The sequence below is a fragment of the Bradyrhizobium sp. USDA 4454 genome (genome assembly GCF_054822705.1).
In genome coordinates this window covers 7,080,364-7,137,087 of record NZ_JBTRCN010000001.1, presented here as the reverse complement: position 1 = coordinate 7,137,087, position 56,724 = coordinate 7,080,364, and the positions used below count along the sequence as shown (strand labels likewise).

At 65.5% G+C, this 56,724-nt stretch carries 48 protein-coding genes, 1 tRNA gene and 1 riboswitch (2 of these 50 cut by a window edge); of the genes, 26 read left to right on the top strand and 23 right to left on the bottom strand.

Features of this window, described 5'->3' with window-relative positions; genetic code table 11:
- Positions 1 to 3,494, bottom strand: the 5' portion of a protein-coding gene (gltB, locus tag ACVIW0_RS33200; protein WP_461356196.1) for a glutamate synthase large subunit. The gene continues 1,243 nt to the left of window position 1, outside the view; 3,494 of the gene's 4,737 nt are visible here — the first part of the coding sequence; the start codon lies at positions 3,492 to 3,494; its stop codon lies off the left edge, out of view.
- A gap of 493 nt (positions 3,495 to 3,987) precedes the next feature.
- On the opposite strand from gltB, the gene ACVIW0_RS33195 reads away from it, so the two are divergent.
- The gene (locus ACVIW0_RS33195; protein WP_461356195.1) at positions 3,988 to 4,788 is read left to right on the top strand and encodes a hypothetical protein; all 801 of its coding nucleotides are present in this window, start codon (positions 3,988 to 3,990) and stop codon (positions 4,786 to 4,788) included.
- 181 nt (positions 4,789 to 4,969) lie between these two features.
- On the opposite strand, the gene ACVIW0_RS33190 is transcribed toward ACVIW0_RS33195, so the two are convergent.
- Complete coding sequence (locus ACVIW0_RS33190; RefSeq protein WP_461356194.1) at positions 4,970 to 5,443, bottom strand: Hsp20 family protein; 474 nt, start codon at positions 5,441 to 5,443, stop codon at positions 4,970 to 4,972.
- 221 nt (positions 5,444 to 5,664) lie between these two features.
- Between ACVIW0_RS33190 and ACVIW0_RS33185 the strand changes: the two genes are divergently transcribed.
- Positions 5,665 to 6,612, top strand: coding sequence for an alpha/beta fold hydrolase (locus tag ACVIW0_RS33185; RefSeq protein WP_461356193.1), 948 nt, complete (start codon positions 5,665 to 5,667; stop codon positions 6,610 to 6,612).
- A 27-nt stretch (positions 6,613 to 6,639) separates the two neighbouring features.
- Here the strand turns inward: ACVIW0_RS33185 and ACVIW0_RS33180 are convergent, their stop codons facing one another.
- Positions 6,640 to 7,299 carry a hypothetical protein gene (locus ACVIW0_RS33180; protein ID WP_461356192.1) on the bottom strand — a complete coding sequence of 220 codons (660 nt, stop codon included), beginning with the start codon at positions 7,297 to 7,299 and terminating at the stop codon, positions 6,640 to 6,642.
- 60 nt (positions 7,300 to 7,359) lie between these two features.
- Entirely contained in the window at positions 7,360 to 9,159 is a 1,800-nt protein-coding gene (locus ACVIW0_RS33175; RefSeq protein WP_461356191.1) for an adenylate/guanylate cyclase domain-containing protein, read from the bottom strand.
- Positions 9,160 to 9,394: 235 nt separating this feature from the next.
- Between ACVIW0_RS33175 and ACVIW0_RS33170 the strand changes: the two genes are divergently transcribed.
- Positions 9,395 to 10,030 (top strand): LysE family translocator, encoded by a 636-nt coding sequence (locus ACVIW0_RS33170; RefSeq protein ID WP_461356190.1) that lies wholly within the window; start codon positions 9,395 to 9,397, stop codon positions 10,028 to 10,030.
- 69 nt (positions 10,031 to 10,099) lie between these two features.
- Here the strand turns inward: ACVIW0_RS33170 and ACVIW0_RS33165 are convergent, their stop codons facing one another.
- Positions 10,100 to 10,852 (bottom strand): sulfite exporter TauE/SafE family protein, encoded by a 753-nt coding sequence (locus ACVIW0_RS33165; RefSeq protein WP_461356189.1) that lies wholly within the window; start codon positions 10,850 to 10,852, stop codon positions 10,100 to 10,102.
- 108 nt (positions 10,853 to 10,960) lie between these two features.
- Here ACVIW0_RS33165 and ACVIW0_RS33160 point away from each other — a divergent pair, with 108 nt between their 5' ends.
- Entirely contained in the window at positions 10,961 to 11,854 is an 894-nt protein-coding gene (locus ACVIW0_RS33160; protein ID WP_461356188.1) for a LysR substrate-binding domain-containing protein, read from the top strand.
- A 117-nt stretch (positions 11,855 to 11,971) separates the two neighbouring features.
- On the opposite strand, the gene hisN is transcribed toward ACVIW0_RS33160, so the two are convergent.
- Together hisN and ACVIW0_RS33150 are read right to left on the bottom strand one after the other, a co-directional pair.
- A complete protein-coding gene (gene hisN, locus ACVIW0_RS33155; protein ID WP_461356187.1) occupies positions 11,972 to 12,751 on the bottom strand; it encodes a histidinol-phosphatase in 780 nt (259 codons plus the stop codon).
- A gap of 611 nt (positions 12,752 to 13,362) precedes the next feature.
- Positions 13,363 to 14,250 (bottom strand): N-formylglutamate amidohydrolase, encoded by an 888-nt coding sequence (locus ACVIW0_RS33150; protein ID WP_461356186.1) that lies wholly within the window; start codon positions 14,248 to 14,250, stop codon positions 13,363 to 13,365.
- Positions 14,251 to 14,554: 304 nt separating this feature from the next.
- On the opposite strand from ACVIW0_RS33150, the gene cpdR reads away from it, so the two are divergent.
- Together cpdR and ACVIW0_RS33140 are read left to right on the top strand one after the other, a co-directional pair.
- A complete protein-coding gene (gene cpdR, locus ACVIW0_RS33145) occupies positions 14,555 to 14,914 on the top strand; it encodes a cell cycle two-component system response regulator CpdR (protein WP_016843340.1) in 360 nt (119 codons plus the stop codon).
- A 79-nt stretch (positions 14,915 to 14,993) separates the two neighbouring features.
- A tRNA-Val gene (locus ACVIW0_RS33140) sits at positions 14,994 to 15,068 on the top strand.
- A 322-nt stretch (positions 15,069 to 15,390) separates the two neighbouring features.
- Here ACVIW0_RS33140 and ACVIW0_RS33135 read toward each other — a convergent pair.
- Entirely contained in the window at positions 15,391 to 15,831 is a 441-nt protein-coding gene (locus tag ACVIW0_RS33135) for a hypothetical protein (protein WP_461356185.1), read from the bottom strand.
- A 356-nt stretch (positions 15,832 to 16,187) separates the two neighbouring features.
- On the opposite strand from ACVIW0_RS33135, the gene ACVIW0_RS33130 reads away from it, so the two are divergent.
- From ACVIW0_RS33130 to ACVIW0_RS33110, 5 genes are all read left to right on the top strand, one after another.
- Positions 16,188 to 17,927, top strand: a complete 1,740-nt coding sequence (locus ACVIW0_RS33130; RefSeq protein ID WP_461356184.1) for a peptidoglycan-binding domain-containing protein — start codon at positions 16,188 to 16,190, stop codon at positions 17,925 to 17,927.
- Positions 17,928 to 19,497: 1,570 nt separating this feature from the next.
- On the top strand, positions 19,498 to 20,685 hold the full coding sequence (locus ACVIW0_RS33125) for a helix-turn-helix domain-containing protein (protein ID WP_461356183.1): 1,188 nt from the start codon (positions 19,498 to 19,500) through the stop codon (positions 20,683 to 20,685).
- A gap of 338 nt (positions 20,686 to 21,023) precedes the next feature.
- Positions 21,024 to 25,634: a beta strand repeat-containing protein gene (locus tag ACVIW0_RS33120; RefSeq protein WP_461356182.1), complete on the top strand. Its 4,611-nt coding sequence runs from the start codon at positions 21,024 to 21,026 to the stop codon at positions 25,632 to 25,634.
- Complete coding sequence (locus ACVIW0_RS33115) at positions 25,631 to 26,209, top strand: invasion associated locus B family protein (protein ID WP_461356181.1); 579 nt, start codon at positions 25,631 to 25,633, stop codon at positions 26,207 to 26,209. The genes ACVIW0_RS33120 and ACVIW0_RS33115 overlap by 4 nt, the downstream gene beginning before the upstream one ends.
- Before the next feature lie 79 nt (positions 26,210 to 26,288).
- Positions 26,289 to 27,017 carry a hypothetical protein gene (locus tag ACVIW0_RS33110; protein WP_461356180.1) on the top strand — a complete coding sequence of 243 codons (729 nt, stop codon included), beginning with the start codon at positions 26,289 to 26,291 and terminating at the stop codon, positions 27,015 to 27,017.
- Between the two features lie 87 nt (positions 27,018 to 27,104).
- On the opposite strand, the gene ACVIW0_RS33105 is transcribed toward ACVIW0_RS33110, so the two are convergent.
- Both ACVIW0_RS33105 and ACVIW0_RS33100 read right to left on the bottom strand, forming a co-directional pair.
- The gene (locus tag ACVIW0_RS33105; RefSeq protein WP_461356179.1) at positions 27,105 to 28,130 is read right to left on the bottom strand and encodes a 5-oxoprolinase subunit C family protein; all 1,026 of its coding nucleotides are present in this window, start codon (positions 28,128 to 28,130) and stop codon (positions 27,105 to 27,107) included.
- An 8-nt stretch (positions 28,131 to 28,138) separates the two neighbouring features.
- Entirely contained in the window at positions 28,139 to 28,882 is a 744-nt protein-coding gene (locus tag ACVIW0_RS33100) for a 5-oxoprolinase subunit B family protein (protein ID WP_461356178.1), read from the bottom strand.
- A 178-nt stretch (positions 28,883 to 29,060) separates the two neighbouring features.
- Here ACVIW0_RS33100 and ACVIW0_RS33095 point away from each other — a divergent pair, with 178 nt between their 5' ends.
- Entirely contained in the window at positions 29,061 to 29,837 is a 777-nt protein-coding gene (locus tag ACVIW0_RS33095; protein WP_461357493.1) for a LamB/YcsF family protein, read from the top strand.
- Positions 29,838 to 29,907: 70 nt separating this feature from the next.
- On the opposite strand, the gene ACVIW0_RS33090 is transcribed toward ACVIW0_RS33095, so the two are convergent.
- Positions 29,908 to 30,036: a hypothetical protein gene (locus tag ACVIW0_RS33090; RefSeq protein WP_461356177.1), complete on the bottom strand. Its 129-nt coding sequence runs from the start codon at positions 30,034 to 30,036 to the stop codon at positions 29,908 to 29,910.
- Between the two features lie 161 nt (positions 30,037 to 30,197).
- Positions 30,198 to 30,308: riboswitch (guanidine-I (ykkC/yxkD leader) on the top strand.
- A 78-nt stretch (positions 30,309 to 30,386) separates the two neighbouring features.
- Between ACVIW0_RS33090 and ACVIW0_RS33085 the strand changes: the two genes are divergently transcribed.
- From ACVIW0_RS33085 to uca, 6 genes are read left to right on the top strand one after another with little or no spacing between them, the layout of a single operon-like run.
- Entirely contained in the window at positions 30,387 to 31,460 is a 1,074-nt protein-coding gene (locus ACVIW0_RS33085; RefSeq protein ID WP_461356176.1) for a putative urea ABC transporter substrate-binding protein, read from the top strand.
- 46 nt (positions 31,461 to 31,506) lie between these two features.
- The gene (locus tag ACVIW0_RS33080) at positions 31,507 to 32,325 is read left to right on the top strand and encodes an ABC transporter permease (protein WP_461356175.1); all 819 of its coding nucleotides are present in this window, start codon (positions 31,507 to 31,509) and stop codon (positions 32,323 to 32,325) included.
- The gene (locus tag ACVIW0_RS33075) at positions 32,322 to 33,155 is read left to right on the top strand and encodes an ABC transporter ATP-binding protein (protein ID WP_461356174.1); all 834 of its coding nucleotides are present in this window, start codon (positions 32,322 to 32,324) and stop codon (positions 33,153 to 33,155) included. The genes ACVIW0_RS33080 and ACVIW0_RS33075 overlap by 4 nt, the downstream gene beginning before the upstream one ends.
- Entirely contained in the window at positions 33,152 to 33,997 is an 846-nt protein-coding gene (locus ACVIW0_RS33070) for an urea amidolyase associated protein UAAP1 (RefSeq protein WP_461356173.1), read from the top strand. Before ACVIW0_RS33075 ends, ACVIW0_RS33070 begins: the two co-directional genes overlap by 4 nt.
- A complete protein-coding gene (locus ACVIW0_RS33065; RefSeq protein ID WP_461356172.1) occupies positions 33,994 to 34,629 on the top strand; it encodes an urea amidolyase associated protein UAAP2 in 636 nt (211 codons plus the stop codon). Before ACVIW0_RS33070 ends, ACVIW0_RS33065 begins: the two co-directional genes overlap by 4 nt.
- Positions 34,630 to 34,632: 3 nt before the next feature.
- Positions 34,633 to 38,175, top strand: a complete 3,543-nt coding sequence (gene uca, locus ACVIW0_RS33060; protein WP_461356171.1) for an urea carboxylase — start codon at positions 34,633 to 34,635, stop codon at positions 38,173 to 38,175.
- 18 nt (positions 38,176 to 38,193) lie between these two features.
- On the opposite strand, the gene ACVIW0_RS33055 is transcribed toward uca, so the two are convergent.
- Entirely contained in the window at positions 38,194 to 38,457 is a 264-nt protein-coding gene (locus ACVIW0_RS33055) for a hypothetical protein (protein ID WP_461356170.1), read from the bottom strand.
- A gap of 302 nt (positions 38,458 to 38,759) precedes the next feature.
- On the opposite strand from ACVIW0_RS33055, the gene ACVIW0_RS33050 reads away from it, so the two are divergent.
- The gene (locus tag ACVIW0_RS33050) at positions 38,760 to 39,806 is read left to right on the top strand and encodes an AraC family transcriptional regulator (protein WP_461356169.1); all 1,047 of its coding nucleotides are present in this window, start codon (positions 38,760 to 38,762) and stop codon (positions 39,804 to 39,806) included.
- Positions 39,807 to 40,065: 259 nt separating this feature from the next.
- Here the strand turns inward: ACVIW0_RS33050 and ACVIW0_RS33045 are convergent, their stop codons facing one another.
- The 6 genes from ACVIW0_RS33045 to ACVIW0_RS33020 form a co-directional block, all read right to left on the bottom strand.
- Entirely contained in the window at positions 40,066 to 40,761 is a 696-nt protein-coding gene (locus ACVIW0_RS33045) for an ABC transporter ATP-binding protein (RefSeq protein WP_461356168.1), read from the bottom strand.
- A complete protein-coding gene (locus tag ACVIW0_RS33040; protein WP_212011941.1) occupies positions 40,761 to 41,510 on the bottom strand; it encodes an ABC transporter ATP-binding protein in 750 nt (249 codons plus the stop codon). Before ACVIW0_RS33040 ends, ACVIW0_RS33045 begins: the two co-directional genes overlap by 1 nt.
- Positions 41,507 to 42,799, bottom strand: coding sequence for a branched-chain amino acid ABC transporter permease (locus tag ACVIW0_RS33035; protein WP_461356167.1), 1,293 nt, complete (start codon positions 42,797 to 42,799; stop codon positions 41,507 to 41,509). The genes ACVIW0_RS33040 and ACVIW0_RS33035 overlap by 4 nt, the downstream gene beginning before the upstream one ends.
- Positions 42,796 to 43,743: a branched-chain amino acid ABC transporter permease gene (locus ACVIW0_RS33030; RefSeq protein WP_461356166.1), complete on the bottom strand. Its 948-nt coding sequence runs from the start codon at positions 43,741 to 43,743 to the stop codon at positions 42,796 to 42,798. The genes ACVIW0_RS33035 and ACVIW0_RS33030 overlap by 4 nt, the downstream gene beginning before the upstream one ends.
- 163 nt (positions 43,744 to 43,906) lie before the next feature.
- Complete coding sequence (locus ACVIW0_RS33025; RefSeq protein WP_461356165.1) at positions 43,907 to 45,145, bottom strand: branched-chain amino acid ABC transporter substrate-binding protein; 1,239 nt, start codon at positions 45,143 to 45,145, stop codon at positions 43,907 to 43,909.
- A gap of 312 nt (positions 45,146 to 45,457) precedes the next feature.
- Complete coding sequence (locus tag ACVIW0_RS33020; RefSeq protein WP_461356164.1) at positions 45,458 to 46,693, bottom strand: TetR/AcrR family transcriptional regulator; 1,236 nt, start codon at positions 46,691 to 46,693, stop codon at positions 45,458 to 45,460.
- A 246-nt stretch (positions 46,694 to 46,939) separates the two neighbouring features.
- On the opposite strand from ACVIW0_RS33020, the gene ACVIW0_RS33015 reads away from it, so the two are divergent.
- Together ACVIW0_RS33015 and ACVIW0_RS33010 are read left to right on the top strand one after the other, a co-directional pair.
- A complete protein-coding gene (locus tag ACVIW0_RS33015; RefSeq protein WP_461356163.1) occupies positions 46,940 to 48,004 on the top strand; it encodes a ketopantoate reductase family protein in 1,065 nt (354 codons plus the stop codon).
- A 140-nt stretch (positions 48,005 to 48,144) separates the two neighbouring features.
- Entirely contained in the window at positions 48,145 to 48,339 is a 195-nt protein-coding gene (locus tag ACVIW0_RS33010; RefSeq protein WP_461356162.1) for a hypothetical protein, read from the top strand.
- Between the two features lie 296 nt (positions 48,340 to 48,635).
- On the opposite strand, the gene ACVIW0_RS33005 is transcribed toward ACVIW0_RS33010, so the two are convergent.
- From ACVIW0_RS33005 to ACVIW0_RS32995, 3 genes are read right to left on the bottom strand one after another with little or no spacing between them, the layout of a single operon-like run.
- Positions 48,636 to 48,794, bottom strand: coding sequence for a GreA/GreB family elongation factor (locus tag ACVIW0_RS33005; RefSeq protein WP_461356161.1), 159 nt, complete (start codon positions 48,792 to 48,794; stop codon positions 48,636 to 48,638).
- Between the two features lie 5 nt (positions 48,795 to 48,799).
- Positions 48,800 to 49,330: a chromate transporter gene (locus tag ACVIW0_RS33000; protein ID WP_461356160.1), complete on the bottom strand. Its 531-nt coding sequence runs from the start codon at positions 49,328 to 49,330 to the stop codon at positions 48,800 to 48,802.
- On the bottom strand, positions 49,327 to 49,893 hold the full coding sequence (locus tag ACVIW0_RS32995) for a chromate transporter (RefSeq protein WP_461356159.1): 567 nt from the start codon (positions 49,891 to 49,893) through the stop codon (positions 49,327 to 49,329). The genes ACVIW0_RS33000 and ACVIW0_RS32995 overlap by 4 nt, the downstream gene beginning before the upstream one ends.
- A 115-nt stretch (positions 49,894 to 50,008) precedes the next feature.
- Between ACVIW0_RS32995 and ACVIW0_RS32990 the strand changes: the two genes are divergently transcribed.
- Together ACVIW0_RS32990 and ACVIW0_RS32985 are read left to right on the top strand one after the other, a co-directional pair.
- A complete protein-coding gene (locus ACVIW0_RS32990) occupies positions 50,009 to 50,923 on the top strand; it encodes a LysR family transcriptional regulator (RefSeq protein ID WP_461357492.1) in 915 nt (304 codons plus the stop codon).
- A 175-nt stretch (positions 50,924 to 51,098) separates the two neighbouring features.
- Positions 51,099 to 51,647, top strand: a complete 549-nt coding sequence (locus tag ACVIW0_RS32985; protein ID WP_461356158.1) for a carboxymuconolactone decarboxylase family protein — start codon at positions 51,099 to 51,101, stop codon at positions 51,645 to 51,647.
- Between the two features lie 205 nt (positions 51,648 to 51,852).
- On the opposite strand, the gene ACVIW0_RS32980 is transcribed toward ACVIW0_RS32985, so the two are convergent.
- Positions 51,853 to 52,848, bottom strand: coding sequence for a GlxA family transcriptional regulator (locus ACVIW0_RS32980; RefSeq protein WP_461356157.1), 996 nt, complete (start codon positions 52,846 to 52,848; stop codon positions 51,853 to 51,855).
- Between the two features lie 64 nt (positions 52,849 to 52,912).
- Here ACVIW0_RS32980 and ACVIW0_RS32975 point away from each other — a divergent pair, with 64 nt between their 5' ends.
- Complete coding sequence (locus ACVIW0_RS32975) at positions 52,913 to 53,641, top strand: DJ-1/PfpI family protein (protein WP_461356156.1); 729 nt, start codon at positions 52,913 to 52,915, stop codon at positions 53,639 to 53,641.
- Positions 53,642 to 53,813: 172 nt separating this feature from the next.
- Here ACVIW0_RS32975 and ACVIW0_RS32970 read toward each other — a convergent pair whose 3' ends face one another.
- Entirely contained in the window at positions 53,814 to 54,293 is a 480-nt protein-coding gene (locus ACVIW0_RS32970; RefSeq protein WP_461357491.1) for a hypothetical protein, read from the bottom strand.
- Positions 54,294 to 54,564: 271 nt separating this feature from the next.
- Between ACVIW0_RS32970 and ACVIW0_RS32965 the strand changes: the two genes are divergently transcribed.
- Positions 54,565 to 55,629, top strand: coding sequence for an amidohydrolase family protein (locus ACVIW0_RS32965; protein WP_461356155.1), 1,065 nt, complete (start codon positions 54,565 to 54,567; stop codon positions 55,627 to 55,629).
- A 202-nt stretch (positions 55,630 to 55,831) separates the two neighbouring features.
- Positions 55,832 to 56,724: the 5' portion of an amidohydrolase family protein gene (locus tag ACVIW0_RS32960; RefSeq protein WP_461356154.1), read on the top strand. 220 nt of this gene lie beyond the right edge of the window; the window shows 893 of its 1,113 coding nt (coding positions 1-893); it begins with the start codon at positions 55,832 to 55,834; its stop codon lies off the right edge, out of view.

Genomic DNA, 56,724 nt, shown 5'->3' with positions numbered 1-56,724 from the left:
GCCGCGATCAAGGGCGCGGTGGCGAAGCCGAACTCGTCGGCCCCAAGCAGCGCGCCGATCACGACGTCACGGCCGGTGCGGAAACCGCCGTCGACCTGGACCGCGATGCGGCTGCGCAGCCGCTGGCGCACCAGCGTCTGATGGGTCTCGGCCAGACCGATCTCCCACGGCGAGCCGGCATGCTTGATCGAGGTGAGGGGCGAGGCACCGGTACCGCCCTCGAAGCCCGCGATGGTCACATGGTCGGCGCGCGCCTTGGCGACGCCGGCGGCAACCGTGCCGACGCCGACTTCGGACACCAGCTTGACCGAGACCTGACCGTCGGGATTGACGTTCTTGAGATCGTAGATCAGCTGGGCGAGGTCTTCGATCGAGTAGATGTCGTGATGCGGCGGCGGCGAGATCAGGCCGACGCCCGGCGTCGAATGCCGGACGCGCGCGATCGTCGCGTCGACCTTGTGGCCGGGCAACTGGCCGCCTTCGCCGGGCTTGGCTCCCTGCGCCATCTTGATCTGCATCATGTCGGAGTTGACGAGATATTCCGTCGTCACGCCGAACCGGCCCGAGGCGACCTGCTTGATCGCCGAGCGCATGCTGTCGCCGTTGGGCAGCGGCTTGAAGCGGTCGGATTCCTCGCCGCCTTCGCCGGTGTTCGACTTGCCGCCGATCCGGTTCATCGCGATCGCGAGCGTGGTGTGCGCCTCGCGCGAGATCGAGCCGAACGACATCGCGCCGGTCGAGAACCGCTTGACGATCTCCTTGGCCGGCTCGACCTCCTCGAGCTTGACCGGCTTGCGCTTGTCGTCCTCGGCGCTCTTGATCCGGAACAGGCCGCGCAGCGTCAGCAGACGCTCGGACTGCTCGTTGAGGATCTTGGCGAACGCCCGGTAGCGCTCCTGCGAGTTGCCGCGCACGGCATGCTGCAAGGTCGAGACCGATTCCGCGGTCCAGGCATGATCCTCGCCGCGGGTGCGGTAGGCATATTCGCCGCCGACATCGAGCGCGCTCTTGTAGATCTGGCCGTCACCGAACGCGTCGGTGTGGCGCCGCACGGTCTCCTCGGCGATCTCGCCGAGGCCGACGCCCTCGATCCTCGTGTGGGTGCCGGCGAAATACTTGGCGACGAAGTCGGCCTTGAGGCCGACCGCGTCGAAGATCTGCGCGCCGCAATAGGACTGGTAGGTCGAGATGCCCATCTTGGACATCACCTTGAGCAGGCCCTTGCCGATCGACTTGATGTAGCGCTTGACGATCTCGTAGTCGTCGAGCGCGCCGGGCAGCCGGTCCTTCATCGCGAGAATGGTTTCGAACGCGAGATAGGGGTTGATCGCTTCGGCGCCGTAGCCGGCGAGGCAGGCGAAGTGATGCACTTCGCGCGGCTCGCCTGACTCCACGACAAGGCCGACCGAGGTGCGCAGACCGGTGCGGATCAGGTGATGATGCACGGCGGCGCAGGCCAAGAGCGAGGGGATCGGGATCCGGTCGGTGCCGGTCATGCGGTCCGACAGGATGATGATGTTGATACCCTCGCGCACCGCGCCCTCGGCGCGCGCGCAGAGCTCGTCGAGCACCTGCTCCATGCCCGCCGCGCCGAAGCCGGCGTGGAAGGTGGTGTCGAGCGTGCGCGACTTGAAGTGGGTCTCGGCGACGTCGGAGATCGAGCGGATCTTCTCCAGGTCCGCGTCGGTCAGGATCGGTTGCCGCACCTCGAGCCGCTTGGTCGAGGCGACGCCCTGCAGGTCGAACAGGTTCGGCCGCGGCCCGATGATCGAGACCAGGCTCATCACGATTTCCTCGCGGATCGGGTCGATCGGCGGGTTCGTCACCTGGGCGAAGTTCTGCTTGAAGTAGGTGAACAGCTGCTTCGGCTTGTCCGACAGCGCCGAGATCGGCGTGTCGTTGCCCATCGAGCCGGCGGCTTCCTCGCCGGTCGACGCCATCGGCGTCATCAGGATGTTGATGTCTTCCTGGCTGTAGCCGAACGCCTGCTGGCGGTCGAGCAGCGGCAGGTTGGAGCGCACGCCCTTGGCCGGCGCATCGGGCAGCTCCTCGAGCTGGATCTGGGTGCGATGCAGCCAGTCGCTGTAGGGATGGCTCTTGGCGAGGTCGGCCTTGATCTCGTCGTCGGGAATCAGGCGGCCCTGCTCGAGGTCGACGAGCAGCATCTTGCCGGGCTGCAGCCGCCACTTGGTGACGATCTGGTCCTCCGGAATCTTCAAGACGCCCATTTCGGACGCCATCACGATGCGGTCGTCCTTGGTGACGAGGTAGCGCGCCGGACGCAGGCCGTTGCGGTCGAGCGTGGCGCCGATCTTGCGGCCGTCGGTGAAGGCGATCGCGGCCGGGCCGTCCCACGGCTCCATCAGCGCAGCGTGATATTCGTAGAACGCGCGGCGCTGCTCGTCCATCAAGGGATTGCCGGCCCACGCTTCCGGAATCATCATCATCACGGCGTGCGGCAGCGAGTAACCGCCCTGCACCAGGAATTCGAGCGCGTTGTCGAAGCAGGCGGTGTCGCTCTGGCCTTCATAGGAGATCGGCCAGAGCCGGCTGATGTCCTTGCCGTAGAGCTCCGAATGCACGGATGCCTGCCGCGCCGCCATCCAGTTGACGTTGCCGCGCAGCGTGTTGATTTCGCCGTTATGGGCGATCATCCGGTAGGGATGCGCCAGCGACCAGGTCGGGAAGGTGTTGGTCGAGAAGCGCTGATGCACCAGCGCCAGCGCGCTGTCGAAGTCGGCTTCGTGCAGGTCGGGATAGTACTTGCCGAGCTGGTCGGCCAGGAACATGCCCTTGTAGATCACGGTGCGGCACGACATCGAGCAGACGTAGTAGCCGGACATGCCGCGGTCGCGGCGCTGGTAGATCGCCTGCGAGATCGACTTGCGCAGGATGTAGAGCCGGCGCTCGAAATCGTCCTCGTTCTTCGCCGTGCCGCTGCGGCCGATGAAGACCTGCATGTGGTAGGGCTCGGTCGGCTTCACGGTGACGCCGAGCGAGGAATTGTCACTGGGCACGTCGCGCCAGCCGAGCAGCTTGAAGCCCTCGTTCTTGATCTCGTCGGCGATGATGCTCTTGATCACGTTCCGCCACGCCGCATCGCGCGGCATGAACAGCGCGCCGATGGCGTATTCGCCGGGCTGCGGCAGCTTGAAGCCGAGTTCGGCGGTCTTGCGCGCGAAGAAGGTGTGCGGGATCTGCACCAGGATGCCGGCGCCGTCACCGGCGCGCGGGTCGGCGCCGACGGCGCCGCGATGCTCGAGGTTGCACAGGATGTTCAGCGCGTCGGAGACGATCTGATGCGACTTCTGGCCCTTGATGTTGGCGATGAAGCCGACGCCGCAGGAGTCCTTTTCCAGGCTCGGATCGTACAGGCCTTCGGCGTCAGGACGCCAGGTATGAAGTTCACGCGCGGGCTCGGCGGCTTTCGAGTCCGCGGTCGCCGACAGCGTACCTGCCACGATGTTTTCGCGCTCGAATTCCGACCCGCTCATGTGTCCTCTCCCTTGCGTAAGGGGCCTCACCCTGTTTGGCGCACCTTGGACGTTGCGGCACCCACCGGGCCACCGCTCGTCCGCCGCGAGCCGCATTTTCCTAAATTCAGACGACGGGCGTTTCAACGTCCCCTGGGGGACGGCCCTGCCTGCAGCATTCTCGGAGCCCTGGGCGCCGAGGTCCTCCTTTATTTACGAAGGTCCTCGTTGCAATCCCCATGCCGGGATGGCCTCGAAATTGAGACAGTCTTCCTGTCCTAACCTCGACCTTGCCAAATTTTTGTCTATCACACAAGCGCGAGGAAGTCCCCGTTTGCATGCTCGGATCGAACAGCTCGGCAGCCACCTGGCGCCCCCGATTCGAAGCAAACACGCCGTGATCTGGCCCAAGCAGCGACCAAGGACCGCCGAATTTCAAACCGAAATTTTGCCCCGGATAAGCCGGCAAGAGAGCGGAAATGCTCCCGGGGCAGGGTAGACAGGAGTTACGGCGATGAAGTTGTTCACAGGTTCGGTTGCAGCCGCCGCCCTCGCGCTCAGCGCGGCCTCGGCCCAGGCCCAGCTAGCGTCGTCCGCCCGGATCGGCAGCCCGCTTTTGGTCAGGGTGTCCGATATCGGTGAGCCCTACGCCGCCATGCCCGAGGTTCCGCCGCCGCCACGCTATGGCCGGGTCCCGAGCCTGCTGCCGCCGGTCGAGATTTACACCGTGCTGCGCGAGAACGGCTATCTGCCGCTCGGCGCGCCGCAGCAGCGCGGCTTCGTCTACACCATCTCGGTGATTGACCAGGGCGGCGATGACGGCCGGCTGGTGATCGATGCCCGCGACGGGCACATCATCCGCTTCACCCCGGCCTATCGGCTCGGCGACAATTACGAGGAAGAGATGAGCGCGACCTACGGTCCGGTCGGCCCGATGCCGCGGCCGATCCAGGCGAGGGTGCCGCGGCCACCGCTCCCGATCCCCCATGTCGCAAGCCGCGTGCCGGTGCCGAAGCGGAGCCCGCTCTCGGCCAAGGCCCAGGTGCCTGCGCCAGCGGCCCAGGCTGCCGCGCCAGCCGCCCAAGCCGCCGTCCCGCAGACCGCCGCGCCGCAGCCGGCACCCGCCGAGGCAGCCGCACCGGCGCCGGCCGAGCAGGCGGCGGCACCATCGAAGCCGGCCGAGACCCAGACGGCGGCGCAGCAGCCCGCTCCGCGGGCCGAGGCCCCGACTATCGGTCAGGCCGCTGCACTACCGGCGCCCCCGCCGGCGATCCTGCCGACCCAGGAAATGCCCAAGGTGCAGGGGTTGGAGTGATCAAGGTCGCTGCGTAGCCCGGATGCAGCGCAGCGAAATCCGGGGTTATTTCCCGCGGCGGGACTTGCTCCGGATTACGCTTCGCTCCATCCGGGCTACGAAAGTTGAGCGAACAAAAACGCCCCGGTTTCCCGGGGCGTTTTCGCGTGCAGCCAATATCTGCTGACGCGGGACGTGGTGCTCAGGCCGCGACCTTGGCCGAGCCGTCGACGACCTGCGGGGCCGTCTCGCCGCCGCCGATCGGAATGTTGCGGGGCTTCTTGGCCTCGGGAATCTCGCGGACGAGATCGACGTGGAGCAGGCCGTTCTCGAGCGAGGCGTTCTTCACCTGCACGAAGTCGGCAAGCTGGAAGACGCGCTCGAAGGCGCGCGAGGCGATACCGCGATAGAGCACTTCGGAGCCGTTGCCGGAGTTCTCGTTGGCGCTCTTCTCGCCCTTGATCGTCAGCGTGTTCTCCTTCGCGACGATCGAAAGCTCGGCCTGCGAGAAGCCGGAGACCGCAACGCTGATGCGGTACGCATTCTCGCCGGTGCGCTCGATGTTGTAGGGGGGATAGCCGGGGCTGCCGTCCGAAGTCACCTGGTCGAGCAGGTTGAAGAGGCGGTCGAAGCCGACGGTGGAACGATAGAACGGAGTGAGGTCGTAGCTACGCATAGAATGAGTCCTCCAGTGAGCGACTGTTTCAGTTACCCGCCCGCCATCGGGCCGGGCTTAGATGTGTGCAGCCTGATGTTTCGGGTCCGAAACACTGGTAGCGGCCTGCACCGAGGTGATATGGGAGGGGGCACGTCGCGTTCAAGGGGCGGAAACCGCGTCGTTTTTTGGTGCTGACGCCCTTGAAATTCTAGCCCCGTCTCGCCAATCCGGTCCCTCTCATGACGCTCGTCTCGATCCCCGCCAACCCGGTTCCGGACGACGTTGTCAGTGGCACCATCAAGACCCCCGACGGGGCCGAGCTGCGCTTCGCGCGCTGGGCGCCGCCGCCCGGCCGCAAGGGCACGGTCTGCGTGTTCGCCGGGCGCGGCGAGATGATCGAGAAATATTTCGAGACGGTGCGTGACCTGCGCGACCGCGGCTTTGCGGTGGCGATGATCGACTGGCGCGGGCAGGGCCACTCGTCGCGGCGGCTGCGCGATCCGCGCAAGGGCTATGTGCGCGACTTCGCCGACTACGAGGTCGACGTCGAGACCTTCGTGCAGCAGGTGGTGCTGCCGGATTGCCCGCCGCCCTATTTCGCGCTGGCGCATTCGATGGGCGGCGCGGTGATGCTGCGGATCGCGCATGCCGGCAAGCGCTGGTTCGATCGCATGGTGCTGTCGGCGCCGATGATCGACCTGCCGCGCGGCCGCGTGTCGTTGTTGCCGAGCATACTGCTCAGGATCATGCGACTGGCCGGGCAGGGCGGCCGCTACGTGCCGGGCGGCACCGATGAACTGGTCGGCCTCGCGCCCTTCATCGGCAATCCCGTGACCAGCGATCCGGTGCGCCACGCCCGCAACGCCGCGATCCTGGAAGAGGATCCGACGCTCGGCATCGCGGCGCCGACGATCGCCTGGGCTGACACCGCATTCACCGCGATGCGCACCTTCCGCGGCATGTCGTATCCGTCCGAAATCCGCCAGCCCATCCTGATGCTGGCGGCGAGCAATGACGAGGTGGTGTCGACCGCGGCGATCGAGGAGTTCGCCTATCATCTGCGCGCCGGCTCGCATCTCGTGATTGCCGGCGCCAAGCACGAGATCCTGCAGGAGCAGGATCGCTACCGGGCGCAATTCTGGGCGGCGTTCGATGCCTTTGTGCCGGGCACGCCGCTGTTCAAGTGAGCAATTTGCTGGCGCGGCGTCTGCGGCTCAGCCGTTGAGCAGCGCGACGATCCGGTCCGGAAAGCGCTTCTCGACGAACAGCGTCCTGACCTCGGCCACGCTGAGATAGCGGTCGTTGCCTTCGCCCTTGCCCATGATGTCGAGCAGCACCGGCCACTCGCCGAGCATCAAGAGCGGATAGTAGCAGTGCAGGACACCGTAGGACGGCGGATGCTCGTCCTTGGCGCGCTGGAAGTTCGCCGCCATGAAGGTCTTGATCTCGGCGGCCGACAATCCGCGCTCGACGCTGCCGTCGGGGGCCTTGCGGTCACTGCCGAAGGTGGCGAGCCGCGCGATCTCGTCCTCATGCACCACGGCATGCTGGTCGAGGATGCGCGAGCCGGCGCCGTGCTTGTCGAGCGGGCCGTTGCGCAATTCGTCGAGAATGGCGCCCTGCAACAGGCTGCGCATCTGGCTGAACGGCCCGATGCCGTTGGCCATTTGCGCGACCATGAAGATCTTCGCCCCGGCGCTGAGCGCCGGCAGGCCGATCTTGCCGGTGGCGCGCTCGATGGTTTGCGTCAACTCCGGCAGCGGCACGATATGGCCGCCGACATAGTTGCCGGCGACCAGGGCGCGCAGGAACGGGCAGGGATTGTCAGGGGAAACCTGCGGGGCGGGTGCCGCGCTTGCAGCCGGATCGGACATCAAACCACATCCTGAAAAGCTTCAGCTTAAAAAGCATCCATTACCGGTGAATGAACTCGCTCAGGATTCGGCGGCGAATTTCGATCCGGATGCAACCAGAACGAGTTTGCCGAAGGGGACGCCGGCTTTCAAGAGGCCATCGCGATAAAGCGCGATATCATCCGGATTCTTCCAGTGGAAATTGCGCAGATGGCGTTTGACGGTCAGGTCCGGATAGTTGCTGAGCAGCGCCTCCGCAGCCTGGGCCGCCTCGTCCTTGCGTCCGAGCTGGGCGAGCGCTGCGGCGCGCACCGCAAGGCACTGCAGATGGTTCGGGTTGAGATAGAGTCCCTCGCGCGACCACGACAGCGATGCGTCATATTGCCCGAGCAGATAATGACTGAATGCGTTCAGCGCCGCCCACTGGTAGCGCGGGTCGCTGTTGCCGCGCTGGACCGCCGTCGAGAACAGATCGATCGCCTTGCGGTGGTCGCCGATCACCATGTGGCAAATGCCGAGCACGCCGCGCGCACCCATATCGTAGGGGTTGAGCTCGATCGCCCGCTTGATGGCATCCATCGCGGCTTCGTAGTGCCCCTGCATCGCGTGCAGGTAAGCCAGCAGCGAAAACGCGAACGAGGAGCGCGGGTCGAGCCGCACGCTGCTCTCGGCCAGGCTGACCGACGAGGCCCACAATTCGCGCGTGCTCGGAATCCAGCCGAACTGGATGCTCTGGATCTGGATCAGCGCCAGATAGGCGCGCGCGATCGACAGCGCGGGATCGAGCTGGATCGCTTCCTTGAACAGCGCGATCGCGGTTTCGCAATCGTCCTTGGTCTGGTGATAGTAGTGCGACAGACCCTTCAGGAAGCGATCCCATGCCGTGATTTCGGCATTTGGCGAGCGCGCCGGTGCCGAGGCCTCGGCGCGGTAGATTTCCTGGGCAACGGCGGCGGAGAGATTGGCGGTGATCTCGTCCTGCATCGCGAACAGGTCGCCCATGTCGCGGTCGTAGCGGCCGGTCCACAACTGCTCGCCTTTCTCCGGCGCGATCAGTTCGGCGGAGACGCGGATCTTGTTGCCGGCGCGGCGCACCGAACCCTGGATCAGATAGGTGGCGTCGATCTCGCGTGCGATCAGGCGGGTCGAGACGTTCTTGCCCTTGTAGGCGAAGGTCGAGTTGCGGCTCAGCACGCGATAGAAGGATTGCAGCGACAGGGCGTGGATCAGGTCCTCGGTCAGGCCATCAGAGAAATATTCGTCGGCTCCGCCGCTGAGATTGTCGAACGGCAGCACGCCGACGATCGCGGTCCGGTATTGGCCCGGCAGATGCGGGCCGTCGTCCGGGGTTTTTTCCTGCAGATCGGATCCGGCCGGCGCCCAGGTCCACACATGGATCGGTTCGGCGATGTTCTTGAAGCGGTGCGGGCCGGCGTCCGCCAGGGTGACGGCCAACCGCCGCCCCGCTTCGGTGCGGGCCTTGTCGGACACCGCGATCCCGCCGGGCTTTGCCACCGTCTCGAGACGGACGGCGATGTTGACGTCGTCGCCGAACACCTCGTCCTCGTCGGCCATGACGTCGCCCATGTGGACGCCCATGCGGAAGTGCATGGCGCGGTCGGCCGGCAGGTGCTCGTTGCGCTCGGCCATCAGGGTCTGCATCGCGACGGCCGCCTCGATCGCGCCGATGATGCTCGGAAATTCCAGCAGGAAGCCGTCGCCGGTGTTTTTGACGATCCGGCCGCCATGGTTGAGGATGATCGGGTAGATCGCGCTGCGATGCGCCTTGAACGAGGCATGCGTCCCCGCCTCGTCGGCACCCATCATGCGGGAATAGCCGGCGATGTCGGCGCAAAGAATGGCAGCGAGCCGTCTTTCCATGTCTCCTGTGCCCTGGAATGGCTACTTAGCCGAGGCGACCGAATCCGATACTTAATCCGATACTTACAAGACAGGCCGGGTCCGGCGGAAGCTCGGTTTACGGGCAGCTATAATGCATAGTAGCAGGAATTGGCATGCCACCAACGGATCGGATCACAGTTTCTCTACCGAATTCGCGTGTCGCCGCGATGGCGCAGGCCGGCCGATCGCCCTTTCCGGATTAGGTTAACGCAGCATGCTGGGAATTCACGAACTCTGGCTCTTCGTCCTGTCCGGGCTGCTGCTCAACGTCACGCCGGGGCCGGATACGGCCTATATCATCGGGCGCACGATTCAACTCGGATGGCGGGGCGGCGCGGCTGCCGCGATCGGTATCAGTTGCGGCTGCCTGGTGCACGTGCTGGGTGCGGCGATCGGGCTCTCGGCGCTGCTGATGGCGTCGTCGACCGCATTCCTGGCGGTCAAGCTGATCGGCGCGGCCTATCTGGTGCTGACCGGCTTGCAGATGCTGCTGTCGCGCGCCAAGCCGATCGCTGAGATCACAGGGCAGGGCGGCGAGACCTCGATCTCGTGCGTGTTCTGGCAGGGAGCGCTGACCAACATCCTCAACCCCAAGGTCGCGCTCTTCTTCCTGGCGTTCCTGCCGCAATTCGTGGCGGCGGACTCCGCCCACAAGACGCTCGCCTTCCTGGTGCTCGGGTTGATCTTCATCGCTGGCGGCACGCTGTGGTGCCTTGGTCTCGCGGCCTTTGCGGCGAGCGCCGCCGGCCGCATCCGGCAGTCGGCCGGCGTGATCGCTTGGATCAACCGCTCGCTCGGCGCGCTCTTCATCTATCTCGGCGTTCGCGTCGCCATGCTGGAGGCGCGCTAGCCTTTACCAGAGCGTTTTCGAGCGAAGCGGCCAACCGGTTCGCGCGAAGAAAACGCATCAAACTAAAATCTAGCCGTGGATCTTGAGCAGCGCGCTGCCGGCGAGATAGAGGCCGAGCAGGATCATCGAGATCAGGAACCAGCGGCGGAACACGTCGGGCTGCATCCGCGTGCGGACCGCCTGGCCGATGAACATGCCGATGAAGGATGCCGCCATCGCGACCGCGCCCGGCAACGCGGTGGCCGCCGTCAAAAGGCCCGAGGCCGTCAGGTTGAAGGCGAGTGCGACCGTTGCGGTGGTGAAGAAGACGCCGAGCGCCTGCACCAGCTCGTCCCGCTCCATGCCGATCGCCTGCATGAACGGCATCGAGGGGATGACCTGCACGCCGGTCGCTGCCGAGATCAATCCGGTGACGACGCCGACGATGCCGCCGATCCATTTCTCGTCGCGCCGCCGGACCTTGAAGTTGAACCTGCTCAAGCCCACGATCGCGTAGATCACCAGCAGCGCGCCGAGCACCACGGTGCCGTAGGCCGCGTACGGCCCGGTCAACAGCCCGGCATTGATCCAGATTCCGGCGACGGTGCCGAGCATCAGCGGCCACAGCCGCCTGAGGATGTCGCGCAGATAGGGGCCGACGAAGGTCTGCCAGATATTGGTGACGATCGCCGGCACGATCACGATCGCAATTGCTTGGCCCGGCGCCATGGTGGTTGCGAGCAGCCCCATCGCGACCGTCGGCAGGCCGAGGCCGAGGGTGCCCTTGACGAAGCCGGCGAGCAGGAAGGCGAAGGCGATGAAGATCAGGAGATGATCGACCATGGCTGCACATTGACCGATCGATGCGATCGGCACAATCTGGAGGTTACGGAGTTAGCCTTCGGACAGTCCGAAGGTGGGGGGCGGAAAAGGCGTGGGGCGGAATACGTCATGCGGTTCGACCTGATCGACTTGCAATTGTTCATCGCGGTGTCCGATGCGCACAGCATCACCCAGGGTGCGGTGCGTGCGAACATGGCGCTAGCCTCGGCCAGCGAGCGGATCAAGGGCCTCGAGGAGGCGCTCGGCGTCGCGCTGCTCAAGCGCGGCCGCCGCGGCGTCGAATTGACGGCAGCAGGCGAGAGCCTGCTCGGCCACGCCCGTATCGTGATCCATAATGTCGAGGCCTTGCAGAGCGATCTTGCCGCCTATGCCAGCGGCGTCCGCGCCAATGTGCTGCTGCTCGCCAACACCTCGGGTCTGTCGGAGCATCTGCCGCGGGCGCTCGCGGCCTTCCTGCACGAGCATCCCGACATCAGCGTCGATGTCGAGGAGCGCGAGAGCACTGACATCGCGACCGCCATCGCCAGCGGCGCCGCCGATCTCGGCTTTGCCGCCGAGCACGCGCTGCCCGACAGCGTCGAACGCTTCCTGTTCAGCGAGGATCGCCTGATGCTGGTGGCGTCGCGGCGCAGCGATCTCGGCGGCCGCCGCCAGATCGACTTCCAGGAAGTGGTCGGCCGCGATTTCGTCGGGCTGACGGCGACCTCCGCGTTGCAGGCGCATATTTCCCGGCATGCGGCCAAGCTCGGCGCGCGGCTGCGTTTCCGCGCCCGGCTGCGCGGCTTCGACGCCATCTGCCAGATGGTCGCCGCCGATGTCGGCATCGCGGTGATTCCGGAAACCGCGGCGCGGCGCTGCGCGGCTTCCATGCCGATCACGACGATCAGGATCCGCGACGCCTGGGCGAACCGCCGGCTGACGATCTGCGCGCGCAGCTTCAAGGCGCTGCCGCGGGCGGCCAAGCAGCTCGTGGACTATCTGCGGGCCGAAGCGCAACCCTGACGGAAGCGAGGACGGACAATGCTTCCGGCATCTTCCGCCGTTGCCGTCAAGATGGGCGCAGATCAATTGCGCGGCAACTCGAGAATCAGGCCAACAGAAATCAGGCGTTGAGAGAAATTAGGCGTTGAGCAGCTTCATCGCGGCTTCGTGCACGCGCGGATCGCCGGCGGCGATGATGCGGCCGCCGCCTTGCGCCGGCTTGCCGTCCCAGGTGGTGACGATGCCGCCGGCGCCGGTGACGATCGGGATCAAGCCGGCAATGTCGTAGGGCTTCAGCTCGGTCTCGACCACGAGGTCGAGATGGCCGGCTGCGAGCATGCAATAGGAGTAGCAGTCGCCGCCATAGCGCGACAGGCGGACCGCATTCTCGATCCGGCCGAAGCGGGTGCGGTCATCCGGATTCATCAGAAGGGGACTCGTGGTGAAGGCGGTCGCCTCCTTCAGCGAGGCGCAGCGCCGCACCGCAAGCCGCCGTTCGCCCGACGGCCCGGAGTAATTCGCCGAGCCATTGTCGCCCGAAAAGCGCTCGCCGATATAGGGCTGATGCATCATGCCGAATACCGGCGCACCTTTGTGCAGCAGCGCGATCAGCGTGCCCCAGATCGGAAAGCCGGCGATGAAGGATTTGGTGCCGTCGATCGGATCGAGCACCCAGACATAGTCGGCATCCTCGCGTTCATTGCCGAACTCCTCGCCGACGATGCCGTGCTGGGGGAAGTTTGCCTTGATCAGCCGCCGCATCACCGCTTCCGCGGCGCGATCGGCCTCGGTGACCGGATCGAAATCGTTCGAGCTCTTGTTGTCGACCGAGAGCGAGGTGCGGAAGAACGGCAAGATGGTTTCGCCGGATGCGGTCGCGAGGCGGCCGATGAAGGCGGTAAAGTCGATGACCGTCACGGCATGTCCCTGAAATGCGCAAACGAGGCGATAGAAGTTCGAATCCCGCTCTTGCCTAGCTCAATCCAATGCGGCGCGCACGATTAACGGAGTGTTATCCCAGACTGATGACCGTGTTTCTGGCTTGGCTTCTGACTTGGGTTCGCGCTTTCGATTTGGCTTCGGATTCGAAAGTCGCGCTGGCCTCAGGATGGATCACGAAGTCGCGAGTTCTGGTATACAAGCTATGCGCCGAACGCCGGCCGCCCATGGCTTCCATCGTAAGATATTGATCCTACATACGGAAAGCCGCTCCTGCCGGCCTGTTGCAGATCTGCCAGAGCCGTCCAACATTTCCCAGGAAATGTTTCGAAAGTTCTTGCGTTTTGTGCAGCGCGGTCGCATATTGTTGCGGTGCGGTAGCGCCTCGCGCTATCGCTGCCCTCCTTGGGCGTTTCCTCCCTAGACTTGGGCCGCTTGTTCATTCAAGCGGCCCTTTTTTCTTGGGCCAACGTTTCCGGCCAACGTTTCCGCAAGTGAATTGAGAATCCAATTCGGCGGCGCTTAGCGGATTGCCAATTTGAATTCCTCGTTCATGACTTCATCGGCGCAACGGCTCGACGACCGATCCCTTACTCCGCCGCCGCCTGGAACGGGCCGAGATCTGCGAACGGAATTTTCGCGAGCGCATCGGCGAGCGTCGCAAAGTCGGCCGCCACCTGGGCGAAGCGCGGTCCGCGCTCGCGGCGGCGCTCATCCATATAAACCGCGCGGTTGAGCTCGATCTGCACGGTGTGCAGGCCGCTCGCCGGGTTGCCGTAATGCTCGGTGATGAAGCCGCCGGCATAGGGCTTGTTGCGGCCGATCGAATGGCCGAGCGAACCCATGACCTCCTCGACCAGATCGGGCAGCAGCGGCGCACAGCTCGTGCCGTAGCGGTCGCCGATCACGACGTCGGGCCGGCGCGGCTCGTCACGCGAGACGCCGACCGACGGCATCGAGTGGCAGTCGACCAGGATCACGGCGCCGAACGCCTGATGCGCCTTGTTGATCAGCCGGCGCAGTGCGCGGTGATAGGGTTTGTAGAGCAGCTCGATCCGCCGCAGTGCCTCGTCGACCTCGAGCCGCTCACGATAGATCTCCTGGCCGTCGCCGACCACCCGCGGGATGGTGCCCAGCCCGCCGGCCACCCGCATCGAGCGCGTGTTGGCAAAGCTCGGTAGCCGCCCGGTGAACATCCGCGGGTCGAGCTCGTAGGGCTCGCGGTTCACGTCGACATAGGAGCGCGGGAAGTTGACCCGGACGATCGGAAAGCCGCGATCGCTCAAGCCTGCGATCAGTTCGTCCATGAAGCTGTCTTCGGAGCGACGCAGCGACGTCACGTCGATTCGCGACGCCTCGAGGAACTCGGCGGGATAGACCGAGCCCGAATGCGGGGAATTGAAGATGATCGGCGCGCGCCAGGCCTGCGGCTCAACGATCTCGAACGGGGGCGACATCTCGCCAGCAAATTCGCTCATTCCCTTGGCGCCGTCCCTTGCGTCCGCCTCGCCCCGCAAGAATTGATTCTGCCGGAAAAGCGGAGATTTATAGGCGCGCATTGTCGGTAATCGCGATCGTTCTGCCAAGTGAAAAGAGTGCGGTATCCGCTGGAACGCGTCTGAAAGGCAGCAAATGCCGCAGCCGGTTGATTCGACGGGTGGTTCGGTCCACAAACAGCCGGTGCCCGACGCCTCAGGCTTGACGCAAATTTCACCCGAAATTTACCGTCTGTCGGGCTTAGTGTTCGGACTGACCCTCCAGCCGGATTCGACGATTCCTGCCATGCCGAAAATTCTCCTCGCCGAAGACGATACCGATATGCGCCGCTTCCTGGTCAAGGCGCTCGAAAACGCTGGTTTCAAAGTCTCGCCGCATGACAACGGCATGTCGGCCTACCAGCGGCTGCGCGAGGAGCCGTTTGAAATGCTGCTCACCGACATCGTGATGCCCGAGATGGACGGTATCGAGCTCGCCCGCCGTGCCTCGGAACTCGACCCCGACATCAAGATCATGTTCATCACCGGCTTCGCCGCCGTGGCCCTCAATTCCGATTCGGAGGCGCCGAAAAACGCCAAGGTGCTGGCCAAGCCCGTGCACCTCAGGGAATTGGTTAGCGAAGTGAATAAGTTGCTGGCGGCCTGATTCGCCCAAAAACCTTCGCTTTGCATCCTTGCCTGCCCCGCCGCCGTCCGTTATAGGGACCCGATCCAAACATGGCTTTGGGTGCGTAGCTCAGCGGGAGAGCACTACCTTGACATGGTAGGGGTCACAGGTTCGATCCCTGTCGCACCCACCACGCTTCGCCCTGACGGGCTTCGCGTGGCGCAGCCACGCCGGAGACCGCCAGAGCGAAGCGTGTCCGGCGTAGCTTGAACGAAGCGAAAGCGAAGACGGACAGTGGCGCCGAAGCCAAACGGGCGAAGGCGGGCCTTTTGGCCGCGAGCTTCGGTCGGCAAGCCACGCCTTCGGAATGAAGCGGCAGCAATCTGATTCAACCTGTCAGACACCTAGCTCCCGGTGTCATCAGCCGCGTAGGCCCGGCGGTTGCCGCCGGACTCGACTCAGCGGGCAAAACGGCTTCCGATCATCACACGACCGCGCGCTCGGTCTGACCGATCTCACCAGCGATGCCAGCGATGATGCCAACGCGGGTAGCCGCCGCGATAGTAGGCGTATGAGGCGTATGCCGGCCGCACCACGTGACGATAGCGGTAGCCGTAGGCCGGCCTGTACGCGCTATAATATGTCGTGCTGTATCCGCCGCCCCAACGATACGGCGCGTAGCCGTAGTCGTTGTAATCATAGGCGTATGAGCCGTAACCGGGTGCATAGTAGGCGGGTGCGTAGCCGTAACCGTAGCCCGGGTAGCCGTAACCATAGCCGTAGCCGGGACCCCAGCCATAGGCGGACGAGGCGATGCCGCCAACCACGGCGCCCGCGATCAATCCGCCTGCGAGCGCCGGACCGAACCCGCCGCGTGCTTCAGCGGGTGCCGGGGCTGCAATTGAGCTCACTCCGAGTGCACCGGCTGTCGCAAGAACAAGGGCTGTCTTCCTCATCGGATCCTCCTCAATGATGATTGCCCAGCCGGTCAACGGAGCGGAGTGGTGTTGGTTGCTGCCGGCAGCGCGCCCGCAGGAAGGTTCCTCAAGGGGGACCAGGCACCGGCCAGCCGGTTCAGAAATGATCCTGTCGCGGTTCCCCCCGGCGCGAAATGTCGCGCCTGGGGTCGTGTCGAGGAACGGCGAGGGCGGCGACGTTGTTTTCCTGCAAGGCGGGTTCACCGATGAGTCGCGCACGCAGTGCCGCAGATTTCGTCGGCTTCGCAGGAGAGCGGCCGTGGCGGAGTGAGCGCCAGGCATTGGCACCAGCTTTCGCGAACTGAACAGCCGCCAAACCTCAGGAGGAATCGGCAATGCACAGCAAGATCATCAAGAGCAAGTTTCTGCTGACGACAGCCGTGCTGTTGGCTGGCGTCGGTCTCGCATCGGCGCAGGGCCTGCGCGAAGGCGGCGGCGGTGGTGGCGGGGGCAACATCGGTGGCGGCGGAAGCGTCGGCGCTGGAGCCGGCGGTAGCGAGCGCGGACCGTCTGCAGGTCCATCGGGCGGGCGTTCCGGCGGCGCAATGCATGAAGGTCCCGGCGCGTCGCGAGGCGAAGGCATGACCGTCGGCCGAGGGCAGGGCGCAGGCGCAAGCGAGAGAGGCCGCGCTGAAGGCCAGATTGGCGGCGGTGCAGCCGCGCGCGGCGAACGCGCGCAGGGCCAGACCACGGGGCAAGCCCGCACAGGCGGCCGCGTCGAGGAGAGAGGAGCGCAGCAGAGCGAGCGCGCTCAGGACCGCAACGAGCGGACCGTCGGCCAAAGTCGAAGCGGGCGCGAGCAGATCGGCCGATCGGAATCCCGTGAAAGCGGCAGCGCCACCACGCGGCAAAGCCAGCAGCAGCAGGACCGGGCCAATACCGCGAATCGCAATCAGGGCACCACGACCGGTCAGCGCACCGGCGCGAGCACGACACCCGGTCAGAGCACGACCACGAGCCCGAACACGCGAGCCGGCCAGACGACCGGTGCGGCCACCCAGCAGCCCGGCACGACGCAGGGCCAGGTCAACTCCGGCGCCAAGTCTGGGCAGATCAATTCCGGACAGACCTCCGGGCAGGCCAACACAACGGCCCAGACCCAATCGAACGCCGCGGTCCAGACCGAGGCCGGGCGCACCGTGACCGCCGAGCAGCAGAGCACGATCCAACGCTCAGTGCTCTCTGCGCGCAATGCGCCACGCGTCAATGTCAACGCGATCAATTTCGCCGTCAATCCGGGCGTGGTGGTGCCGCGGAGGTTCAACGCAATTTCGGTCGCCGCCTTCCCGGTGCTGATCGACGCGTTCCCGGCTTATCGCGACGACAGCTTCTTCATCGTCGAGGATGAAGTCGTCTTCCTCGATCGCGATCGCCGGGTCGTCGACGTGGTCCCGGTCGGGCCACGGACGCGCTTCAGCCACCGTCGCGGCAGCAGCGACAGCTATGCGATGATGGACCTGAGCCCGGCGCAGATCCGCGAGGTGCAGCAGGTGCTGATCGACCGCGGCCTGTTGGTTGGTGAGGCCGACGGCGTACTCGGATCGCGGACCCGCGAGGCGCTGATCACCTTCCAGCGTCGAGAGGGTATTGCGACGAGCGGCAGCGTCGACACGCGCACGATTACAGCCCTCGGCCTGTCCGACCGGATCGGCCAAGGCGCGGGCGCGTCGTCGACGGTTGGCCAGAGCCGCTCCCAGCAGAACACGACGGGACAGACGAGCGGCCAGACCGACAACGTGCCGCAGAACCAGTCGACGGATCGGACCGGCACGCAGCAGCCTGCCCAGCAAAACACGACGGGGCAGACCACCGGTCAGGCGAACGCGCCGCAGAACCAGTCGACGACCGGCCAGGGCGGAAACCAGCCGTCGGCTCAGCAGCAGGCCCCGCAGCAGAATACGACGGGACAGGCCGCGCCGCAGAACCAGTCCACCGTCGGGCAGGGCAGCGGCGGCAATCCGCCGAGCACCGGCCAGAACTCGTCGTCCAGTCAGCCGAACCAAAACAACACTCCGCCATCGTCAGGCTCAGGCACGAGCCCGCAGACGCCGGCGCAGGGTTCCGATCGGAAGTAGGCTCTGTCGATCCGATCGGCAGCGCTTCGAAAAGCTCCCATCTCTCCTTCCCCCCGCAAGGGGGAAGGTCGGGATGGGGGCAGTCGCGGACTCCGTCGTCAGCTGACAGAACAGATCCCCGCCCGCCTAGCCTGCCTTCGCAGGGGCGCACGGCAAAAACTTGGAAAACAACCCCATGCAAAGGAGCCGGCGGCGTGCCGGCACTCGACATGGCGACATGGCGACTTGACACGTCGGGCAAATCAGCGGCATTATTCTATTATCCAGAAAACGCGCAGCGCGCCCAAGCGCCCGATGGGACGGGAGCCGTAGCCACGTGCGATCGCTCCGCGTTGCGGGAGAGGGCGAGAAGAGAGGTGGTCCCGGGCGAGATGCTCGAGACGAGCATCACTTTCTCAACGCCGACCGTGTGCTGCGCGAAGTATTGAGAGAGTTGGCCGTGTGGTACCCCTCTCCCTAACCCTCCCCCGCAAGGCAGGGCGATCGCATATGCAAAGTTCAGTGTCGTCCCGGCATAGGCCGGGACCCATAACCACAGGGCCTTGTTGTGGAACAAGGCTGTGGCCCCAGCTCGCTTTTATCACCACGCCCTGTGGTTAGGGGTCCCGGATCTGCGCTCCGCTTCGCTGCGCTTGTCCGGGACGACGAAGTTCTTTCGCCGCATGCGATCGCCCTCTCCCGCAAGGGGGGAGGGAGCCCATCCGCCGGTGGCTTCCTCACGCTGCTCGTGTCAATGATCGTGAGGCGCCGGCACGGCCTTGCGATGGGACAGTGCCATCTGGCGGCGTAGGCTACACGCGCAGCATTCTGATATCGCCGGCACGTGAGGCGAGCACGCCAGTCAGGCTCCCTCTCCGCTTGCGGGAGAGGGTGGGGAGAGGGGTGGCCCCGGGCGAGCCAGTTGACGAGGGCTCCCGCCGTGCAATTGCGTTCGCCTACCGCCGCAACGAATTTGGAGAGAGCACGCCGTAGGGCGCCCCTCTGCCATCGCACGTTGCGAGCAGATACGTCAGGACGGCACGGCGTCCCGCTCATCGTCAGGCGCAACACCCCGAGCCAAAAATTCAGTGAACCAGAGAATTCGATGAGCCGTTGTGACTTTCGCCATCTCGACGCTCATATGTGAATGCCGCAAGCATGCGACCGCGTGTACAGCCGCATGCCCACGCCTGTGCGCACGGTTTGCAGTCACGCCGCACGCGGTGGATTGGCGCAGGAATAGGCAGACGTCCCTATCTCTGGTCAGGGCGATCGTCGCAGAGGTCCCGATATGTCATCTACCGTGCTTACGTCTGCTCCCTGCCGTTATATCCACTGTCCCACAGCGCCGAGATCGCGAAGATTTTCTGAAGTCTCTTGGACGATGCGTTGCCCGATCGCATCGCGTGAAGGCAATCATGCAATTCTTCGGCGGCGCGCGTTGCCGCTCCTCTGGCTATCGCGCAAAGTGTTCTCTAGATCAGTCGGGTCGGATACGGCCATGACGCCACGATGATGAAAAAAGCATGTGTGAGCACGACTGCCTCAGCAACCTGCATCAGCCCTATCAGGAGCGGCCGGCGTAAGCAGGGTGATCTCCGCTTTCCCGGATGCCGCTTCTTTATCTCCCGAATTCGCCGGCCTTTCGGTGCAGGCGACGCAACCTTTGGAATGCCCCTCCGTTGAGCCGATGTCTGTCGTCTGCGAAAACGGGGAACGGAAGTACATGCGACAAGACGACGACACGCCGGCACGCGCATCGCAGCTCCTCGAACATGTTCCGATGCCGCGCGAGCCGCGGAACATCAGGGACATAGCCCCGGCGCCCCCGCGGTTGTTCTCGACGCGGCACTATCCGGCTTCGGAGCAGTTCGAGGTCTGGAAGACGCGGATGGCCTCGCTGGTCGATGTCGCGCCACCGGAAGGTTATAGCCCCGCCCAAGGGTTCCTGGTGGAGTACCTGACCTGCCACATGACCGACGTCAACTTCACGTCGGGACGATTCGCCGCGCAATCGTTCGCGCGCGTCACCAAGCCGCCGCAGGGCGCGCCGGTCGATATCTGGTGGCTGTACCGGCTGCGCTCCGGCGAAGCCCACTTCAAGAGCGCCGGACGCGAAATTCACGCCGGGCCAGGCGCCATGTTCCTGATCTCGCTGGACGACGATTTCAGCGGCAGCGTCTCGGACTGTGACTGCCTGGTGCTGGGCTTGCCGCGCAGGTCGTTCGCCGACGTGGCCGATCAGCTTGACGGCGTCTGCAATATTCTCCTCGAAGGCAATCTGATCGAACTGCTTGCCGATTATCTGGACAGGCTCGAAGCGCGCATTGCCCTCATGTCCCTGGACGAGCTGAGGCAAGCGGGGCGGGCCACCGTGCAGATGATCGCCGCATGCATTCAGCTCTCGTCGAACCGGCTGGGGCCGGCGGGCGGTGCGATCGAGACGGTGCTGTTCGAGCGTGCGCGACTCTATATAGAGACGCATCTCGGCGACTTCGATCTCACGCCGGATCGCATCGCGCAGCAATTGCGCATTTCGCGCTCCGCCCTCTACCGTGCATTCGAGAGTGTCGGCGGCGTCGCCGGCTATATCCTGCGAAAGCGGCTGCGCGCGGCGCACGCCGAACTCGTCGGCAGTCCCGACAGGCAGGTGCAAGAGATCGCCTATCGCCACGGCTTCAAGCTGGCGTCGGATTTCACCCGCGCGTTTCGCCGCGAGTTCGGTGTCAGCCCGCGCGAAATGCGCGAACGCACACGCGGTCGATCAACTACCGGTTGAAGACGCGATCAATACCCCACGGTGCATCGGCCGATCGTTCAACTTGTGAGACGATCTGCGCGTTATTTGGACGGCCTGCTGAGTGACGTCGTCAAATATGTGTCTATCATTTTTGGTTATGACGACTCGGGGCACATTGATGGGGCAGTCAAGCGAGCGCGGGGTGGCAAGATGCGCTCGTTGAGTTCGACACATCATCGGCCAGGACCTGAAGGCAAGCGCGAATCGCGCGATCGTCTTCATCTCTCCGCGCGCGTGGCCACGGGGCCCGCGCGTCGGCCCGGTTCATGGCGCATCGCCTCCGGCGTCTTCTCAAGATGTCGCGAAAGGGGCGCACCATGGCTGTCGCACACAACTCAACCGAATCGCTGAAGCGTCAAGGCCGCGGCGGCTTCGTCCGCTGCTGGATCGCGTCGAGCGATGCGGGCAGCCGCTGGCTACGGCGCCGGCTGATCGCGGTGCTTCGACAGGCACATCGCGCGCTCGGCGCGAAGCGGGATCGGTTGGGGCTCGGGACCCTGGGTGTCGGCGGGGCGCTGACCTCGCTCGGTGAGCCTGGCGCAGCGCTGTCCACCGCCCTCGCTGCAAATTTCGCCCGCGGCGCGGGGCACGCCCTGCCTGAAGAGCCGACGTGCCCCGATTGCGGGCGTGTGCTCGTCGCCTTCGCCGGCGAAGCGACCCGGCGCCAATGGATGAGGCTCGGCTGGAAGCCGGTAGCGGCTGCGGCGCTGGCCGTGATGGGGACCATGACTCCGCAGGCGGCGCTCGCACAGCTCGCCATCGGCAATGGCGTTAATACCAACACCGCGAATTGCACCAATCCCTCTGCGGGGTCGGCTAGCACCGCTATCGGTTGTGGCGTGACAGCCGGCGGCAGTTTTTCCGCTGGTCTTGGCACCAACGTCAACATAACCACTCAGGGTGGTATCGGCATAGGCTACACCGTCACGTCCAATGGCCTCAACGCGATAGCGATGGGCGTCTTTTCGAACGCGACCGGCATCAACGCCCTCGCCGTCGGCGGAAACGCCCACGCCACCGGCGACGGATCGAGCGCCTTCGGCGTCAACACCACTGCAAACGGGGCGAGTGCCGTCGCCATCGGCTCATCGGCCAGCGCCTCCGGCGGTGCCTCGATAGCCATTGGATTGTCTTCTGCTGCCTCGTCCGCAAATGGTTCGGGCACGGCCATCGGGGTCGGCTCCAAGGCCAACGCCGGCACCGGCGGTGGGTCCCCGATCGCGATCGGCGTGAATGCCAATGCCAGCGGGACCGCACCGAGCGGCTTCACATTCGAGGCCGTCGCGCTCGGTACCGGCTCGACCGCGACAGGGGCCTGGTCGACCGGCGTCGGTTCGAGCGCTTCTGCGACGGGCACCGGTTCCAGCGCCCTCGGCACCTCCGCCACCGCTTCGGGCAATCAAACGACTGCACTCGGAAACGGCGCGACGGCCTCCGGCCAAGGCGCGAACGCGTTGGGCTACACCGCGAACGCGTCGGGCGTAAACGCGATTGCCATCGGCTCTTCCGCTGCAGGATCGGGCACCGCTTCACTCGCCGCCGGCAATCTTGCGAAGTCGTCAGCTGATTTCGCCGTAGCCCTGGGCAATCAGGCGCAGGCGTTGAGCACCGGCGGCTCGGTCTCGATCGGATCTGGCGCCATCGTCAACACCGCGGCGACCGGCGGCGTTGCGCTCGGCAACAATGCGAATTCCGGCGGCGTCAGTTCGGTCGCGACGGGTGTGAGTGCCAATGCCAGTGGCGCGAACTCGCTCGCGCTCGGCTCCTCGGCGACCTCGTCCGGGACCAACTCCATCTATATCGGCTCGCGCACTCTTGGGGCAGGCGCCAGTGACCAAAACGCCATCGCCATCGGCACAAATGTGAGAGCATCCCAGGCCGACGCCACGGCGATCGGCTCCGTCGCAATCGCTTCGGGAGCGAGCGCGACCGCCGTCGGCTCGAGCGCAGTGGCTTCTGCCACGAACGACGTCGCCTTGGGTTTTAACGCCGTAACGAACGGCGCGCTGAACGGAGGGTCGGGGGGCGCGACCGCGCTGGGGAATAGTTCCTTTGCGGGCGGGTCTAACGCCATCGCGGTGGGCACAAGCGCGACCGCGGACGTCGCCGACGCGGTCGCCATCGGCACCAACGCGTACGCAACCGGCGGCAAGGCTGTCGCCATCGGCGCCGGCAACGTCGCTTACGGCGACGGCGCCGTGGCGATCGGCGATCCCAGCTATGCCAGCGGCACCGGCGCCTTCACCGGCGGCGCCAATAACATCGCCAACAGCGACGGCACGGCCAGCGCCACCGCCGCCAACCAGGCCAACGGCGCGGTTGCGATCGGCAACAACAACAAGGCGATCGGGCAGGGCTCGGTGGCGCTCGGCAACGGCTCGACCGCGGGCGCCGCCGGTCTTGCGGGCAACGTCGCGCTGGGCAACGGCGCCACGGCGGCGACCAGCGCAGGCGACGTCGCGCTCGGCTCCGGCAGCGTCACCGGGACCACTGTCAACACGCCGAACACGGTGATCAACGGCACCACCTACAGCTTCGCGGGCACGACGGCGACCTCGACCGTCAGCGTCGGCGCTGTTGGTGCCGAGCGCACCATCACCAATGTCGCGGCGGGACGGATCAGCAACTCGTCGACCGATGCGATCAACGGGTCGCAGCTCTGGGCCACCAACCAGGCGGTCGACGGCCTCGCGTCCACCGTCAACAACATCAGCACCGGCGGCGGCATCAAGTACTTCCACGCCAATTCGACGCTGGCCGATTCCAACGCGGTCGGTACCGACTCGGTTGCGATCGGACCGGTGTCGACTGCGACAGGCAGCGGCTCGGTGTCGATCGGCAACGGCGCCAACGCCGCCAACGCCAACGACATCGCGCTTGGCTCCGGCAGCCAGACCACCACGGCGGTTCAAACCGCTAGCATCGTCATCGGCGGCAATACCTACGCCTTCGCCGGCACCACCCCGACCTCGACGGTCAGCGTCGGCTCGGTCGGCAACGAGCGCACCATCACCAACGTCGCCGCCGGACGGGTCAGCAATGGCTCGACCGACGCGGTCAACGGCTCGCAGCTGTTTGCGGCCACCTCGGCGATCGACAGCCTCTCGACCGTGGTCAGCAACGGCCTGACGCATTATTATGCCGTCAACGACGGCGGCACCCAGCAGGCCAACTACGCCAACAATGGTGCGACCGGGACCAATTCGATGGCGGCCGGCGTGGCCGCGTCGGCGACGGCCGCGAATTCCACTGCGCTGGGCTTCAACACCCAGGCCACGGTCGCCGACGGCGTTGCGCTAGGTTCAGGGTCGATCTCCGACCGCGCGCTCGCGCCCGCATCCGGCACCATCGGCGGCACGGTCATTCCGTACAACACCACCGATCTCACGCTGCTCGGTGCGGTGTCGGTCGGCAATGCGACGAGCTACCGGCAGATCACCAACGTCGCTGACGGCACCGAGTCGAGCGACGCCGTTACCGTGCGGCAGCTGACCGGCGCGCTGTCGTCGTTCGCGGTCACCGGCACGAAATACTTCCACGCCAATTCGACGCTGTCGGACTCGCTCGCGGTCGGCAACAACTCGGTTGCGGTCGGACCCGAGACCGTGGTCAACGGCGACAACGGTATCGGCATGGGCTTTGGCGCGACCGTGGCGCAGACCGCGCCCGGCGGCATCGCGATCGGCCAGAATTCGGTGTCCAACTTCGCCGACTCGATCGCGTTCGGCACCAACGCGACGGCCAATGGCATCCAGTCGGTGTCGATCGGCGCGGGATCGCAGACCACCAACCCGACCAGCGTCGCGCTCGGTCCGAACGCCAAGGCGACCGCGCAGGCCGGCGACGTCGCGCTCGGTGCCAATTCGACCACCTCGACCGTGGTCGCCACGGCCAACACCACGATCGGCGGCACCACCTACAGCTTCGCCGGCACGACGCCGACGTCGACCGTCAGTGTCGGCAGTGCCGGTGCGGAGCGGACCATCACCAACGTGGCCGCGGGCCAGATCTCCTCGACCTCGACGGATGCGATCAACGGCTCGCAGCTCTGGGCCACCAACACCTCGCTCGATAATCTCTACAACACCGTCAACAACATCAGCTCCGGCGGTGGCGGCATCAAATATTTCCATGCCAATTCGACCGCGGCGGATTCCATTGCGACCGGTTCGGAGAGCGTCGCGATCGGACCGCAATCGGTCGCGAGCGGCGCCAATGCGATCTCGATGGGCAACGGCTCCGCCGCGTCGGGCGACAATTCGGTCGCGATCGGCGCCGGCGCCAAGGCGACGGCAGCCAACTCGCTGGCGCTTGGCGCCAATTCCACCACCACGGCCAATCTGAGCGATGCGGCCTATACGCCGGTGGTCGGCAAGAGCGTCGCGGGGGTTGCGACCGGCGAAGTGTCGGTCGGCTCGTCCGGGGCCGAGCGCCGCGTCACCAATGTCGCCGCCGGCTCGGCCGCGACCGACGCGGTCAATGTCAGCCAGCTGCAGGCGGTTGCCTCGAGCTCGATCCGCTACGACACCGATGCCTCCGGCAACACCACCAACAAGGTGACGCTGAACAGCGGCAATGGCGGTCCGGTGACCATCAGCAACGTCGCGGCCGGTGTCGCCGGCACCGACGCGGTCAACGTCAACCAGCTCAACAGCGCGTTCCAGCAGCTCAACGGCCAGATCGGCGAAGTGCGGCAGGACGCCTGGCGTGCGGCCGCGATCGGCATGGCCGCTGCATCGCTGCGCTATGACGACCGGCCCGGCAAGATCAGCGCATCGGCGGGCGGCGGCGTCTGGCGCAGCCAGGGTGCGCTCGCCTTCGGCATCGGCTACACCAGCGAGAACAGCAAGCTGCGCAGCAATTTGGCGGCGACCACCGCAGGCAGCGACTGGGGCGTGAGCGCCGGCGTGAGCCTGACGCTCAATTGACGCTGACGGCGACGAGACGGCCGGCGTGTCTGGCCTGGCTGGTCTGGCTCGCGGCGACGGCGAGTGCGGTTGCGCAGCCTGCGCCGCCGCCTGCCTATTCCGTGAAACCGTCTGATGTCGTGGTGCCGGAAGGTGAGACGCTCGGCGAGTTCAGGCGGATGATCCAGCCGTTCAAGAACTGGACGCTGATCTGCGACGAGAGCCTCAGGTCGAAGCGCCGGGTCTGCAACGTCACGCAGTCGATCGTCAATGCGCAGGGCGTGCTCGCCTTCAACTGGTCCCTGGTCGCGACCGCCGACGGCAAGCCGCTGATGGCGATGCGGATTCCCGCGGCCGCCGGTGTCGGCGCGCAGATCGAGCTCGCGATGGGCGACAGCCCGGATCGCATCGTCGCGCAGACCGATCGCTGCGATACCAATTTCTGCTTCGCCACGATCGCGATCGGCAACGTGCTGCGGCGGCATATCCGCGCGGCGACGCCGTGCCTGGTGTCCTATCAGCTGCCGCAGACCGGGCCGGTCATGCTCGAGGCGCCGCTCGACGGACTGTCCGGCGTGCTGGCGAAACTGAAATGAAGCGAGGTCGGAGATGCGGATGTGGCATTCCGGGATCCGGCTCGAGACTGACACGCGAAATGAAAAGGACGGATGGTCGATGCGGCGCACCCTTGGTTTGATCTTTGTTGCGGTCGTGGTGGCCGCGCTCGGTGCCGCCGGCGTCGTGGTCTATGCGCAGCAGACCCCGCCGATCCCATTGCAGCCGGCTGTACCTGCGCCGGCCAAGAAGCCCGCCGTCGCCGCGAAGCCGCAGCCGCACAAGCGTCCGCAGGAGGCGCAGACGCCGGCGGCCGCGGCGGCAGCCGTGCCGCCGCAGCAGGCGGGGCAGCAACCGACCGTGTTCGACGATCAGGCGCGGCAGGCCAACATCGTGACCTGCGCCAATCTGTTCGGAACGCTCGGCCGCGGCCTTGCGATGAACTCCAACTACACCGCGCAGTCGCAGTGGGACGCCAGGGCCGGCAATTCGCATTCGGTGCAGTCGCTGGTCGCGCTCGCACCGAACCAAGCCCCGCAGGGAAACCAGGCCCCGCAGGGAAACCAAACCCCGCAGGGCAATCAGGCCGCGCAGGGCAATAGCGTTCAGCAGGCCGCAGGCATCGTGTTTGCCGCCCCGGTCGGATCGTCCTGCGAAGGCAATCTGGTGCGGGTGACGCCACGGACCGAGAGCTGCTCGACGGTCGCCGCCGAGCTCGCCAAGCTCAACGGGCAGACCGGCGCGCTCGGCGGGCTGCCGACCGTGGCATTGGCGAACGGCGCCCAGGTCGTGCTGATTCCGTTCGGCAATGCCTGCGTCGCGGTGACCGCGCTACGCGTCGCCGGTTGACGCTGCCGCCTGCTCAACCGAACGCCGCGTTTGACGACTATGTTGGTGAATGGAGTCACCACGATCAGGCCGACATTGGTCGCGGTGTTACTCGAGCGCGGAGATCATGCCGCTGATCAGATTGCCGGCCAGCAGCTGCTCGGAGGTCGGCACGATGTTGCGATGGATCTCGATCAATGCATCGGCGATGCGATCGAGCCGCCGCCGCAATTCGCGCGCGAGCGCGATCGCCGCGTCTTCCTCGGTCGCCTCGAAGCGAATGCGTTCGCCGGGGCGAAGCTGGGCCAGCCGCGGAAAGTCCGCCGAAATGACGGTTGCGATCTTCGGATATCCGCCGGTGGTCTGGCGGTCCGCGAGCAGGATGATCGGCTGGCCGTTGCCCGGGACCTGGATGCTGCCGAACACGATGCCGTCGGACACGATGCCGACCGCGCCGGCATGGGCCACGGGCGGCCCGTCGAGCCGGTAGCCCATGCGATCGGACAGCGCGGTCACCTCATAGTCCGACGTCAGGAATGTCGCGATGCCCTCGGCGCTGAACGCATCGTCCTGCGGACCGAGCAGCACGCGGATCGGGCCGTCAGGCCGGATCCGATGCGCGGGAGCCAGCATCCGATGCGGCCGGTCCGGCAGACCCGGCCTTGCCAGCGGCAGCAGATCGCCGTTGCGCAGCGGCCCGCCATTGAGTCCGCCGAGCTGGCTGCGCGCATGCGTCGCGACGCTGCCGAGCATCGGCTTGATCGCAAAGCCGCCGCTGACTGCGAGGATGGCGCGCGCGCCGTCGCGCGACGACCCGATCGACAGGCGCTGGCCTGCTTTCAAGTCGTGGGTCTCATGCGCGGCGATCTCTCGGCCATCGATCGTCATGGCGAAGTCGGCACCGGCCAGCGCGAAGCGGATGTCGCCGCCGCTGCAGGCCAGCACCGGCCCGGTCAGCGTGATCTCGAGCGCCGCGGTGTTCGCCGGATTGTCGACCAGCGCGTTGGCGGTCGCCAGCGCAACCGTATCCATCGCGCCCGACGCCGAGATGCCGAACCGCTGCCAGCCGTGACGGCCGAGGTCCTGAATGGTCGTGGCGAGACCGGGCGAGATCACTTCAAGATGTGCCGACATCGTGCCACTCACGCTCGCAGCTCTTCCTTGTCGGCGATGATCTCGCCGGCGCCCGCGGCGCGCTCGAGCGCGGCGAATTCCGCGGCCGCGATCGGGCGGAAACGCACGAGATCGCCGGCGCTGAACAGGAACGGCGCGCGCTCGCGGCGGGGATCGTAGGAGCGCACCGGCGTGCGCCCCAGCATATGCCAGCCGCTTGGTGCTGCGATCGGCGGCGAGATCGCCGCCTGCTGGCCTCCGACTGAGACGCTGCCAGGCGGTGTCGTCAGCCGTGGCGAGGGGCGCCGATCGATGTGGAGCAGGGGATCGAGCCCGCCGAGATAGGTCAGCCCGGGCATGAAGCCGATCATGTAGACGCGGTATTCCGCCGCGCCGTGCCGCGCGATGATATCGTCCGTCGTGGTGTCGAGGCGCTGCGCAAGCCAGTCGAGATCCATTCCGTGTTCGCCGCCATAGGTGACGGGAACGGTCCAGCGATGGCGCAGCCGGCCGGTCGGGGCGGGCGGCCACAGCGCCATCACTTCGGCTTCGATCTCGCGCCGCGTCACCACAGTCGGGTCGAAGCAGACCAGCACGGTGCGGTAGGTCGGCACGATCTCCACCACACCGGGCAGCGCGCGCGCCGTCAGCGCCTGGTCGAGATCGACGACCCGGGCGTTGACCGTTGCATCGATGCCGTCGCCGAGCTCGATGGTCAGTGCGGCATCGCCCGATCTGCGAAAGCGCGGCTGCGCATAGAGGGCTTCATTCATCCAGTGCGCTCAAGTTCTGCTGCGATCGTTCTGCAATACGCGGACCTGCTCATGCAAGAGCCCTTCTCGCGAGACAATTCTCACGAGACGACATGTGCAATCCCTGCGCCAAAGTTCCTCGTGGCATGCGGTGGGCGCGATGTGTATATCGGACCTGTACGGCAAGCGAGGGAAGACGATGGCGCTGATCGACATGAACTGCGACATGGGCGAGGGTTTCGGTGTCTATACGCTCGGCGACGATGCGGAGATGCTGCGCACCGTGACGTCGGCCAACATCGCCTGCGGCTTTCACGCCGGCGATCCCCTCGTGATGCATCGCACGCTCACGGAGGCAAAAGCCAACGGCGTCCAGGCCGGCGCGCATCCCGGCTTTCTCGATCTCTGGGGGTTTGGCCGCCGCCCGATCCAGGGTGAGCGCCCGGCCGATATCGAGAAGATCATGCTCTACCAGATCGGCGCGATGATGGCGCTGGCTGCCGATGTCGGCCACCCCATCCGTCACGTCAAGACGCACGGCGCGCTCGGCAACATCGCCGCCGAGGACCGCGACCTCGCTGAGGCGGTAGCGCGCGCGATCCACACCGTCGATCGCAATCTGATCTTCGTCGTGATGCCGGGCCAGGAGACCGAGCGGGCAGGGGAGAAGTTCGGCCTGCCGCTGGTGCGCGAGATCTATGCGGATCGCGCCTATGCCGACAACGGCAATCTGGTGTCGCGCCGCCTCGCGGGCGCAGTGATCCACGATGCCGAGGTCGCGGCTGAACGGGTCATCCGCATGATCGAGGACCGCGCCATCACCTGCCTGTCCGGCACCCGCCTGCCGACCCGGATCGACAGCGTCTGCGTCCATGGCGACACGCCAGGTGCGGTGGCGATGGCGCAGCGGCTGCGCGAGCGCCTCGCCGCGTCGGGCGTCATGCTGGCGCCGATGGCCCAAGTGATCGGCGCGTGAGGATTGGCCGCGGCTCAGCTTTCTTACTCCAGCACAAGGTGCGAGCAGCGACGCGGCGGGCAAGCGGAGTTTAGGCGCTCGGACCTCGCACATCGCGGTTCGGCACCAGACCAAACCGGCCGTGCAGTCCGCGCCAGAAGCTTGCGAACAAAACGCTCAGAAGCTTGCGCATCGAACTTCCCCCTTCGACGTCAGCCATGATGCGATCCTCTTGATGTCGACGACGAAATGACAGAGCCAATTCTGAGCAGGCTTGCGCAGTTTTTAAGCAGGGCGCCCGCGCGGCCGGACCGCGCGCGCCGAAAAATCTCATGAGATTCAAACGCCGCCACTGTGGCACGGCTCGTGCATTAAAGGCCGCGAGTTGGCCGCTAGGGTTCCGATCTTGCCAGGCAAGATGCTGGTCCGAGAGCAGCCGCTTGCGGGGGAGACATCCCCGCAGGTGCACGGCGGGATAAAAGCCCGGGAGACCTCGTTAGCCAAGGGATTGGCGGAGCGATGGTCTTTTCGCCAGTCCCTTTTTGTGAAATTTCGCAAGAGGGATCGGCAATGAACAAGTTCTCTTTCTTCCTTCGCTCTGTTGTCATCGGCTGCGCGATCGTGCTCGCGGCGGCGCCTGCGGCCGACGCCGCGCCGAAGAAAAGCTTCAAGGTCGCCTGGTCGATCTATGTCGGGTGGATGCCGTGGGGCTATGCGGCCGACACCGGCATCGTCAAGAAGTGGGCCGACAAATACGGCATCACGATCGAGGTCAAGCAGTTCAACGACTACGTCGAATCGATCAACCAGTACACCGCCGGCGGTTATGACGCCGTCACCATTACCAACATGGACGCGCTGTCGATTCCCGCAGCCGGCGGTGTCGACACCACCGCGATCGTGATGGGCGACTTCTCGAACGGCAATGATGCCGTGATCCTGAAGAACAAGTCCGACCTCGCCGCGATCAAGGGCCAGACCGTCAACCTGGTCGAGTTCTCGGTGTCGCATTATCTGCTGGCGCGCGCGCTCGAGAGCAGCAAGCTGAGCGAGAAGGACGTCAAGGTCGTCAACACCTCGGATGCCGATATCGCTGCGGCCTACAAGACGCCCGACGTCAATGCGGTCGTGACCTGGAATCCGATCGTGACCGAAATCCTCGGCTCGCCGGATGCCAAGAAGGTGTTCGATTCCTCGCAGATCCCTGGCGAGATCATGGACCTGATGGTGGTGAACACTGCAGTCGCCAAGGACAATCCCGATTTCGCCAAGGCGCTGGTCGGCATCTGGTACGAGACGCTGTCCAGGATGACCGCGAACGATCCCGCCGCCAAGGCTGCCAAGGAAGCGATGGCGAAGGCCTCCGGCACCGACCTCGCCGGCTTCGACAGCCAGCTCTCGACCACCAAGCTGTTCGACAAGGCAAGCGACGCCGAAGCCTTCACGCGCAGCAAAACCGTCGGGGCGACCATGGATCGCGTCCGCAAATTCCTGTTCGAGAAGGACCTGCTCGGCAAGGGCGCGAAGTCGGCTGATGCCGTCGGGATCGAGCTCGCCGACAAGTCGGTGCTGGGCGACAAGTCGAACGTCAAGCTGCGCTTCGACCCGACCTACATGGACGAAGCCGCCAAAGGAAAGCTCTAGGGCAAGCTTTGACGCGCACAGCGCCGACCTCTAGCAGGAGCCGACGATGCGACTTGTGAACATACGGCCGGGCCGGCAGGCGCGATTCTATCTGCTCGCGCTGCCGTTCCTCCTGGTCGCAATCGCCTACTTCGCCGGCTCCAGCGCCCGGCTCGCGCAGAACCCGAACGACAAGCTGCTGCCGGCGCTGCCGAGCATGGTGCAGGCGGTCAAGCAGATGGCGTTCGAGGTCGATCCACGCACCGGCAGCTATCTGATGGCCTCCGACACCGTCGCGAGCCTCGGGCGGCTGGGGTCGGCGCTGGCGATCTCGACGGTGGCGGCGCTGGTGCTCGGCATCGTGATCGGGCTGTTGCCGGGCGCCAATGCCCTGCTCGGGCCATTCGTGTCGGTCACCTCGATGGTGCCGCCGCTGGCGCTCTTGCCGATCCTGTTCATCGTGATGGGCTTAGGTGAGAACTCCAAGATCGCGCTGATCGTGATCGGGACGCTGCCCTGCATGATCCGCGACCTCGCCATGAAGGTGCAGGAGCTGCCGCGCGAGCAGATCGTCAAGGCGCAGACGCTCGGCGCCTCGACCTGGCAGATCGCGCTGCGCGTCGCGATGCCGCAAACCCTGCCGCGGCTGATCGACGTGCTGCGCCTGCAACTCGGCCCGGCCTGGCTGTTCCTGATCGCGGCCGAGGCGATCGCTTCCGATTCCGGGCTCGGCTACCGGATCTTCCTGGTGCGCCGCTATCTCGCGATGGACGTGATCATTCCCTACGTCGTCTGGATCACGCTGCTGGCGTTCCTGATCGATGTCGGCCTGCGCGTCCTGCAACGCAAGGCGTTTCCCTGGTTTGCCTCGGTGAGGGCGGAATGAGCGCGATCCGGTTCGACGACGTCTGGAAGGAATATGGCGACCACATCGTGCTCGAGCGCGTCACGATGGAGGTCGAGCCGCGCGCCTTCATCGCGCTGGTCGGCCCGTCCGGTTGCGGCAAGACCACGCTGCTCCGCATGCTGCTCGGTGAGGAGCAGCCGAGCCGCGGCCAGATCCTGGTCGACGGCAAGCCGCTGCGCGCCGAGCCGGATGCCGACCGCGGCGTGGTGTTCCAGCGCTACTCGGTGTTTCCGCATCTGACGGTGCTGCAAAATGTCATGCTCGGCCGCGAATTGCGCGATGCCAAGTTCACGGCGCGATTGTTCGGTGCCGCGCGGCGCGCCGCCATGGATGACGCGATGAAGCTATTGGCCGAAGTCGGGCTCGCCGGCCAGGAGAACAAATATCCATCCGCGTTATCGGGCGGCATGCAACAGCGCCTCGCGCTGGCGCAGGCGATCATGCGCGAGCCAAAGATCCTGTTGCTCGACGAGCCGTTCGGCGCGCTCGACCCGGGCATCCGCGCCGACATCCATCTGTTGATGAGGCGGCTGTGGAACGAGACCCATCTGACCGTCGTAATGGTCACGCACGATCTCAGCGAAGCGTTCGGGCTCGCCACGCGCGTGATCGCGCTGGAGCGGTCGCGCAACCGGCCCGAGGAGCGCGATCGCTACGGCGCCACCGTGTCGCGCGACCTCGAGATATTCCCGCGCCGCAGCGCCGAGCTGCGGTCGTCGGTTCAACCAGCTCCGGCCGGGACGACCCGGTCAGACAAGGAGCATCAGCCGGGACGGCCCGGCGCTCTCGTCTTGAAGGAGCAACCATGATCCTCACAGCGGAACAGAAGGCCGAGATTGCGGCGCATGCGCGACGCTACAACGAGCTGAAGGCGGCGGGGCAGGATCGCGCCCCGCGTGCACTGCCGGCGCCGACCGCACGGGACGCCGTGCCGATCGCGACCGACGCGATCATTCACCGCGAGGTGATTCCGGCGGGCTGGTACTGGACCACGCGGCTGAACCGCGGCGATACGCTGCGCATCGTCAACACACAGGGGACATCAACCGTCAGCCTGCTCGCCTGGAATGCCGCCGACACCACCGAGCGGCTCAACCACGCCGATACAATCAAGGTGCAATGGGCGGCGCGGCTGCAGAAGGGACGGGTGCTGCTGTCGGACATGGGCCGCGCACTTCTCGCCATCACCGAGGACACCAGTGCTGCGCATGATGCCGTGGTCGGCGGCTCGACCGGGGCGACCAACCTGGCGAAGTACGGCGACGGCAATTTCCGCAACACGCGCGACAACTTCATCCTCGCCGCGATGAAGCTCGGGCTCGACCGCCGCGACGTGCATCCCTGCGTCAGCTTTTTTGCGCCGGTCTCAATCGACGCTGATGGCAAGTTTGTCTGGTCGGAGGGGCGGCGCGAGAAAGGCGACTTCGTCGATCTGCGTGCCGAAATGGATCTGCTGATCGCGTTGTCGAACTGCCCGCATCCGCTTGATCCGGCCACGGCCTATCCGCAAGCGAGCGTGGAGACCGTGCGCTACGGCGCGGGTGCGCCGACTGCCGACGATCTGTGCCGGACCGCGACGGCCGAGGCGATCCGCGCCTACGAGAACAACGCGCTGTATTTCGGCGAGACCAGCGAAGGAGCCGTGCGATGACCACGCAATCCGTTCCGACCGGCCGCATCGTCCTCGATATCGAAATTCCCGCGCGCAAGCCGTGGTCGGCGATCATTCGCAAGGGCCAGACCTTGCGGATCACCGACACCCATGGCCAGCAGGCGGTGGATACGCTGTTCTATCGCGCCGATGATTTCGGCGAGCGCTACAGCGGCCAGGATACGCTGCGCGCGCAAGGCTCGGCCTATGTCGGGCTCGGCACCCGGATCATGTCCAATGAAGGCCGGGTGATGCTGCGCGTGACGGCAGACAGTTGCGGCCTGCATGATACCTCGGCGGGCGCCTGCTCCTGCGAGAGCAACACTGTGCGGTTCGGGCACCAGACCCGCTACCAGCACGCCTGTCGCGAGAACTTTGTGATCGAGGCCGCGAAATACGGCATGTCGAAGCGCGACATCGTGCCGAATCTGAACTTCTTCATGAACGTGCCGATCGATCCCGCCGGAAATTTCACGGTGGTCGACGGAGTCTCCAAGCCCGGTGACGCGATCGAGCTGGTCGCCGAGATGGACGTGCTGTGCCTGATCTCGAACTGTCCGCAGATCAACAATCCCTGCAACGGCTTCTTCCCGACGCCGGTACAGGTCACGATCTTCGAGCCGGAGGCGTGAGGCATGTTCGGCAAGGTCCTGATTGCCAACCGCGGCGAGATCGCCGGGCGGATCGGCAGAACATTGCGCCACATGGGCATCGGTTCGGTTGCGGTCTATTCCGATGCCGACCGCTTCACCCGGCCGGTGCTCGACGCCGACGAGGCGGTGCGGATCGGCCCGGCACCGGCGGCCGAGAGCTACCTCAACGTCGATGCCATCATGGCGGCGTGCCTTGCCACCGGCGCGCAGGCGGTGCACCCGGGTTACGGCTTCCTGTCGGAGAACCGCCGCTTTGCCGAGCGGCTGGCCGAGCACGGCATCACCTTCATCGGGCCGCGGCCTGAACATCTCGACGCTTTCGGCCTCAAGCACAAGGCGCGCGAGATAGCCGACCGCAGCGGCGTGCCGCTGCTGCCGGGCTCCGGCCTGCTGGAGACTATCGACGAGGCGGTGCGCGAGGCTGAGCGGATCGGCTTTCCGGTGATGCTGAAGAGCACGGCGGGTGGCGGCGGCATCGGCATGCAGCTCTGCCACGACATGGCGACGCTGCGCGAGCGCTTCGAATCCGTGCAGCGCACGGCGCGGGCGAGCTTCGGCGACGCCCGGGTCTATCTCGAGCGCTTCGTCGCCCGGGCGCGCCACATCGAGGTGCAGATCTTCGGCAACGGCAAGGGCGATGTGGTCGCGCTTGGCGAGCGTGACTGTTCGCTGCAGCGGCGCAACCAGAAGGTCTTTGAGGAGACCCCCGCGCCGGGCCTCTCCGCCGACATCAGGCGGCGGCTGCACGCCGCGGCGGTGTCGCTCGGCAAGGCGGTCAATTACGAATCCGCCGGCACGGTCGAGTTCATCTACGACGTCGAGCGCGAGGATTTTTACTTCCTCGAGGTCAACACCCGGCTTCAGGTCGAGCATCCCGTCACCGAGCAGGTCACGGGCGTCGACCTGGTCGAATGGATGATCCGCCAGGCGGCGGGCGAGGACGTGCTGGCCCAGGCCGGCGCGCTCACGCCGAAGGGCACGGCGATCGAGGTGCGGCTCTACGCCGAGAATCCGGGCGCCGGCTTCCGCCCGAGCGCGGGCCGCTTGACGAAAGTCGATTTCTCGGGCGACGCGCGGATCGACGGCTGGATCGAGACGGGCACCGAGGTGACGCCGTTCTATGATCCGATGCTGGCCAAGATCATCGTATCGGCGGAGACCCGCGATGCCGCGATTGCAAAGCTGATGCACGCGCTCGATGACACGGTCGTCGCCGGAATCGAGACCAACCTCGATTATCTGCGCGCGATCGCCGCGTCCGACGTGTTCCGCGGCGGACAGGTCGCGACCAGTGTGCTCGGCGCCTTTGCGTACCGGCCGCACACCATCGATGTCGTTGCACCCGGTGCGCAGAGCGGGGTGCAGGAATTGCCCGGCCGCCTGCATCTCTGGCATGTCGGCGTGCCGCCGAGCGGCCCGATGGACGAACGATCGTTCCGCCTTGCCAATCGCGTGGTCGGCAATCCGGAAACGACGACTGCGCTGGAGCTGACGGTCAATGGGCCGACCCTGCGTTTCAACACCGATGCGATCGTCGCGCTGTCGGGCGCGCGGATGAAGGCGTCGCTGGACGGCGCCGATGTGGCCTATGACGAACCGGTCGCGGTGCGCGCGGGGCAGACGCTTGCGATCGGCAGCATCAAGGGCCCGGGCCAGCGCAGCTATCTGGCGGTGCGTGGCGGCATCGACGTGCCGGAGATCCTCGGCTCACGCGCGGTGTTTGCGCTCGGCGCCTTGGGCGGCCATGCGACCGGCTCGCTGAAGGCCGGTGATGTCTTGCATATCGGTGTGGAGAGGCCTGACCTAGCGGCGCCGCGGCCGGCCACGGCAGACGAGCGGCCAGAGCTCACTTCGGCGTGGCAGATCGGCGTAATCTATGGCCCGCATGGTGCGCCGGACTTCTTCCTCGATGACGACATCGCAACGCTGTTCGCGTCGAGCTATGAGGTGCATTTCAACAGCGCCCGCACCGGCGTGCGGCTGATCGGGCCGAAGCCGCGCTGGGCGCGGGCCGACGGTGGCGAGGCCGGGCTGCATCCGTCGAACATCCATGACAACGCCTATGCGGTCGGCTCGATCGACTTCACCGGCGACATGCCGATCATCCTCGGGCCGGACGGACCGAGCCTTGGCGGCTTCGTCTGTCCGGCAGTCGTCGCGGGCGACGAGCTCTGGAAGATCGGCCAGCTCCGGCCCGGCGACACCGTGCGCTTTGTGCCGGTGAAGCGTGACGATCCGATTGCCGGTCCCACAGTGCTGAGTGCGCCGGAGCTCGGATCGGCCATCGTCGGCCGCAACGATGACGGCCCGATCCCGGTGGTGTATCGCCGCGCCGGCGACGACAATCTGCTGGTCGAATACGGACCGATGGAGCTCGACATCGCGCTACGGCTGCGCGTGCATGTGCTGGCGCAGGCACTGGAGGAGGCCAAGCTCGGCGGCCTGATCGATCTGACGCCCGGCATCCGCTCGTTGCAGATCCATTATGACGGCAGCGCGCTGTCGCGTAGCAAACTGCTCGACGTGTTGCGCAAGATCGAGCGCGAACTGCCGCCGGTCGATGCGATGCGGGTGCCGAGCCGCATTGTGCATCTGCCGTTGTCCTGGCGCGATCCGCAGGCCGAGCTCGCGATGCGCAAATATCAGGAGCTGGTACGCGCGGATGCGCCGTGGTGTCCGTCGAATGTCGAGTTCATCCGCCGCATCAACGGTCTCGGCAGCGAGGACGACGTCCGCCGCATCGTGTTCGATGCCGATTACTTCGTGCTCGGCCTCGGCGACGTCTATCTCGGCGCGCCGGTGGCAACCCCGCTCGATCCGCGGCATCGCCTCGTGACCACGAAATACAATCCGGCACGGACCTGGACGCCGGAGAACGCGGTCGGAATCGGCGGCGCCTATATGTGTATCTACGGCATGGAAGGGCCGGGCGGCTATCAACTGTTCGGCCGCACTATCCAGGTCTGGAACACCTGGCGCACCACGCGCGTGTTCGAGCCCGGCCACCCCTGGCTGCTGCGGTTCTTCGACAAGATCCGCTTCTTCCCGGTCGATGCCGATGAATTGCTCGACGCGCGCGCCGCATTCCCGCACGGGCAATACGACATCAGGATCGAGCAGGGGGAGTTCTCCTACGCCGACTATGCGAAGCAGTTGGTTGCGACGCAGCCGTCGATCGCCGCGTTCAAGGCAACCCAGCAGGCTGCGTTCGACGCCGAGCGTCAGCGCTGGCGCGAGATGAAGCTCGACGAAGCGCCGGTGGAACAGATCGATGCCGGTTCCGTCACGACCGGCATTCCCGATGGCCAAACCGGTGCCTTCTCCGAAGTGCCGGGCAACATCTGGAAGATCCTGGTCGAGGAGGGCGCCGAGGTCGCAGCCGGCGACGTGCTCGCCATCATCGAGTCCATGAAAATGGAAATCTCGGTGCTCTCGCCCGCGGCAGGCCGCATCGCATCGGTGCCGGTGAAACCGGGGCAGACGTTGCGCGCGGGGGATGTCGTGGCGCTGATCCGGCCGGGATAAGGCGGGACGTCTGCAGCGCTACTCCTTGGGACCTGCCGGCGGGACCAGCGGCGGAGGCGTCTCGACGCCTTCGACCCGCGCATTGTGCTTCAGCAGCCGATCGATCTTCATCTTGACGCGGCGTGCCGCCAGCAATCCCAGCACCGCCTGGATTTTACCCGTGAAATTGCGATCGCCGATGGAGAACGAGTACTGCCAAAAGCCGGGGGTGTCGGCTTCGGTAATCAGAAAACGAATTGAGCGATGAGTGCCGCTCTGTTGAGCGCGTCCTTGTCCTGCCACGATCTAGCTCGTTTGGCCATTTGCCTTGGTGCCAATCGCTCGTTCCTCTCCATTTGCAAGGATGACAAAGTCCGTCATGAATTCGCCTTTGCACGCGCCTGATTGGAGCCAATTGCGGTCGTTTCGCAGACATGGCCGGGGGCAATCAGCTAGATGATTGTCTCCGATGGGTCTTGTGATTCCGGGTCATTTCGTTGCGAGATGTTGTCAGACCGGATGCCTCGAGCAGAGGCTCATTGACATAGGTCAAAATGCGGTCCGGCAAGCCCTCGACGTTGAGCCAAAACACAGTTCGGTGCCGCATGAAAATCGTCACACGCCTTGCAAGCGCCTTGCCGTCGATACCAAGCGCGACCGGAGGGATCGCGCGTCTCGCATCTGCCCGCCTGCGGGATGCGCAAATTGAGCTGGCCCCGATCTTGTCGGCCGCCGGCCTGACGATCGACGAGATTGAGGACCGCAAGCGCCGGGTTGACGCGAGAGCGCAGATAAAACTGCTCGAGCTTGCTGCCAGGGAATTGCAGGACGACTGCTTCGGATTCCATTTGGCTCAAGGGTTCGAGCTCGGGGAGATTGGGCTTCTGTACTACGTCATGGCTTCATCGGAGCATCTCGTCGACGCCCTGCGAATTGTGGGACGTTACTGCGCGATTAACAACGAAGGCGTGCGGCTGCGGACGTCTCTGGAACGCGGGTTCGGCATCGGGTTCGATTATGTCAACATCGACAGGTCTTCGGATCGTCATCACGCGGAATTCTGGCTGATTGCGCTGGTTCGTATTTGCCGCGCACTGACCGATGGCCGGCTGGTTGCAAAGCAGATCAAGTTGAAGCACCACAGACCAGAGACGCCGTTGGAGGTGCGCTCTCTTCTCGGGTGCGAGATCGAATTCGCAGCCGACCGGGATGAGCTCCTGTTTCCGTCCCAGATCGGCGCGTTACCTGTCGTGGGAGCTGATCCGCATCTCAACAAGATGTTGCTGCAATACGCCGACGCAGCGCTCCACGACCGGGCCTCAAGGCGGACCAGCGTGCGGTCTCGCGTCGAAGATCAGATCGCCCAACTGCTTCCGCACGGCAAGGCCAACGCCGAGGCGGTTGCGCGCCGTCTGGGCATGAGCCGGAGAACTCTTGCCCGGGCCTTATCGTCCGAGGGGGCAGGCTTTGCGAGCGTGCTGGAAGCGTTCCGAATTGCACTTGCGCGCCATTATCTCGAAGAAGCGGCGCGGCCGATTTCTGAAATTGCATGGCTGTTGGGCTATAGCGAGGTCTCTTCCTTCAGCCATGCTTTCGTCCGTTGGACCGGCCTCACGCCAAGGGCGTATCGCGGCTCGAACGGCGTTCGGTGACGAGTTGACACAAGACCTCAAGGAACTGGCACAGACTAGCAAGACCGGATGGATCGCGTTCCGCTAGCCAAGTGCCATGCATTCGGATTTCTTGTCTCAACTCGCGTGTCGCTGTCGCCACGCCTGGGCCGGGCTTTTCGGCCCCATGACCAGGGACGACTGGCTATTCCTGCTGTCCATCATCTGGTTTCACAGTCTTCTGATCACAGTGATCTGGGTCCTGTACTACGGCGATTTTTGACAGCCTGGTCTGTCCGCCTCACACTTCGAGCCATTCCTCACGGACCGCCGCGTTCGCCTTCAACTGCTCCGGCGTGCCTTCGAACACGACGCGGCCGTGGCCCATGATGTAGACGCGGTTGGAAATCTTCATCGCGATCGAGAGCTTCTGCTCGACCAGCAGGATGGCGACGCCGGCTTTCGCGATCCGCGCGATCAGCTCGCCGACCTGCTGCACGATCAAGGGCGCCAGGCCTTCGGTCGGCTCGTCGATCATCATCAGATCGGGGTCGCCGAGCAATGTGCGGCAGGTGGTCAGCATCTGCTTCTCGCCGCCCGACAGCACGCCCGCCGGCGTGTCGGCGCGCGCGGCGAGATTGGGGAACATGTCGAGCATCTCCTGCAACCGCCACTTGCCGGGGCGGCGCGGGTCCTTGATGCCGAGGATCAGGTTCTGCCGCACCGTCAGTCCCGGAAAGATGTCGCGATGCTCCGGCACATAGCCGAGCCCAAGCCGCGCGATCTTGTGGCTCGGCAGGCCGACGATGTCCTGGCCCTTGAAGCGGATGGTGCCCTGCGGCGGCACCTCGCCCATGATCGCCTTGACGGTGGTGGAGCGGCCGACGCCGTTGCGCCCGAGCAGGCTCACGACCTCGCCAGCTGCGATGTCGAGGTCGACGCCCTGCAGGATGTGGCTCTTGCCGTAATAGGCGTGAAGATTCCTGACCTCGAGCATCAGTCGACCTCCTCGCCGAGATAGGCTTCCTTGACCTTCGGGTTGCCGCGGATCTCCTCCGGCGTGCCGGAGGCGATGATGTGGCCGTAGACCAAGACCGAGATGCGGTCGGCGAGGCCGAACACCACGCTCATGTCATGCTCGACGATGACGAGCGTGCGTCCCTCGGTGAGGCGGCGGATCAGCGCGACGGCGCGCTCGGTCTCGGCGTGGCTCATGCCCGCGGTCGGCTCGTCCAGCATGATCACGCTGGCGCCGCCTGCGATGGTGATGCCGATCTCGAGTTCGCGCTGCTCGGCATAGGTCAACAGCCCCGCCGGCACGTCGCGGCGATGGCTGAGATGGATGTCGTCGAGAATCTCAGCGGTGCGCTGCTTCACCTCGGGCAGATCGTCAACGTTCTTCCAGAATGCGTAGCGGTGGCCGGTCGCCCACAGCACGGCGCAGCGCACGTTCTCCCACACCGTCATGCGGGCGAACACGTTGGTGACCTGGAACGAGCGCGACAGTCCGCGCCGGTTGATCTCGAATGGCCGCAAGCCCGAGGTCACCTCGCCATTGAGGCGAATCTCGCCCGAGGTCGGCTTGATGTGGCCGGAGATCAGGTTGAAGGTGGTCGACTTGCCGGCGCCGTTCGGGCCGATGATGGCGTGACGCTCGCCCTTGGCGACGCTCAGGTTGAGGTCGCGGATGATGCGGACATTGCCAAAACTCTTCTCGACGGCGTTGACTTGAATGGCAGCGGTCATGCGAGATACCCCCGGTCACGGGCCACCGTCGCGGCGCGATCCCAGGCCTCCGCAACGCGCCGCCAGGTGAGGCGCGCGGCCAGGAAGCCGCCGACAAGGAGAACCGCCGCGGCCGCCCAGGTCGTCGGCGCCGCAGCGACAAAGGGAATGCCGAGCAGGTTGATCGCGTCGCCGCCCGAGAAGCGCGCGACGGTCTCGATGGTCAGGATGATGCCGAGCGCGAATGCCAAGGTCGGGATCGCCGCGACCAGATAGGACGGGATCACGGTGCCGAGCGTTCCGGCGCGGATCAATGGACGATGCTTCATCAGGATGCCGGCGATGCCGCCGGGCGCGAACATCACGATGCCGATGAAGATGATGCCGAAATAGAGCTGCCAGACCGAGGTGACGCTGGTCAGCCCGAGCTGCAGATAGGTCACCAGGATGGCACCCAGGATCGGGCCGAAGAAATAGGCGGTGCCGCCGATGAAGGCGGAGAACAGCACCAGGCCGGACTGCGTCGCGCCGAGATAGGCGGAGTTGGCGATCTCGAAATTGATCGCGGTGAGGCCACCGGCGATGCCGGCGAAGAAGCCGGCGAACATGTAGGCGAGATAGCGCACCACATGCGGATCGTAGCCGATGAACTCGACGCGCTCCGGATTGTCGCGCACTGCGTTGCAGATGCGCCCGAGCGGCGTGCGGGTCAGCGCGTACATCGCGATCGCCGACACCATCACCCAGAACGCGATCAGATAGTAGACCTGGATCTGCGGGCCGAAGGTCCATCCGAACAGCGGCATCAGGCCGGTGCGGTCGGTGGTGATGCCGGATTCGCCGCCGAACACGCTGCGCAGGATCAGCGACGACGAGGCGACCAGTTCGCCGATGCCAAGCGAGATCATCGCAAACACGGTGCCGGCGCGCTTGGTCATGACCCAGCCGACCAGCAACGCGAACGCCATGCCGCCGATGCCGCCGACCAGCGGGATCACCGGCAGCGGGATCGGCCAGTTGTGGCTGGCGGCCGCGTTCATGACGTGCACGGCGAGGAAGCCGCCGAGGCCGTATTGCACGGCGTGGCCGAACGACAACAGGCCGGTCTGGCCGAGCAGGATGTTGTAGGACAGCGCGAAGATGATCGCGATGCCGATCAGGCTGAACGAGGTCAGCGAGCCGCCGGAGGAGAATACCAGCGGCAGCACCACGAGTGCGATGGCGGCGAGCAGCCAGACGCCGTAGAAGCCGAGGGCGCCGCCGGGCTCCTGCTTGGCCGCGGCGATGGAGGGCGAGGGTGCGTTGGTCATGACTCGCGCGTCCCCAACAGGCCCATCGGGCGGAAGATCAGCACCAGCACCAGCAGCAGATAGGGCAGGATCGGCGCGATCTGCGCGATCGTGACGTTCCAGATGTCGGTGAGCGGCGAGGCGCCGAGGCTCGGGTCGAGCGGACCGAACATGCTGGCGAGCGAACCGTTGAGCGCGACCGCAAAGGTCTGGATCAATCCGATCAAGAGCGAGGCGATGAAGGCGCCGGGCAGCGAGCCGAGGCCGCCGAACACGATGACGACGAACAGGATCGGCCCAAGCAGCGCGGCCATGTCGGACTGCGTCACCAGCGACGGACCGGCGATCACGCCGGCAAGGCCGGCGAGCGCGCTGCCGACGCCGAACACCAGCATGAAGACGCGGCCGACATTGTGGCCGAGATGGCCGACCATGCTCGGATGGGTCAGCGCGGCCTGCACGATGAGGCCGACCCGGGTCCGCTTCAGCGTCACCAGGAGTGCGATGAAGATCACGACCGACACGACCAGCATGAAGATCTTGTAGGCGGGATAATTGGTCGAGAACACGGTGAAGGCGGGGAAGTCGAGCACCGCCGGGACGCGATAATCGACCGGGCTCTTGCCCCAGATCATCGAGACGATCTCTTCGATCGCGAACGCCAAACCAAAGGTCAAAAGCAGTTCGGCGACGTGGCCGTGCTTGTGGGTGTTGCGCAGGCCGTAGCGCTCGACCGCCATGCCGACCGCGCCGACCAGGAGCGGCGCCAGCACCAGCGCCGGCCAGAACCCGATCCAGCGGGTGAGCTGATAGCCGAAGAACGCGCCGAGCATGTAGAAGCTGGCATGCGCGAAGTTGAGCACGCCCATCATGCTGAAGATGACGGTGAGACCGCTGGACAGCAGGAACAGCAGCATGCCGAACAAGACGCCGTTGAGCGTCGAGATGACGATCAATTCAGCCACGGGGCACCCGTTTGAGACTGGGAACGGTTCACGTGATCAAAGACCTGTCGGAGGAAAGAAACGTACCTGTCATTCCGGGGCGGTCCGCAGGACCGAACCCGGAATCTCGAGATTCCGGGTTCGCTCGCTGATGCGAGCGCCCCGGAATGACTGAGGCGGCCGATCAGGGCCGCTTCATGTTGCAGGTGGTCGGAAGCATCGTCTGCTCGGTGTCGATCTTGGAGACGATGTGCCAGCCCCAGCCGGTGTTCTCCTCGTCGAACGGCTCCTTGGCCTTGTCGGCCAGCGAGCCGAACGAGGAGATGTAGATCGGCTGGAAGAACTGGTGGTCGTCCTTGCGCATGAAGCCCTCGCCGCCGTCGAACACCTCGAACTTCAGGCCTTCGAGCGCGGCCGCGACCTTCACCGGATCGATCGAGTTGGCCTTCTCGGCGGCCGCCTTGAACATCCGCATCTCGTTGACCGCGCGCGGATACCACACGGAAATGCCGGTCTTGGCGCGGAAGTCCTTCTCGAACTCCATCGCCGCTTTGTTGCCGGAGTTCGGCACGCCTTCGCTGATCTGGAACACCTGGTTCTCGAGGCCGGTCTGCTTGATCGCGGTCGGCCCGCCGGCGCCGCCGGCATAATAGGTGTACCAGTTGACCTTGAGGCCGGCGTCAGCCGCGGCCTTCAAGAGCAGCGCGAAGTCCTGGCCCCAGTTGCCGGTCACGACGGTGTCGGCGCCCGACGCCTTGATCTTGGCGATGTAGGGCGAGAAGTCGGTGACCTTGAGCATCGGATGCAGCTCATCGCCGACGATCTGGATATCGGGCCGCTTTTCGCCGAGCATCTTGCGCGCCGTGGCGCGTACCGACTGGCCGAACGAATAGTCCATATTGATCAGGTAGACCTTCTTGATGGACGCCTGGCCCTTCATGTAGTTGGTCAGCGCTTCCATCTTTATGTCCGAGTTCGCATCCCAGCGGAAATGCCAGTAGCTGCACTTCTCGTTGGTCATGCTCGGATCGACCGCGGCGTAGTTGAAGTAGAGCACTTCCTTGCCGGGGTTGCGCGAATTGTTCTTGGTGACGAAATCCTCGAGCGCGGCGCCGACCGAGGAGCCGTTGCCCTGGGTGATGTAACGGACGCCGGCGTCGACCGCCTTCTGCGCCTGCACCAGGCTTTCCTGCGGATTGGTCTTGTTGTCGAGCGGGACGATCTCGACCTTGTGGCCGAGGATGCCGCCCTTGGCGTTCAACTCGTCGGCAAGGTACTGGAACGTCTTCAGACCGCCTTCGCCAACGCTGGCGCCGCCGCCGGAGAGCGGATCGATGTAGCCGATCTTGAGGTTTTCCTGCGCGGACGCCGCGCCTCCCAACACCGTCAGCGCTGCCGCGGCGGCAACGATCAGCCTATGCATCCTGCGTTCTCCCTTTGTGTTTCTTGATCTTGAGCGATCGAGGTCGTCTCATAACCCCAATTGCCGAGCCTTCGCAACTTTCGCTTTGAATACTGCGTCAAGTTTTAGCGGGCGGTACCATGATGTTATATGCTATACGGCCGCGGAATCGGTCGAGAATTGATCGCTGGTTTGAATTACAGGTAAACTTTTGGATGAGGCCGCGTTCGTACTGGTTCGCTGTTGGAACTGACGCCGACCGCTCCCACTCCAAACCGGCTCTCTCATCATACAGCATCGCCCGCGGCCGACCTCATCCCGACCTTACCCTTTTCAGGGGTAAGGAGAAGCGGTTCGGCGCGGCTTGAGGCCCGCGAGGAACAGCCACGCGAAATGATCGGCGATCTGTATCGGAGTCCAGTCCCGCCTGGTCCTGAACCAGATCGGATACCAATGCCCCATGCCGGTGAGGATGCGCTCTGCGAAATATGTATCGATGTGGCGGAAGCGGCCCTCGTCGATCCAGCGCTGATAGCTGTTCTGGTCCTGCCGGATCGTCGCCAGCACGTCGCCGACATAGGCCTTGCGGTCAGCGTCGTTGAGATAGTTGATGTTGTGGTAGGTCGCCTTCGGCCCGCGGGGCGTGTCGTGCAGCATCAGCAGCAGGCGGATTCGCTGTACGATGTGGTCGAATGCGCCGAGGCTGTGCGCTTGCAGATGCTCGCGGATGCTGACCTCGCCGGCGAGTCCGCGTCGCAGGCAGGCCAGCAGCAGGCTCTCCTTTTCGCTGAAATGATAGTAGATGCCGGCGCGGGTCATGCCGGCATCGGCCGCGATGCTCTCGAGCGACGTGCCCGACGCGCCTCGCCGGTTGAAGCTGTCCGAAGCGATCGACAGCATCCTGTCGAACTTCGCGGCCCGCTTGGTCAACGCGGCACGTGATTCCAGGAATGGCGCAAGGCTGAGCGGTTTGGGCATCGCGGGTAGAGCGATCTCGCGCCGGTAGACGCCATGCGTGATGATGTCGTCGATCGCATCGATCGCCTGTTGCCGCGTGTAGTAGTCGCGTTCCGACAGCCAGAACGGCACCCAGTCCAGGATCGAGATCAGCGCCACCGCCGTGAGCAGCGGTTCGTCGCAGGCGATCGAGCCGTCCGCGACGCCCCGCTTCAGAATGTCCGCGAGCCGCGCGGCATTCTGCCAGCGCCTGGCATGAACTTCGCTGCTGTAGGGCGCAGCCAGCGCATCGATATCGGTGAACAGGATCATGCGCTGGCCTTCCGGCCGCAGCCGGCCGCGCACGAAGCGCCTGACGATCTCGAGCCCGTCGACCCCGGGCTCGGCGGCCGCCTCGATCTCGTACCGGTAGATTGCGAGGCCCCGCAGATAGCAGTGGAAGATCAGATCTTCCTTGTCGCGGAAATAGTGGTACAGCGCGCCCGGCACTGCCCGGACCGACGCCGCGACCTGCTCCATCGTCACATTCGCATAGGAGTGGCGGGCAAACAGCCGGGACGCCGAGACGAGGATTTCTTCAGCCCGGTCCGTGAGATCGGCGGCGACTTGCAAGCTCGAATGCCCTTCCTGGTCGGGGAACGAAAGTCCGCAGGCGAGATAATCCCCGAGATAATCCCCTTGGCAGCCGCTTGTCGATCTGCGATAGACGGTGGCATACCATACACCAGCCGGATCGTGTTGTCCGAGGGGTGATTGGGCGGACGCCGGACCGGAGACACGCTGGACGGCCAATATCGACCGGGCATCAGCCGGCATCACCCTCAGGGCAGGATTTTGGAGAGAAGGGCTTAACAGAGCATGGCGCGCAATATTCTGATCCTTGGAGCTTCCTACGGCTCCCTGCTGGGGACCAAGCTCTTGATGGCGGGGCACAACGTGTCCCTGGTGTGCCGCAAGAACACCGCCGACCTGATCAATCGCGAAGGCACCGAGGTCCGCATCAAGCTGCGCGACGAGAAGGAGCACCGCTCGATCTTCTCGCGCGACCTGCCGGGCAAGCTCGACGCCGTGACGCCCGCCGACGTCGATTTGTCGCGCTACGACATGGTCGGGCTGGCGATGCAGGAGCCGCAATACACCAACCACACCGTGCGCGTGCTGATGATCAAGATCGCGGCGGCGAAGCTGCCCTGCCTGTCGATCATGAACATGCCGCCGCTGCCGTATCTGAAGCGGATCCCCGCGCTCGCCGGCATGGATCTCGAAGAAGCCTACACCAACGCGCAGGTATGGGAGCGCTTCGAGCCGGGTCTCGTCACGCTGTGCTCGCCGGATCCGCAGGCGTTCCGGCCGCCGGAGGAGAAGGCCAACGTGCTGCATGTCGGCCTGCCGACCAACTTCAAGGCTGCCGTTTTCGCCGACGACAAGCACAACAAGGTGCTGCGCGAACTCGAAGCCGACATCGACGCGGTGACGCTGGACGCCCAGGACGTGCCGGTGAAGCTGAAGGTTTTCTCGTCGCTGTTCGTGCCGCTGGCAAAGTGGTCCATGCTGCTGACCGGCAATTATCGCTGCATCACGCCGACAGAGCCGCAATCGATCCGCGACGCCGTGCACGGCGACCTCAACCGCTCGCAGGCAATCTACGACCATGTCGACGGCATTGCGCGCAAGCTCGGCGCCGATCCGGCCGACCAGGTGCCGTTCGCGAAATACGCCAAGGCGGCGGAAAGCCTGCTCAAGCCGTCCTCGGCGGCCCGCGCGGTCGCCGCCGGCGCGCCGTTTATCGAGCGGGTCGACCTCCTGGTGAAGCTGATCTCGCACCAGCTCGGCACGCCCAGCGCCGAGATCGACAAAACCGTCGAGACCGTCGATCAGAAGCTGAACGAGAAGATCGTGCAGGGCGGCTCCAGCGCCCAGTAGCGGAACGTGCGATGGCGGGGGCATTGGTGCCCTCGCCATGCATCGGCGATCGGCAAAGTGCGGGATCGCGGCTGCCGAACGCATGGCTCGGCCGATCCGGCTGCGCTAGGCTGGCGCAGCTGCGGTTGGGAGCTACCGACATGCCGAACAAATCGCTTCCTCTCCTCGCAATCTACGGCGACCTCGATCGCGCACGCGACATCATGCGCGCCTGGCAGCCGCTCGATCATCTCTCGCCCGACGACGCCGACATCGTCGTCAAGGCAATCGCCGAAGGCATCGCGCGCGGACGCCGGCATGGCCTCGAGATGGGGCAGTGCCATCTGGCCGCGTAAGGTGCGCGGCTGCGCCGACGCCGTGCCCGAATATCGCACCTTATTGCGTGAGGTTGCGTGAGGTGAGCACGCCAGTCAGGCTCCCTCTCCCCTTGCGGGAGAGGGTGGGGAGAGGGGTGGCCCCGGGTGAGATGATCGACGATGGCTCCAGTCGCGCAATTGCGTTCAGCTTGTCGCCGTTACAAATCCGGAGAGAGCACGTCGTGTGGCACCCCTCTCCCCAACCCTCCCCCGCAAGGGGGGAGGGAGCCCATCCGCCGGTGGCTCCATCACGTCGATGTGGAGAGCCTGTGCCGCTAGTCTTCGTGCACCGCCAGAATCGTCACCGCACGGGTCTGCTGGCTCGGGGTCTGGAAATGGATGGTCTGGACGACCGACAATCCGATCACTGCGGTGCCGACCGGCGTCAGCACCGAGATGCGGCTGAGCGCGATGTCGGCCTCATGTGGATACACCGTGATCAGGGCTGGCCGATGCCGGTGAGGCCGAGTATCGCGCCGGCGGCGAGCGCGATCAGTGGGTGGACGCGGGTCGCAGTGGTGGCGATCGCGACGCCGGCCGCGATCAGGATGGTGCCCCAGCTCGAGGTCGAGGCGTGGGTGATGACGATGGCGCTGGCGGTGACGAGGCCTGCGGTGACCGGCACCAGCCCGGCCTGCACGGTGCGGCGCCACGGCCGGTCCTTGAAGCGTTCCCAGAGCTGAAGCGCGAAGCCGGTGACCAGCGACGACGGCCCGAACTTGGCGAGCGAGGTCACCAGCACGCCGGAAAAGCCCGCGACATGCCAGCCGACGAGCGGGACCACCATCATGTTCGGCCCCGGGGCGGCCTGCGCCAGCGCGAACAGCGCGCTGAATTCCTGCGCCGTCATCCAGTGATGGATGTCGACCACCTGACGCTGCATCTCGGGCAGGATGGTGTTGCCGCCGCCAAAGGCGAGCAGCGAGAGTTCGGCGAAGATCAGCGCGAGCGTGACGAGGGTTGCGGTCATGACGCCTGCCTCGACCGCAGGAAAATGCTGAGCGGCGCGAGCGCCAGCAGTGTCGGCAGCAGTGGCAATCTGAACACCGCGATCGCCAGCACGCAGAGCGCACCGATGAACAGGCCGAGCACATCGCGGCGCAACGGCCAGGCGATCTTGATCGCGGTGGATATCAGAAGGCCGGCTGCGGCGGCGGCGAGGCCGCCGAACAAATGACGGACGACCGGGTCGTCGGCGAAGCGGCCATAGATCGCGCCGAGCCCGATCACGACAGCGGTCGGCACCGCGATCAGCCCGAGGATCGAAGCCAACGCGCCGGGAATACCGCGAAACTTCAACCCGACCGCGACCGACATGTTGATGATGTTGCCGCCGGGCAGGAACTGGCAGAGCCCGAGCAGGTCGGTGAACTCGGCACTGGAGAGCCAGCCGCGCTTCTCCACCATCATGTGGCGCGCCAAGGGCAGCACGCCGCCGAAGCCGGTCAGTCCGAGGATGAAGAAGCCCGTGAACAACTCGCCGACATCGGGCGCGACATGCTTGGTGGTCGGCGCGGCGGGTATGGCGTCCATCGGCGGGCGGCTCCGGTTCGTTCGTTCTTGAGCTGACTTTAGTTGGCGGCGTGCCAAATATCCAATATATGGATGGATGAATTTGCATATCGATGAGATATGGATCGTCCTGATGATCGAACTGCGCCATCTCCGCTATGCCGTCGCGGTCGCCGAGGAGGGCCACATCACCCGCGCCGCCGCCCGGCTCGGCATCCAGCAGCCGCCGCTGAGCCAGCAGATCCGCGCGCTGGAAGTTGCGATCGGTGCCCCGCTGTTCCGCCGCCAGCCCCGCGGCGTCGAGCTCACCGCCGCCGGCCGCGCCTTCGTCGGCAAGGCGCGCGCGATCCTGCGCGACGTCGAGCTTGCCGTCGAAGCCGCGCGCCGCGCCAGCCGCGGCCAGGAGGGCCAGCTCGCGATCGGCTTCACGTCATCGGCCGCGTTCCATCCTTTCGTCACCGGGGTGATGCGCGAGATGCGCGAACGGGCGCCGGCGATCACGCTGTCGCTCGAAGAGGCTTCGACCGGCGAGCTGATCGAAGCCGTCGAGGCCGACCGGCTCGATGCCGCCTTCGTGCGGTCGCCGAGCGAGCGGCTGGAGAATTTCACGATCACGCATCTGCTCGACGAGGAGATGCTGGTGGCGTTGCCCGACCATCATCCGCGCGCCCGCAAGGACGCGCGCCGGCGGATTACGCTGGCCTCGCTCGCCGACGAGCCGCTAATCCTCTACCGCCGCCCGACCGGGCCCGGCCTCTACGACAGCATCATCGCCGGCTGCCGTGCGGCGGGCTTCAGTCCGAAGGTGGCGCAGGAGGCGAGCCGGATGGTGTCGACGCTGAGCCTTGTCGCGGCCGGGCTCGGGATTTCGATCGTGCCGGAATCGATGGCGCGGCTGGAGACCGCGGGCGTCTCCTATCTCCGCCTCGACCGCGCCACCGGCCTGGTCGCGCCGTTGGCGCTGGCGCGCAAGAAGGGCCCCGCCGCCGGCACGCTCGGCCGCCTGCTCGCCATTGTGACGCGGCGGGTGAAGGACCGCGCCGCGGTTTGATGGCGCGTTGCGCACCTGATGTCTCCGGTGGCGCGGAATGTGGGCAGTTTGGCGAACGCGCGCGCTCCGGCGCGGCTAGATAGCCTGTATCGATCCCGGCTGCCCGCGCGTCGATCGCAACGGCCCAGTTGCGCCCACGGCTTCCGGTCAATCACCACAGTGAAAGGCAGTTCCAATGGCCCGTTTTCCTGTCCATACGCACGATTCCGCCCCTGAAGCCGCGAAGTCCTCGCTGCGTGACGTCGAGGCGCGGTTTGGCATGATCCCCAACCTTGCGGCGACGATGGCGACGTCGCCCGTGCTAATCCAGAGCTTCATCGGCATCTTCGACAAGGTACACGGCGGCAGCTTCACCGAGCAGCAGATCCAGACCGTCCTGCTCACCGACGCGGTGACCAATCGCTGCACCTGGGCGGTCGCACTGCATTCCGCGCTTGGCTTGGAGGCCGGCCTGGCTGCGGCCGATGTCGACGCGATACGCGCCGGACGCTTGCCCGCCGACAGGCAGCTCGGCGCGCTCTCGACATTGGCGAGGTCGCTGATCGAAAAGCGCGGCCGGCTCGACGAAGACGAGATCGAGCGATTCCTGGCGGCCGGATTCCCCAGGGATCTCGTGCTTGAGGTGATCAACATCGTAGCGGCATCGACCATCACCAACTACACCGGCAGCGTGACCAATCCGCCGCTGGAGCCGGCGTTGCAGGCGCATGCCTGGAACGGTTGAGCCGACATCAATGGCGACGGTGCTGTACTCCCTCTCCCGTTTTTACGGGGAGAGGGTTGGGGTGAGGGGCTGTCTCCGCGCATGCGGTGCTAGTCGCGCTTGCGGAGACGCCCCCTCACCCGGAATGCATCTGACGATGCATTCCGACCTCTCCCCGCAAGCGGGGCGAGGTGAAGCGAGGCCCGCCGCTCGATTTGAGTACGTCTTAGCCCGCAAATCTGGCGCGGTAGTCCTGCGGCGTGGTCGCCAGCAAGCGCAGGAAGCTGCGGCGCATCGTCTCCTCGGAGCCGAAGCCGCATCGCTGTGAAATCCGCTTGATCGGCAGGCGGGTCTCTGAAAGCAGGTGGCGCGCGCCCTCGACCCGCAGCCGCTCGATCGTGCGTGCCGGCGTCAGCCCGGTCGCATCGGCATAGTGTCGGCTGAAGCTGCGCTCGCTCATGCCGGCCTGTTTCGCCAGCGTCGCAAGCGAGAGGTCGCCGGCGAGATGGCCGCTGATCCAGTCATGCAGCGCGCCGAACCTGTCGTCGGTCGTTTGCAGCGACAGCACCTCGCTGAACTGCGCCTGTCCGCCGGGCCGCTTGAGAAACACCACGAGATAGCGCGCGACGGCGAGCGCCGTTGCGCGGCCGAGGTCGTCCTCCACCAGCGCCAATGCCAGATCGATGCCGGAGGTGACGCCGGCCGAGGTCCAGAACGATCCGTCGCGCACGAAGATCGGATCGGACTCGACGCGGACCTCGGGAAAGCGCTCGGCGAGATCCTGCCAGAATCCCCAATGGGTCACGGCGCGACGGCCATCGAGCGCGCCCGACGCGGCGAGCAGGAACGCGCCGGTACAGACCGACGCGGTGCGGCGTGCGTCGCCTGCGCGTTTGCGCACCCAGTCGACCAGCACGGCATCCGCCGCCGCGGCGTTGACGCCGTCGCCGCCCGGAATCACCAGTGTGTCGACCGCGCTGCCGATGCTTGGCAATGGATTCACCGCGAGCCCGACGCCGGCTGATGCCTGGATGGTCGGACCATCCTTCGCAACGACGCGGACCTCGTAGGGCTCGGCATTGCCTGCCTTGGCCGACAGCGCGTTGACGGAGGCGAACACCTGCAACGGCCCGGTGACGTCGAGCAGTTGCACCGCCGGATAGGCCAGCACTTCGATCGCGCGGCGCGCTTTTGGCGGAGAATGTGGGGGCTTTGGCGTCATCGCCGAAACGTGCCGCGCTAGATCTGCTTTGTCCATAGTGCAAGGAAAGCTCGAGGGAAGTTTGATGATCGCTCATGATGTCCACTTGCGGATCGGGTCGCTGCTGTTCGAAGACATCGATCAGATCGATTTGACCGGTCCGTTTGAGGTGCTGTCGCGGATTCCGAATTCGACCTACCGCATCTACGCCAAGACCATGGCGCCGGTCCGCGACCTCAAGGGATTGCGGCTGACGCCGGATGCCACGCTGGCCGAAGCACCGCCGCTCGACGTGCTGCATGTGCCCGGCGGATTCGGTCAGGAAGCGCTGATGGAGGACGAGGAGGTCCTGCGCTGGATCCGCGAACAGGCAGCAGGCGCCTGCCGCCTGTTCTCGGTCTGCACCGGGGCGCTGCTGTGCGGCGCGGCCGGGCTCTTGAAGGGGCGCAGGGCGACGACGCATTGGGCGTCGTTTCATCTGCTGCCGTTGTTCGGCGCCACGCCGGTGAACGAGCGCGTGGTTGTGGACGGAAGCTTTGTCTTTGCCGCCGGCGTCACCGCCGGCATCGATGGCGCGTTGCGGCTGGCGGCCGAACTGCGCGGCGACGACGCGGCGCGGGCGATCCAGCTCTATATGGCCTATGCGCCGGAGCCGCCGTTCGACAGCGGCACGCCGGAGACCGCGCCGCCCGAGATCCTGCACCGGACCCGGCAGGCGACGCGCGCGATCACGGCCCAGCGCGAGGAGACCGCGCGCCGCGTCGCCGCAAGGCTGGGCGTCGTCGTTGAAGAGAACCAAAGCCTGATGAGATGAGGTTGAGCTCTCCCTTGGGAGAGGTCGATTTGCGTAGCAAATCGGGGGGCGGTCCACGAGAGAGCAAGAGCCCTCACCCGGATTGCACTGGACGATGCTTCGCGTCGCCAGAGGCAATCCGACCTCTCCCCAACGGGGAGAGGTGAACCGAGATCGCCAAGCCGATCCAGCTCTAGTTCCCCGGCTCGAAGCTGCAATCGGCGCCACCACCGGCCTTGTCCTTGATCGCAGCCGGATCGAGCGTGCAGGATAGTTTCGACAGTGCCTCGTAGATGGTGCCGGCGGCGCCGTCGCTGGGCACGCCGGCCAGCGCCACGGTGGCGAAGATCGCGTTGGCTTCGCGTCCCTTCACGGTGTGGGTCCTGCTGCCGAAGGTCAGTGCGCAGGAGCGCGAGGTGATGTCGACATTGCTGGCGCGGCAGACCACCTTGTCGGCGGTGACGACGATCTTTTTGCTGATACGGACATTGCTGTCGCCGTTGAAGAACGTGGCGACCGCCTTCTTCTGCTTGGCCGGCAGCGGCGAATAGGGCGCCACCACGCCGGCGAGCGCCAGCGCGACCGAGCCGGATGTGGTCGCGGGTGCGGCCCAGGCCGCGGTCGAGGCCAGCGACAATGAACTTGCCAGGATCGTCAATCGGCCAAGTCCCATGCCAAGTCTTGTGCCAAGTCTGATTCCAAGCCTCATTCCCGTCTCCAGTTGCGGCGCATTTTCGGGCGCGGAATCGCTAGCACGTCTCGCAGACTGAAAGGGTGATGCCATTCACATGGCGTCCCGCAACTTCGCGTGAGGGGGGCTGCGCGCACAGGGCAGGGCGGCCCCGCGTGGAGCGGCTTGCGCGATCGTGCCATCGGCGGCACAGTCCGTCTTGTGGCAGCGATGCCGCCAACAATGAAGACAAAAGACAATCCCGAGGAACGCCATGGCGGCCACGCGCATCGACTGCGACATCCATCCCGCGGTGGGGGGAACGCGCACCACGCTGCTGCCTTATCTCAGCGATCACTGGAGGGAACAGGTGGTCAGCCGCGCCATCGACGGGCTCGACCTCAATTCCTATCCGCCGTCGATGCCGCTGTCCGGCCGCGCCGACTGGCGGCCGGCCGACGGCAGCAAGCCGGGCAGCGATCTTGCCATGGTGCAGCGCGGCGCGTTCGACCAACTCGGCGCCAGCCACGCCATCTGCAACGTCGTCTATGGCGCGCAGGCGGTGTTCGATTGCTACATGGCGGCGGACTTCTGCAAGGCGATCAACGACTGGATCGCCGCCGAATGGCTGGCGAAGGACACGCGGCTGCGCGCCTCGATCGTGGTGCCGATCCAGGCGCCGGACCTTGCGGTCGAGGAGATCGAGCGCCGCGCCGGCGACAACCGCTTCGTCTCGGTGCTGGTGCCGTCGCAAAACGAGACGCTGCTCGGGCGGCGACATTACTGGCCGATCTATCAGGCCGCCGAGAAGTACAGACTGCCGATCGCGATCCACGCCGGCAGCGCCTACCGCGGCGCGCCGAGCTCGATTGGCTGGCCGTCCTATCGCTACGAATATTATCTGGCGGAAGCGCAGGCATTCCAGGCGCAGGCCTTGAGCCTGATCTATGAGGGCGTGTTCGGGAAGTATCCCGGATTGACCGTGGTGCTGATGGAGTCCGGCGTCAGTTGGCTGCCGGCGTTCATGTGGCGCGCCAACAAGACCTGGCGCGGCGTGCGCGTCGAGGTGCCGTGGGTGGAGCGCGAGCCGGCCGCGATCATACGCGACCATTTCCGCGTCACCATGCAGCCGTTCGACGCGCCGATGGATGCAACTGCGGTCGCCGACATCATCGACCAGATCGGCTCCGACAAGATGTTCCTGTTCGCGTCCGACTATCCGCACTGGCAGTTCGACGGCGACGATCCAGTCCCGCCGCATCTACCTGACCGCATCGTCAGGCGGATGTGCGAGGATAATCCGCTGGAGACGTTTCCACGCCTAAAGCTCGGCGCCTGACCATGACGAAGCTCGACGCTACATCGGCGGTGTCACACCTCTCCCTAACGGGGAGAGGTCGACGCGCAGCGTCGGGTGAGAGGGCTCAGATCTCGCGAGGGACCGCAAAGCCCTCACCCGGATTGCATCTAGCGATGCAATCCGACCTCTCCCCGATGGGGAGAGGTGACGACTACACAGACCGGATTCAATGGAGGATCGCATGAGTGACGTCATCGACCGCCCGATGCTCGACCAGGAGAAGGCCGCCGCGACACGGCTCAGGATCATCGATTGCGACATCCATCCGAGCATCCATTCGCATAGCGACCTCAACCAATTCCTGCCGAAGCGCTGGCAGCAGCATCTGAAAGAATACGGCAGCCATCTGCGCACGCCCTATATCGGCACCACGCCTTATCCGCGCTCGTCGCCCTTGATCGCGCGGCGCGATGCCTGGCCGCCGACCGGCGGCGTGCCCGGCTCCGATCTCGATTTCATGCGCAAGCAGCACCTCGATCCGTTCGATGTCGAGTTCGGCATTTTGCAGGTGCTCGACCTCTTCATCTTCTCGCAGCAGAATCTGGAATTCGGCGCCGCGATCCAGCGCGCCATCAACGACTGGCAGCTCGCCTTCTGGGCGCACCGCGATCCCAGGCTGAAGGCCTCGATCCTGGTCGGGCAGGACGGCTCCGACCTCGGCCTCGCCGAGATCGAGCGCTGCGCCAAGACAGGCGAGTACATCCAGATCAATGTCTCGCCGCGCGCCAACGAGCCGCTCGGCCGCCGCCGCTACTGGCCGATCTATGAACGCGCGCAAGAGCTCGATCTGCCGCTCGGCATCCATGTCGGCGGCTATGGCGGGCACGCGCCGACCGGCGGCGGCTGGCCGTCCTATTATTGCGAGGAGCACCAGTCGAATGCGCACACGGTGGCCTCGAACCTCACGAGCCTGGTGCTGGAAGGCGTCCCCGAGCGCTTCCCGAAACTGAAGATCGTGTTCATCGAGGGCGGCTTCGGCTGGATCCCGGCGACGATGTGGCGAATGGACCAGCATTTCGAGCGCTTCCGCAGCGAGGTGCCGCACCTCAAGCGCAAGCCGAGCGAATATGTGAA

What these genes read in the sequence shown, in the direction of transcription:
- ACVIW0_RS33165 (WP_461356189.1), bottom strand. Translation starts at nt 10,852, where the DNA reads ATGGTCGATCATCTCCTGATCTTCATCGCCTTCGCCTTCCTGCTCGCC.
- ACVIW0_RS33050 (WP_461356169.1), top strand. Translation starts at nt 38,760, where the DNA reads ATGAAAATCGTCACACGCCTTGCAAGCGCCTTGCCGTCGATACCAAGC.
- ACVIW0_RS33130 (WP_461356184.1), top strand. Translation starts at nt 16,188, where the DNA reads ATGCACAGCAAGATCATCAAGAGCAAGTTTCTGCTGACGACAGCCGTG.
- ACVIW0_RS33080 (WP_461356175.1), top strand. Translation starts at nt 31,507, where the DNA reads ATGCGACTTGTGAACATACGGCCGGGCCGGCAGGCGCGATTCTATCTG.
- ACVIW0_RS33095 (WP_461357493.1), top strand. Translation starts at nt 29,061, where the DNA reads ATGGCGCTGATCGACATGAACTGCGACATGGGCGAGGGTTTCGGTGTC.
- ACVIW0_RS33190 (WP_461356194.1), bottom strand. Translation starts at nt 5,443, where the DNA reads ATGCGTAGCTACGACCTCACTCCGTTCTATCGTTCCACCGTCGGCTTC.
- ACVIW0_RS33035 (WP_461356167.1), bottom strand. Translation starts at nt 42,799, where the DNA reads ATGACCAACGCACCCTCGCCCTCCATCGCCGCGGCCAAGCAGGAGCCC.
- ACVIW0_RS32970 (WP_461357491.1), bottom strand. Translation starts at nt 54,293, where the DNA reads ATGGGACTTGGCCGATTGACGATCCTGGCAAGTTCATTGTCGCTGGCC.
- ACVIW0_RS32980 (WP_461356157.1), bottom strand. Translation starts at nt 52,848, where the DNA reads ATGACGCCAAAGCCCCCACATTCTCCGCCAAAAGCGCGCCGCGCGATC.
- ACVIW0_RS33015 (WP_461356163.1), top strand. Translation starts at nt 46,940, where the DNA reads ATGGCGCGCAATATTCTGATCCTTGGAGCTTCCTACGGCTCCCTGCTG.
- ACVIW0_RS33010 (WP_461356162.1), top strand. Translation starts at nt 48,145, where the DNA reads ATGCCGAACAAATCGCTTCCTCTCCTCGCAATCTACGGCGACCTCGAT.
- ACVIW0_RS32965 (WP_461356155.1), top strand. Translation starts at nt 54,565, where the DNA reads ATGGCGGCCACGCGCATCGACTGCGACATCCATCCCGCGGTGGGGGGA.
- ACVIW0_RS33170 (WP_461356190.1), top strand. Translation starts at nt 9,395, where the DNA reads ATGCTGGGAATTCACGAACTCTGGCTCTTCGTCCTGTCCGGGCTGCTG.
- ACVIW0_RS33105 (WP_461356179.1), bottom strand. Translation starts at nt 28,130, where the DNA reads ATGTCGGCACATCTTGAAGTGATCTCGCCCGGTCTCGCCACGACCATT.
- ACVIW0_RS33065 (WP_461356172.1), top strand. Translation starts at nt 33,994, where the DNA reads ATGACCACGCAATCCGTTCCGACCGGCCGCATCGTCCTCGATATCGAA.
- ACVIW0_RS33025 (WP_461356165.1), bottom strand. Translation starts at nt 45,145, where the DNA reads ATGCATAGGCTGATCGTTGCCGCCGCGGCAGCGCTGACGGTGTTGGGA.
- uca (WP_461356171.1), top strand. Translation starts at nt 34,633, where the DNA reads ATGTTCGGCAAGGTCCTGATTGCCAACCGCGGCGAGATCGCCGGGCGG.
- ACVIW0_RS33000 (WP_461356160.1), bottom strand. Translation starts at nt 49,330, where the DNA reads ATGACCGCAACCCTCGTCACGCTCGCGCTGATCTTCGCCGAACTCTCG.
- ACVIW0_RS32975 (WP_461356156.1), top strand. Translation starts at nt 52,913, where the DNA reads ATGATCGCTCATGATGTCCACTTGCGGATCGGGTCGCTGCTGTTCGAA.
- ACVIW0_RS33185 (WP_461356193.1), top strand. Translation starts at nt 5,665, where the DNA reads ATGACGCTCGTCTCGATCCCCGCCAACCCGGTTCCGGACGACGTTGTC.
- ACVIW0_RS33040 (WP_212011941.1), bottom strand. Translation starts at nt 41,510, where the DNA reads ATGACCGCTGCCATTCAAGTCAACGCCGTCGAGAAGAGTTTTGGCAAT.
- ACVIW0_RS33085 (WP_461356176.1), top strand. Translation starts at nt 30,387, where the DNA reads ATGAACAAGTTCTCTTTCTTCCTTCGCTCTGTTGTCATCGGCTGCGCG.
- ACVIW0_RS33180 (WP_461356192.1), bottom strand. Translation starts at nt 7,299, where the DNA reads ATGTCCGATCCGGCTGCAAGCGCGGCACCCGCCCCGCAGGTTTCCCCT.
- ACVIW0_RS33075 (WP_461356174.1), top strand. Translation starts at nt 32,322, where the DNA reads ATGAGCGCGATCCGGTTCGACGACGTCTGGAAGGAATATGGCGACCAC.
- ACVIW0_RS33100 (WP_461356178.1), bottom strand. Translation starts at nt 28,882, where the DNA reads ATGAATGAAGCCCTCTATGCGCAGCCGCGCTTTCGCAGATCGGGCGAT.
- ACVIW0_RS33195 (WP_461356195.1), top strand. Translation starts at nt 3,988, where the DNA reads ATGAAGTTGTTCACAGGTTCGGTTGCAGCCGCCGCCCTCGCGCTCAGC.
- ACVIW0_RS33135 (WP_461356185.1), bottom strand. Translation starts at nt 15,831, where the DNA reads ATGAGGAAGACAGCCCTTGTTCTTGCGACAGCCGGTGCACTCGGAGTG.
- ACVIW0_RS33160 (WP_461356188.1), top strand. Translation starts at nt 10,961, where the DNA reads ATGCGGTTCGACCTGATCGACTTGCAATTGTTCATCGCGGTGTCCGAT.
- ACVIW0_RS33175 (WP_461356191.1), bottom strand. Translation starts at nt 9,159, where the DNA reads ATGGAAAGACGGCTCGCTGCCATTCTTTGCGCCGACATCGCCGGCTAT.
- ACVIW0_RS33090 (WP_461356177.1), bottom strand. Translation starts at nt 30,036, where the DNA reads ATGGCTGACGTCGAAGGGGGAAGTTCGATGCGCAAGCTTCTGAGCGTT.
- ACVIW0_RS32995 (WP_461356159.1), bottom strand. Translation starts at nt 49,893, where the DNA reads ATGGACGCCATACCCGCCGCGCCGACCACCAAGCATGTCGCGCCCGAT.
- ACVIW0_RS33070 (WP_461356173.1), top strand. Translation starts at nt 33,152, where the DNA reads ATGATCCTCACAGCGGAACAGAAGGCCGAGATTGCGGCGCATGCGCGA.
- ACVIW0_RS33110 (WP_461356180.1), top strand. Translation starts at nt 26,289, where the DNA reads ATGCGGCGCACCCTTGGTTTGATCTTTGTTGCGGTCGTGGTGGCCGCG.
- ACVIW0_RS32985 (WP_461356158.1), top strand. Translation starts at nt 51,099, where the DNA reads ATGGCCCGTTTTCCTGTCCATACGCACGATTCCGCCCCTGAAGCCGCG.
- ACVIW0_RS33150 (WP_461356186.1), bottom strand. Translation starts at nt 14,250, where the DNA reads ATGAGCGAATTTGCTGGCGAGATGTCGCCCCCGTTCGAGATCGTTGAG.
- cpdR (WP_016843340.1), top strand. Translation starts at nt 14,555, where the DNA reads ATGCCGAAAATTCTCCTCGCCGAAGACGATACCGATATGCGCCGCTTC.
- ACVIW0_RS33120 (WP_461356182.1), top strand. Translation starts at nt 21,024, where the DNA reads ATGGCTGTCGCACACAACTCAACCGAATCGCTGAAGCGTCAAGGCCGC.
- ACVIW0_RS33045 (WP_461356168.1), bottom strand. Translation starts at nt 40,761, where the DNA reads ATGCTCGAGGTCAGGAATCTTCACGCCTATTACGGCAAGAGCCACATC.